The following is a 57,671-nucleotide window of genomic DNA, read 5'->3' as shown; positions in this document are numbered from 1 at the left end:
CGGCGAGACGCCCACCACGTGGTGCTCACGCAACGCAACAGGATCCAGGTGTCGCACCAGCGGGACGATCCAATCGGCCTGACCGGATGCCAGCAGTGTCGCCTCCGCCAAACCGTACGCCGGTTTGAACGCCTCGGGCTGGAAGCCGCTGGGACCAAAGGCATTGGCGAACCGGTCCAAGGTTGCGGCGCGCACCGGCTCGGCAGCACACACGGCTAACAACCACTTGGAGAGGTCGAGCGCCGCACGTTCCGGCTCGCTGCTGCGTTCGACACACAGGTCATAGGCGAAATTCGGTGCAGCGGTGATCGTGCCGCCATAACGGGAAAGCGCTTCGAGCCAACGCATTGGGCGCTCGATGAAAGCTTCGGGCGGCATCAAGAAGCAACTGCCGCCAAAGCACATCGTGCCGAGAATCATGCTGATAAGGCCCATGTCGTGATGGGGCGGCAACCAGGACACCGCGATGTACGAGTCGACCCAACCCGTGGCCCTACGGATGGTCTCCAGGTTGGACAGTAGGTTGTGGTGGGTCACCATCACGCCTTTTGGTGCGCTGGTAGAACCCGAGGTGTATTGCACGAAAGCGATTGCGCTTGGGTCGATGTCCGGTGTGATCCACTCCGCGGCGGATTGCGGGTTGACGGCGTCTACGGCACACCACTGCAGGGAACTCCCGTCGGCCAAGCCGTCCACCACATCCCTGACTTTCGCCTGCACTTCCGTGGTGGTAAGCACCAAGCGCGCCTGCACATCCGCGATAATCGACGCCACGCGCCCCATTACCTTGTCGCGAACCGGCGGATGCACCGGTACAGCGACGGCCCCGGCGTGGATACACCCGAAGAAGGCGGCGATAAAATCCAGGCCCGAGGGACAGAGGACCAGTACCCGTTCGCCCGCCGCTCCCTGTTGTTGCAAAATCGACGCGATCGCTCGCGCCTTGATGTCGAGTTCGCGATAGGTTAGCTGGCTATGTTCTTCCCCGTCGGGGGAATACCGGCAATAGTCGAATGCAACCTTGTCTGAATAGCGTTCGGCGCTACCACGCACGATATCTGACAAGGTTGGTGGCACCGGAAACCCGCTATCTATCGGCATCTACTACTCCTTGCTCCGATGTCAATCCCGGTTGGTCCGTGTTCGTGCGAGCGGGCGCCACCCCACCACGACCGGCTCCCTGACCCCACCGGGTCCGTCGTCGCGAACCCACCCCGGCGAAGCGGGCATGTCCATCAGCCAAGCCCCCTCAGACGAACCGCCTTTTCCAATGCGTCGGCGGTGGCGGCGATACTGTCGGCGGGTTTGCTCATCCGGGTGGCGATTTCGCGGGCGCGGGTGCTGCATTCTGGTGTGAGAATCGAACTCAAGTCGGCGACCAGCGATTGCGGCGTGACACTCGAGAAACGCCGGCCAGTGCCAACGTTGAGCCGCTTGACCGCGGCCGCAAACATGGGCTGGTCGGAAGTGAACCACAGGATCAACGTCGGGACCCCGGCCCGCAAACCCGCTGACGTGGTGCCCGCACCACCGTGGTGGACAACCGCGCGGCACGCGGGAAAAGTGGCCGCGTGGCTCACCGCGCGAACAACTTTGACATGGTCGCGATCCGGAGTCGCGGGGAAATCGTTCTCGCCGGTGCAAATCAACGCCCGCTCACCCAGCTGCTCGCAGGATGCACTGATCATGTCGATCAGGTCTGCCATCGATTTCACCGGCCTACTACCGAATCCGAAGTAGATCGGCGGCGCGCCGGCGGCAATCCACGATGCGACCTCGTTGTCGACATCTGTTGCCAATTCCATCGTTAGCGCGCCAACAAAGGGCCATCGCCCAGCCCATTCGGTCGCCAGCCCGGGAAATAGCAGCTCGTCGTAAGCTTGGATCTCAAGCGATCCCCGCTCGCCGTTTCGTCTCGCTGCCGAGGCTGTCGCCATTGGCAAACCCAATTCACGGCGTTGCGCCGCCTCGGCTTCCTTCGTCATCTTCCAGTACATCCACCAGGCTGCCGAAAGCGCGCCGCGGCCCAACGGAGCCGGAAGGCTCGGCAATAGTCGGCTATTGACTTGCAGTGGAACAAAATTCAGCATGGCAACGGGAATACCATAATGCTCGCCAACATTGGCGGCGATCCCGGGGTACATCCAACTTGACATTATGAGATCGGCATCGCGCGCCAGAGTTGCCAGTGTTGCGCTCATCTCGGCCCAACCCCTGGTGATGAAGTCGGCGCCCTTGTTCAGAAACGTGGTCGGAGTCCGGATCATCTTCCAGAAGTCCTTGGCGAAATCGTCCTTCTGTTGCTCTCGCGAGTCCGGCCCGTAGGGGACCGCGGTAAGCCCGACCGAGTCGACAAAGCCAAGCAAGTTGGGCGGCACTGCAATACGCACGTTGTGGCCCCGTCGCAGCAGCTCCAGCGCGACCGACGCGCACGGCTCGACATCGCCACGCGTTCCATAGGAGACCAGCGCAAACCTCATGACGGATTGCAACCTTTCATGTTGCAGCACAACACAACAACATTGTCGAGAACCAGCACATCGCCGGTGCGGCCGGAAACTGCGTGGATCGTTCGAGGGTTGCCGTTCTTCCCGTGACGGCGGTCGACATCGGCATCAGAAGCGGTAGGTGGCACAACCGACCTCGATGCCGGAGCCGACGCTGATGACCAGCCCGATGTCGCCCGGACGGACCAGCTGATGCCGCCAGGCGTGTTCCAGTTCGTAGGGCAGACATGAGGAGAACAAATCGGATTCGGTCGCCAGGTCAATGAATTGTGAATCCGGAATGTTCAGGCGCACAGCGAGTTCGGCGCGATCCGCCTGGGACAGGTGCGGAGGGAACACGGCCGCGATCTGGGAGCAGTCAAGCTCTTCGAGCTTGAGCAGTTCCTCGACGGCGGCCGGGATGCAGTCCAGGTAGCGGGCCGACAGATTCGGGTCGCGGTCGATCTGCAGCCAGCTGCGCCCATCTCCTTGCTGCAAGTACGTTTCCAATGCGGAGACGTACTCCGGATGGTGATGGAACACAAACCGACCGAAGCCTGAGTCGCCGTCGGACCTGCCCAGGATCACCGCGGAGCCCGTCTCGCCGAGACCATACAACGGGTGCCCGCTGTCACCGCCGTTGTTTTCGATCTCGGCAGCCACCACCATCGCGTGTTCGGCTTTTTCAGCGCCGATCATCTGCACACCCACCTGGCATGCGTTGAGGAATCCGACCGCTCCATTGAGCACGTCGAAGGCGAAAGTCGTTGGCGCATCGGGCGAATCGATGTCGACATTAGCGCCGATTTCACCGGCCACCAACGCCGCGATGGCCGGTTCGGCGATGAAGTCCTCCCGGTACACCCCGGCGTAGACGATCAATTCGAGCTGTGCCGGATCCATTCCGCGCCGGCTCAGGCACTGTCTGGCGGCTTGCGTCGCGAGTTCGACTGCACGCCGAGGCCGGGATTGCTCGGCGGCGGTGCCGACCCCTTCGATCCGCACCCGGGGCCCCGGCGGTGGCTCCGGGCGTCGTCGACGGGCCGAGAAGCCGTGGGTGTGTTGACCCTCGGGCGCCCTGCGCATTCGGGCCGGCAGGTCGTCGAAGGTGTAGAGCGCGGCGCCGATCGTCTGTCCGGTGCCGCTGATACTGAACAGCACTTTGTCCCCGGGGTTGATCCGATTGGCCCGGATCTGATCGCCGAGGGCCACGAAATGTGTGGTGCTGGCGGTGTTTCCCCGTTCACCGAGATTATTGACGACGCTGGCCGGTTGGGCGCTACCCGGGCCGAACATTCCATTCATCGCGACCACCGCGTCGTTGAGCGATGCCTTGGATGTCTGGTGAATGACGATGTGGTCGCAGTGTTCGGGCCGCCAGCCGTGCCGATTCATCACGGCGGCGGTGTATGGCAGTAAACGCTTGACCACCGTGGCGGTAATGTTGATCGAGTCGGTGGTCATAATCGCGCCGCCATGTGGACCATTGCTTGCCTTGGCCATGCACAGGCTGCTGTACCGGCTCAGGGTGGCCATGTCGATGTCGTGGAAGCCGACCCGGTCAGTGGTGCCGCGCTCGAGGATCACCGCGGCACCGGCGTCACCAACCGTCAAGCACGCGAGTCGCGGATCCATCGGTCCCTCGATTTCCTGCTGCGCCGTCTCGGTGATGTGGCTGATGTATTCACCACTGACGACCATGGCGCACTCGACCAGTCCGGCCCGCAGGAATGCATCGGCGACGGCGACACCGGTGAACATCCCGGCGCAGGCGTTGGAGACGTCGAAGGCAATCGCATTGGTAAGGCCGCATTGGTCCCGCAGCCGCGCCGCGGTGCTGGGCTCGAACACGACCTTGTGCCCGGGTCCGTCGCAGCGGGAAATGTTGCAGCAGATGACCAGATCAATCTCGTCGGCCGCATACTTCGACCGTTTCAGACAGTCGGCCACCGCATTTCGGGCCAGGTCGATCGAGAATTCGCCCGGTCCGACCACTCGCCTGCTGCGGATTCCGGTCAGACGTTCCAACGGAATACCGATCTCGTTGACGCAGCCTGCCAGGACGCTCTCGGTCGACAGCACCCCCGCCGGCAGATACACACCGATGCTTTCCATCACGGTGTTACGCGTCTGCCGGCTGGTAGCGGGCACCGGCGGAGCAGTGGCGGCTGCGGCGACCCGGCTGCCGCCCTCGGAAGTTTCGGATATCTCGGATGTCTCGGATGTCTCAGCCACTTCGGGGTCTGGCGCGTCCTGCGCGGCCTTGCCGTATTCGGCGGCCAGCTCGGCGACGGTACCGAAGACGAACAGCGACTCCGGCCGCAGCGGTAGGTTGGCTGCATTCGCTTTCGCCGCGACTTCCAGGCTGTGGCTCGAGGAGCCGCCGAGGGCGAAGAAATCGTCGTGCACGCCAACGGTGTCCAGATCGAGCACGTCACACCAGATTGCGGTGAGGACCTTCTCAGCAGGCGTCCGCGCAGCGACGAACTCCGGCCCCGTTATCGGCGCCTGATCGCCGGCCGCCTTCAGCGCGCGGCGGTCGACCTTTCCGCTCGACGTATGTGGCAGCGACGCAACCACCGAGAAGATCGCCGGCACCATCGCCGCGGGAAGCTGATCGAGGAGGAAGCGGCGAAGCTCGCCGACACTCGGCGCGGCGTCCTGGGTCGCCACAATATGGGCGACCAGCCGCAGGTTGCCGCGGCTGTCGGTGTCGGCCACGACCACGCTGTCGCTGACCCCGGGGTGCTTAAGCAGTGCGGCCTCCACCTCACCCGGCTCGATCCGGACGCCGCTGATCTTCACCTGGTTATCGAGGCGCCCCAAGTACTCGATGTTGCCGTCCGGCAGGTACCGCGCCCGGTCTCCGGTCCGATACAGCAGCCCGCCCGGAACCTCCGCGAACGGATCGGTGCGGAAACTGGCTGCTGTCGCATCGGGCTGATTGAGATAGCCACGTGCCACCCCAATCCCGCCGATGCACAACTCCCCCGGCACGCCGACCGGCACCGGTTGCTGATGAGCGTCCAAGAGATGAATGCGAATGTTGGCGATCGGTCGCCCAATCGGGACCGGCGAGCGCGGCTCACCGCGCTTGCAGTGGTAGTGGGTGACATCGATCGCGGCCTCGGTGGGACCGTAGAGGTTGTAAAGCTCGGCGTCCAAGGTGGCTAGGAAGCGGTCCTGAAGGTCATCCGGCAGCACTTCGCCGCTGCAGAACACCCGGCGCAACCCGACGCAGTCGGTCACCCCCGGCTGAGCCAGCAAGGAGCGCAGCATTGACGGCACGAAATGCACTGTGGTGACGTCCTGTTCGACGATGGTGCGAACCAGGGCAGCTGGGTCCTTATGCACCTCGGGTTCGGCGATGACAAGCCGTGCGCCGACGATCAATGGCCAGAAGATCTCCCAGATCGAGGGGTCGAAACTTATCGGAGTCTTGTGCAGGACCCGATCCGCCGGAGTGAGTTGGTAGGTGGCCTGCATCCACAACAGCCGATTTCGGATTCCGCCGTGGGTGTTGAGCGCTCCCTTGGGCGTGCCGGTCGAGCCGGACGTGTGGACCACGTAGGCAAGGCTCGCCGCCCGACCGCTGTCGTGGGTACCGGCGGCCACGGCGACGCCGTCCGCCGGAGTCGTCGGCAGGTCGAGGCAGAGGCGATGACCGGTGAACCCGGACAGGCTTTGCAGATGTCGGCGGTGCGTGACGCACACCGGCGCGTCCGGCACGTTGCCGATCATCGCCGCGACGCGGTTGGCCGGTTGCGCCGGGTCGAGCGGCATGAACGCGCCACCCGCCTTGAGCACCCCCAGCAAAGCCACCACCAGGTCTGCTGAGCGGTCCAACAGCACCGGAACGATGCCGTCGGGGCCTACTCCCAGGCCGCGCAGCCGATGGGCCAGGGCATTCGCTTGGTCGTCGAGCTCCCGGTACGTCATCTCCTGATCGGCGAACGACACGGCGACGGTGTGCGGGCTGCGCCGGGCGGTTTGCGCAACCATCGCGTGCAGGCAATCGGGGGCGTCATAGCAGACGTGGGTGTCGTTCCACGCAGCCTGTTGGCGGCGCTCCGGCTCGGTCAGCAGCGGCAACTCCGACACGCGGCTGGCGGGATGGGTGACGATGCCATTGAGCAGCGTCGTGAAGTGCCCGACCAGCCGCTCTATCGTCGCGTCGTCGAAAAGGTCGCGGTTGTAATGCAGGTCGCAGGTGAACTCCCCGTCCGCATCGGCCACCTGGATCATCAAGTCGAAGGCCGCACCCCCCTGGCCGACATGTAGGGTCTCGAGTTCAAGTGCTTCAGGGCCCAGATCCCCGCTGGCTGCGCGCTGGAATCGGCGGGACTGTTCCCACGCGAACGAGACCTGGACGATCGGGGTATAGCTCAAATCCCGGGACGGACGTAGCCGTTCGACAAGCAAGGGAAAGGGGTAATCCTGGTGCGCGAGCGCGCCCAGAACCATCTGCTTGACCCGTCCCAGCAACGACGAGAACGTCGGGTCACCATGCAACTCGGCGCGCAGCACGACGGTATTGGCCACATAGCCGACCAGCCCCTCCATCCCGACCCGATCGCGGCAGGCAAATGGTGAGCCGATGAGCAGGTCGTCCTGGCCGGTGTACCGGTGCAGCAACGTGGCGAATGCGGCCAGAAACGTCATATACGGCGTCGCTCCGGCGCCCCGGGCCACCTCCCGAAGATCGGACGCCAGGCGGCCGTCAACGCTGAAACGTCGTACGGCACTGCGGTACGACGGAACCGCGGGTCGCGGCCGGTCGGTGGGTAGGCTCAACTTCGGCAGGTCACCGGCCAGCTGTGTGCGCCAATAGCGCCAAAGGCGATCCCCCTCGACATTCGACAGCATCTGCATCTGCCGATCCGCGTAGCCGACATAATGCTCTGGGCAGATCGCCGGTGCGTCGGCGCCGTGTTGTGCGGCATAGAGTTTGCAGAGCTCGTCGAGAATGACGTCCACGGACCAGAAGTCGGCGGCGATGTGATGCACGGCGAGCACCAGGACGTGCTCGCGTGGTGATTGCCGGAGCAACGTCAGGCGGAAAACCGGCCCGGTTTTCAGGTCGAACGCACGGTGGGATTCCCGATGTATCCACTCGTCAACTTCATCAGCATCCACGTCGTGGCGGACAATGCGCGCCGGCCAGTGTGGGTGGACGAGTTGAACCGGCTGCCCGTCGCGCACGGCGAACGTGGTGCGCAGGACCGCATTCCGTTCGACAAGTGCCTGTGCGGCGCGCTCCAGCGCCGGCACATCCAGTTCTCCCCTGATCCGTCCGGCATAGCTGAGGGTATAGGCGGGGTTTCCGGGCGCAAGCTGGTAAAGAAACCACAGCGACCGCTGCCCGTACGACAACGGATGCGCCGACGCCGACGCCTGCGCCTTCTCCATCAGTAGCCGCGACAACAACGCGCGCTTTTCCTCGGCGGAGAGCGTGGTGATGTCGATCGACTTCTCGCTGGACCTATCCGTCATCCTCAATCTCCCTTGGCGGCAATGACCTGACGAAGCAGTTCGTCGACGTCGTCGTCTGAAACTTGCTGCACCTGGGTCAGCAGGTCGATCCACGGTGCGCCGTCGGTATCGGTGGTCTCCGGCGTCCGGTTAGGTTGCGCCGCAGTGCTATCGGCGGACACGGTCGGAGCGGGCCGCGCCGTAGCCGCGCCGGGAAGCTGGTCGGCGAGCCACTCGGCAAGGGCTGCGATGCTGCCGCCGTCCAGTAGCTGAACGGCCGGGACAGCGATACCGAAATCGCGGTCGATCTGATTGCGCAGCGCCAACGCGCTCAGCGAGTCGAGCCCCAGGCGGTCGAGGGCCGACTGGGGGTCCAGCCGAGACGGTGTCACACCGAGTTTGCTGGCAGCCAGATCACACAGGTAGCCCTCGAACAGACGTTGACGCTCCTGCCGGTCCGCGTGGCGTAGCGAGTCGCCCAGGCTCGCTTCGTGGCCGCGCGGGTCGGCCAGACCAGCCAGCAGCGAGGACTCTTTGGCGCCCGGGAAAGATCGGAACCATTGGTGGGCGTCGAATCTGAACACTCCGGTGCGGGCACGGTCGGCAACCAGAAGTTGTTGCATGGCAGCCAATCCCAGCTCCGGGGTGAGCATCGAAAAGCCCTGATCAGCCAGGAATTGTCCACGACCCACCCGCGCCCACGGCCCCCAGTTGATTCCGATCGCCGGCAGACCCTGAGAGCGTCGGTAGGCCACCAGCCCATCCACCCAAGAGTTGGCTGCCGCATAGGCCCCCTGTCCCGGTGAGCCCAACAGCGAAGCAGCCGACGAAAATGTCAACCACCAGTCCAGGTCGAGGTGAGCGGTCGCTTTGTGTAACCACCAGTGGCCGGCCACCTTTGGCGCGAACACTCGCGCCACCGCCGACGCCGACATGTTCGAAACGATCTCATCGGCCAGCACCATCGCGCTGTGCAACACACCTGCCGGCCGCAGACCGGCTTCCTCGACAGCGGCCACCAACCGCTCCGCGGTACCAGGTTGGGCGATATCGCCGGTGATGACCTGCACCCGACGTCCCGCAGCGTTCATTTCCGCGATCGCCGCCGCAACCTCGGCGCCGGGCGCCGAACGCCCGTTAAGCACCACCAGACCCGCGCCCTCGGCGACCAGCCAGTGCGCCACGACAAAGCCCAGCCCGCCCATGCCGCCCACCACGATGTAGCCGCCATCGGCCCGGACCAACGGTTGGGCGGGCGGGCAGGCAAGCGCCACAATGCTTCCCGCGGTCGGTATCGAGATCACGATCGTGCCGATGTGAGCGTCCGAAGCCATCATCTCGAACGCGTCAACGGCGCGGTCGAGGCTGAACTCGCTGACCGGGAGCGGCTGCAGCTCGCCGGCCACCACTTGTTGCAAAATGTCTTGCAACAGCTCACGGTAGCGTCGCGGTCGCAGCCGCAGATTCAATTCCAGATCGACCACTGCGAAAGACGCACTCTTGGCCAGCGAAGCCAGCTCCAGCTGCGCACCGGCGTAGCCGTCGCGCCTACTCAGCTCGACGAATCGCCCACCGGGAGCAAGGATCTCCATGCCACTACGCCGAATCTCTGCTCCGGCAGTCGAATTGAAGATGACGTCGACACCTTGTCCCCCGGTGGACGCCTCTATCTCCTCGACGAACTCCGGGTTGCCCGAGTTGCCAACATAATCAACACCCAACTGCGCCAACACCTCATGCTGGGCCGCCGAGTCCGCCGTCACATAAATGCGTGCCCCGATGACCTTGGCGATCGACACCGCCGCCAACCCGACACTACTGGCGGCCGAATGGATCAACACCCGGTCCCCGGCCGTAAGCCGCCCCGCCTCACACAACCCGTGCCACGCCGTCAGGTAGGCAATACCCAGGCCGGCCGCCTCATGATCCGACAGCGCCTGCGGCGCCGGCACGACCCAATCGGCCGACGTCGTCAGATACGAAGCAAGCGAACCAGGCCCCAACGCGATTACCCGCTGTCCCAGCTGCAGCGAATCCACCGCAGCGCCGAGGCCGGCCACATATCCCACGCATTCGCTGCCAAGCGCCGGCACGCCGTCGCCCACCGTGTCGTCCAACGCGGAATACAAACCCATCGCCTTGAGGACGTCGCTGCCATTGAGCCCCGCGGCCACCACCCGGACCTCGACCTCATCCGCTGCCAGCGGCATACGCCGCACCGCATGCACCGCCAACGCGCCCAACCGCCCCGGCTGATCGGTCTGCAAGCGCACCGCGCCGCCACCATCGAGATCGACCAACACCGGACGCCGCTCGGCAGCCACGACGTTGGGAGCCGAAACCGGGACCCGGACAAGGCGATTCACGCACCGCTGCCCATTGCGCAAAGCCACCTCATCGTGGCCGCAATTGGCGCACAACTCATCAACCAGCGCGCCAGCCGACATATCACCTTCGGCATCGACGTCCACGACGGTGGCATTCAGCTCCGGATGCTCAAACGTCAGCACCCGCGCCATACCACGAAGCGTTGTCTGCGCCAATGTCACCCGCTCACCAGCAGCTACGTGCTGAGCCCCGCGGGTCACCATCCACAGCCTCGGTCGGCCGCGAATACCGCTCTGCGACAAACTCTTGACGATGTCGGCAACGAACAACGTCCGCGACTGCGCCAATTCCAACTGCGCAGAATCAGACAAGGCCTCATCGACCGAACGCGGTGGACACACCAGTACCACCGCGTTCCAGCACACATCGCTCTGAGTCAACGCGTCCTGGAGCTCGGCCCGATCCCCCGCCATCACCACCTGACAGTGCGGCGTCCGTCGTGAAAGCCCCGCGCGCACCGCGTCCAGCAACCCGTCAGCCGCACCATGTTCAGCAACCAGCAACACCGCACCCACCGCAGCGGCCGGCTTATCCGTAGCCATCGGCTCCCAGGCCAAGGTGAATGTGTGACTGGCCACCTCGCTGCTGGCCCCTGCCGGCACCACCGCCATCTCGATCTCATCGATAACCAGCAAGACCTGTCCCTGGCTACCTGTGAGCACCACTCGGCCTACGTACCGATCCGGGTCCGCCGTTGGTCTCAGCACCGCCAGCGCGGCAACACCTTCGGTGAGATCTCCATAGACCCGCACACCGCGAAACCGCACCGGAAGCACCACCGACCCGGTGCCCTGCGCACCGGCAAGGTCGGTAGCCGGCTTGGTCGCGCCAAGTGTCTGCAACGCAACATCGACCATCACCGGATGCGCCAGTAGCCGTCGCGCTCCCTGCCGGGCACTCGATGGCAACCGCACCTCGGCCCGAGCCGCGCCGCAACCGAATACGCTGAGCCCGGTAACCCCCTGGAAAGCAGGACCATGGTGTTGGGCGGCGCCGCGCAACCGGCGATAGAGACTGTCGGCATCCAACTTCGTCACCGATGAGTCATCAACATCGATCGGTTCCACGACCCGCGGCACACCCCGCTCCAACACCGCGCTGGCATGCAGCGTCCACCCCGAATCCCGGATTCCGGAACGGATTTCCACGCACGGCCGGGACGCAGTGCCACTCAATGTCGTGACGACAACGGTAGGTTCCCTAATCGGCATCAACTCGCGCAGGCATAACTCAACAACCTGCCACGGCATATCGCGGTCGGTCCCATGCGCTTCGGCCGCCGCCGCTAGTGCCAACTCGATATACGCCGCGCCGGGCAAAACACACATGCCGTCAATACGGTGATCGCCAAGCCACAGGTAATCGGGAGTGAGCATGCGTTCCCACACCCGAATTCCATTGGTGGGATCGGTAACACCGACCCCCAATAGCGGATGGCCTACCACCGCCGCGGCGGTGGCCGACCCGGCGGAAAGCCAGTGCCGCTCGTGCTGCCAAGGACTGGCCGGCAGCACCGGATGCGGTCCGGGCGGATGCGGCAGGCGTGGCGGGTGACTGGTGCTGGCGGCGTTGAGGTTGGTGTGGAAGCTGAGTGTGTCGTCGCCGTCGCGCCTCAGCGTGCCGATGCTGTGATGGTGGATCTGCGATCCCAACGTTTCGGTGACGGCGTACGTCAGCATCGGGTGCGGGCTGATTTCGATGAAGATCGCATGGTCTTGCCCGGCGGCGGTGATGGCCCCGCTCAGCAGTACCGGTTGCCGGAGATTGGCCACCCAATAGTCGGCATCCAGCGGCGGATTGGCGGTACCGGTGACGGTGGAGAGCAACGGAATCATCGGCGTCTTGAGGGCCAAATCGGCTAGTGCGGAGCGCAACTCAGGCAGGATCGGATCCATCAAAGCGGTATGCGAGGCGACCTCCATGTTGACCCGCCGGGCAAACCGGTTTTGCCGCTGCACCTCGGTGATCACCGCGGCCACCTCGGTTGGGGGTCCGGCGATCACCGTTTGCCGCGGCGATAAGAAACCCGCCGCGCTGACCCCGGGATGGGTGTCGAGCAACGCGGCCGTGGCCTCGGCGTCGAGTTCTATCAGGGCCACCGCGCCCTGGCCGGCCAGCCGCGCCATCAATCGCGATCGAACCGCGATCACCCGCAATCCCTCGGCAGGTGTCAACGCCTCGGCCGCCACCGCCGCGGTGACCTCGCCCATCGAATGACCGATCACCGCATCCGGATGGACCCCGTAAGAACGCCACAACTGCGTCAGCGCCAGCTGCAGTCCCATGATCACCGGCTGAACCCGCGCATCACCGGTCACCGGCTGCGCCTCGGCCAGCACCTGATGCAGCGAAAACCCCACCTGCTCAACGAATGCCGGCTCGAGTTCGGCCACCGCCGCCGCGAAAACCGGTTCGTCGGCCAACAACTGTCGACCCATTCCCGCCCACTGCGAGCCCTGACCCGAGTACACGAACACCGTGCCCGTCCGGCAGGCCCCTTCATGCGGGCCGACTACCCCGGTTTCCGCCCGGCCGGCCGCCAACGCCCGTAGCCCGGCGACCGCCTGAGCCCGTTCCCGGGCACACACCGTGGCAAACCGGGAATGGTGAACTCGGTGATGCGCGAGTGTGTGAGCCACCTCCGCCAACGCCACCCCAGAACCCGCACCGGTCATCCAGTCCGCCAACACCCCCGCCGCCGCCGCAATCCGCTGCGGCGTCCTACCCGAGACCACCAACGTGCCGACGGCCGGGTCCGGCTCAGGCACCACCGCAACGTGCTCGGGGGCTTGCTCCAACACCACATGTGCATTCGTGCCGCCGAATCCAAACGACGACACTCCCGCCCGTCGGGCGCGGCCTACTGCCGGCCACTCCTGGTGTTCTGCAACGACTTTCAGCCGCAACTGGTCAAAAGAAATATGGGGGTTGGGGGCGTCGAAGTGCAGGCTCGCCGGCAGCCGGCCCCGCTGCAACGCCAGCACCGCCTTGATGAAACCCGCGATCCCCGCCGCTGCCTCGATATGACCCAGATTCGTCTTGATGGAGCCGATCAACAGCGGGGAGGTCGCCGCGCGCCCGCGACCCAACACCTTGCCCAGGGCACGCGCCTCGATGGGATCACCCAACAAGGTCCCGGTCCCGTGCGCCTCCACATAGTCCACCTCGTGTGGCGGCACGTCTGCATTGGCATAAGCGGCCCGCAGCACCGCCATCTGAGCGGCCGGATTCGGAGCCATCAGCCCGTTGGACCGGCCATCTTGATTGACTGCCGAACCGCGCACCACCGCGAGCACCCGGTCCCCGGCACGCAGCGCGTCATTGAGCCGTTTGAGCACCACCACGCCAGCGCCCTCGCCACGCACAAAGCCGTCGGCATCCGCGGAAAACGCATGACAGCGACCGGTTGGCGACAACACACCGGCTTGATCGAAGCCGTGGAAAATCGCCGGCGACAACAGCAGATTGACCCCCGCGGCAATGGCCAGGTCCGAGTCGCCCATCCGCAGGCTTTGGCATGCCAGATGGATCGCCACCAACGACGACGAACATGCGGTATCCACCGCAACGGAGGGGCCGTGCAGATCAAGGAAATACGACAACCGATTGGCGATGATGCTCAGCGCACCGCCGGTGTTATTCCACGCATCAACCCCGGGCAAATCGGTGGCTGCCAGGTGCCCATATTCGCTGACACAAGCGCCGGCGAACACTGCGGTCTGCGAGCGGCGCAATGAAGTCGCGGGAATCCCAGCGTGCTCCAAGGCTTCCCAGGCCACCTCCAGGAGCAGTCGTTGCTGAGGATCCATCTTGGCGGCTTCGCTCGGCGAGATCTCGAAGAACTCGGCATCAAACGCGTCGATGTCGCCCAGGAACGAGCCCCATCGAGTCGTCCGGGCGAGGGTTTGCGCTACCGCGGGCGAACCGTCATCGAACGGCAACCAGCGATCAGCCGGAACCTCAGCTATGGAACAGCGACCTTTCCACAGAAACTCCCACAATGCTTCGGGCCCAGATATCCCCCCCGGAAACCGGCAGCCCAGGCCGATGACCGCGATCGGTTCGTCCACCCAACGACTGGCCGGATGACCCTGGTCAACAGATTCCGGCCCCGTGGTGGTGAGAAAGGCGACCAGAGCGTTGATCGTCGGGTGCTGCCAACAGTCCACCGGCGACACCGGCCGACCGAGCAGCTTGGCCAGCTCGCCTGACATATCGATGACATCCCGAGAGCCCAGCCCTAAGTCCTTCAGCGACAGGTCTGGGTCGATCCCATCCGCGTTGCAGTCAACGTTGGTTACCAGGTAATCGATCAGCCACTTTCGAAGTTCCACATCGCCAGGAAGGCCCGCCGTCACGGCGTGACCTCGACACGCTCCAATTCATCCCGCTGGTATCGCTCGGCGCAGGCCGAACGTCGAACCTTGCCGCTGGTCGTGGTAGGAATCGAACCAAGCGTCACAAAAACGAGGTCCGCGATGCGCAGGCCATGCGAGTGCGAAATCGCCGAGGTGACCTCACCCTTCAGCGATCGGAGCTTTTCCTGTTGCTCTTCATCGCACTTGCCGGTTGTCTTGACCTCGGCAATGGCGACCAGCTGTTCTGTCCCGTCATTCGGAACAGACACCGCCGCAGCTCGCCCCCGGGTTATTTCATGAATGGTCGCCTCGATGTCGTCCGGATAGTGATTGGACCCGTCCACGATCAGCAGATCCTTGATTCGGCCGATGATGAACAACTCGTCGTCGGAAATGACCCCTAAATCGCCGGTTCGCAGCCACGGTCCGACCGGCGTGCCGGTTGACGGATTAACCAGGCGGGCGCGGAATGTTTGCTCCGTCTTGTCAGGATTGCGCCAGTACCCCATGGCGACGTTGTCGCCATGCACCCAAATTTCGCCGGTCCTTCCCGCCGGACACTCGGTCCGCGTCTCGGGGTCGACGATCCGCACCAGTGGTGATTGCGCCAACCCGTAACCGACTAGCGCCGCACCGCCATCCCGGCACCGCTCAGCCCGACCGGCGGACAGTTCCTCCGAGTCGAAACGAACGATGTCCGGCGGCTGAGCCGGTGTTCGGGTCGACACGTACACCACTGTCTCGGCGAGCCCATAGGTTGGTCGTATCACCGTGTCGGGCAGATTGAATGGCGCAAACCGCCTCGTGAAGCGCTCCAAGGTTGCCGGCTGTACCCGCTCTCCACCGCTGCAGAGAATCAGCAAGCCGCCAAGGTCCAGCCCGGCCATGTCCTCGTCGGCGGTTTTTCGTGCCGCCAATTCAAAGGCAAAGTTCGGCGCCGACGTGAACACGGTCCCACTGGTCGCTGCCAATTGCATCCAACGAGCCGGCCGTTGTACGAACGACACCGGACTCATGAGCACAGCGTGTCCTCCGGACAGCATCGGCTGGCAAATGCCCATCATCAAACCCAGGTCGTGGTAGAACGGCAGCCACGAGACCGCAGTGATCTCACCGCGGTGGCCACGAGCCAAGTCGCGCGTCCACTGCTGAAAATTGGCCACCACGTTCGGATGCGAGATCATGACCCCGGTTGGCCTCCCGGTCGATCCCGACGTGTATTGGAGATACGCGGGCTGGGAAGGTGGGCAATGCCTGGGGTCCGTCTGGCATAGAGCTTCGGTGTCCAGCGAATCGATCTCGATGACTGAAGCGGCGGAACCGTCGTTGCAACCACCCGCGTATTTCACGGCATCTGCAGCGGCGCCGCTGGTCGTGAGAATTACCGAAGGAGCGCAATCTCGCAGCGCCGAAGAAACCCGCTCCTCGTAGACGCCGAACTGCGGCAGCGGCAACGGAACCGCTATGTATCCGGCGTGGAGTGCACCCCAGAAAGCAACAATGTATTCAAGTCCTTGGGGGGCCAGGATGGCGGCCCGATCACCGCTCGAGCCGCATATCAAGAGCTCTTTGGCAAGAACCTGTGCTTGTTGATGAACTTGTCCCCAGGTAAGGGTTTCGGAAACGCCGTTCGGGTCGGTCTCGTAGTCGATAAAAGTGTATGCGTCGCGGTCGGGGTGCTGGTTGGCGATTTCCTGCAGGAGTTCGGTCAGAGAAGGTTCACCAGCCATAGGTAATCGTCGCCTCCGTCTGTCTCAGTTGGATAGACCTCGCCCAGATCAGCCTCGGACAGATTAGCTTCGAAATGCGGGGACGTACGCGGAATACCAAAAATTATCGATCACGTAAATCGAGATTGTTCCGGGATTCAGATCGGTTTGGCCATACCGGTTTTCAGGACCGGTTTGCGGAACCGGTTTTCGGGCGGTGACGCGCTGCGCGGCCTTCAGCGATGCGCTGTGATCACCGCGGGCTAACCGGATTCCCGGGCACCGAGGTCGCCACGTCCGGCCCCGCTGCTACTCCGATTCCCGGTACCACGCAATGACGTAGACCACCATGGCCGTGGCGAGCGCTATCAGCACCCAGATCACCACGGCTTGGTCGATCCACGACCCCGCCGGCGGCGAGCCGGGAAGGATATTGCGCAGCGGCACCACGGCGAACAGCATTGCCGCATACCACGTGGAGAACGGTGGCAGGAATTTTCGCCGGCCGGTGACCATCTGGATCGCCACGAATAGGGCCAGCGTCGGCAGCGTGACGAGGACCAGGCAGATTCCCAGGTCGAAGACCAGCGGACCCTTGGCCCTCTTCAGCGTGATGATCACGTTGTCCGGGCGATCCGAGGTCTGACTCGCGTCCCCGACGCGCTGGGCGCTGATGTCCCAGCCCTCCAGCGATCCGGTCACCTCGACGCGGGCCGGCTTGTACTGGCGAGTGTCGCCGGCCCCGACCAGCACATCGGCCTGGATGGTGTCGGTGGTGTAGGTGTCGAAAGGCCAGTTACCGGGATCGCCGTGCGCCTCGATGGTGGTGGCGACCTGCGCCGGCGATTTCCCCACCGGATACTGCAGGTCACCCAGGTCGTTGGTCGGATAAAGGCGCACCGAGGTGTCGGTGGTCAGCACGTCGAGCCGCTTGTCGACCATCGAATCATCCGGCATCACAAGAACTTTCACATCGAGGCGATTCGCCACGGTGTGTAGCTGCTCGAATCGCACCAACACCACCGTGTCCTCGGTGGTGCCCACATCCGGCTTGGGCAACGGCCCCGGCGTGCTGGCCAGCCAGTGATAGCCGACCAGCGAGAGGACGTAGACAACAGCGACACCGACGATGATCGACACGTCGAGCACCAGATGTTTCCGCCGCGACATGTGCGGGCGGGCCAGCGGAGACGCCGCCGATCCGCCGGGCGGAGACGCCGCCGATCCGCCGGGCGGACCCGGCTCCGGCGCCGCCGGCGCGTGGTTATCGGTCATCTGCGGTCACCGCCGAAGAGACCGCCGACATATACCTGCCCCCGAACACGGAGTCAGATGGTAGCAACCGGCGTTCCCGCCGGTGACGTTTCTAGATCAGTCCGATTGCCGGCGGTAGGCGAAGATGAACAGGCTCATCGCCACAATCAATGCGATCAGCACCCATAGCGTGACTGCCTGGTCGATCCAGGAGCCGGGCGGGGGGTTGCCGGGCAGGATATTGCGCAACGGGACCACGGCGAACAGCATGGCGGCAAACCACGACACGAACGGCGGCAAGAACTTCTTCCTGCCCAACGCCATCGGGATGGACACCCACAGCCCCAACGTCGGCAGGCTGATGAGGACCAGAATGATGCCCAGGTCGAAGATCAGCGAGCCCTTGGCCCGATGCAAGGTGATGATGACGTTGTCGGGGCGACTGGTGGTCTGGCTGGATTCCCCGACGCGCTGCACGCTGACGTCCCAGCCGTCCAATGACCCGATCACCTCGACCCGGGCGGGTTCTTTCACCCGGCTCTCGCCGGTTCCGACGATCACGTCGGCAGAGATGACTCCCGTGGTGTAGGAGTCAAACGGCCAGTTGGCGGGATCGCCTTCGGCCTCGATCGCGGTGCTGACCTGCGCCGGTGTCTTGCCCACCGGGTACTGCAGGTCGCCCAGATCGTTCTCTGGGTACAGCCGCACGGCAAGGTCTTGGGTCAACACGTCGAGGCGTTTGTCGAACTTCGAATCTTCTGGGATGACAAGCACATTCACCGTCAGGCGGTTGGCCACCGTCTCCAGCTTCTCGAGCCGCACCTGTACGACGGTGTCTTCGGTGGTGCCCAGGTCCGGTTCGGGCAGCGGGGGCGCCGACGTGGCGAGCAAATGCACACCGAATAGCGATAAGGCGTAAACGACGATGATGCCGAGAACAACGGCCAAGCCGATCACGAGGCGCGTGCCGCGCGGCTTGCCCGCGACCGGACCCGCCGGTGCCGGGGCCGGCGGAGCCTGATGGGTCATCGCGAGCGGCTCTTTGTGGTGAACACGCGGCAGATGCTAGTGAGCCGCACCGGCGATCAGGCGGCAACGCGCCGGGCCACAGACCCGCGAATTTCCTTAGCCTGATCCGCGTTCGGCCACACAACGGAAGCCGATGTGGGTGGTCGCGGTGTCTTGCGATTGCGGCGACCGGGCCGCCGGCCGGTACCGGTGGCAATACTCCGGCGCACACAAATGGGAGCCGCCCTTGAGCGCCTGGCTGATGGTGGGGTCGGCCGGCCCGACAGGCGCGCAGCACGCCGTCGGAGGCTGATCGGTGCGGTGGTGCGCGGAGAACTCGGTTGCGGTCCATTCCCAGACGTTGCCGATCATGTCGATCAGACCGAAGCCGTTGGGCGGGAAGGTGCCCACCGGCGAGGTCCCAACCCAGCCCAGTGCGCCGTCGTTGCGGTAGGGGAACGTGCCCTGCCAGGTATTGGCCATCAACTGCCCGCCGGGCTTGGCCTCGTCGCCCCAGGCATAGGTGGTCGTGGTTCCCCCACGCGCCGCGTACTCCCATTCGGCCTCGCTCGGCAGCCGCCGCCCCGCCCACCCCGCGTAGGCGGCCGCGTCGGGATAGGCCACCTGCACGACGGGGTGGTCGGGTTTGTCGGCGATATCGCTGTCCGGGCCGAAGGGATGGCGCCAGCTCGCGCCCGGCACCCAATCCCACCACTGCCGCCAGTCACGCAGGTCCACCGGACCCGCGGTCGGACGGAACACCATCGCGCCCGGACACAGGTCGTCGGGGTTTGCCCCCGGATAGAGCGTGGGGTCCAGAGGTTGTTCCGCCACGGTGGTATACCCTGTGGCAGCGATGAATTCGGCAAACTGCGCATTGGTGACCGGGTGGCGCTCGATCGCGAACGCGGGCACGATGACGGTGTGTATCGGCGCTTCCTCGGGGTAGAAGCTCGTCGACCCCATGCGGAACGATCCGCCCGGCAGCTCAACCAGTTCGGTTAACACGGCTTCAGGGTATGGCTCAGGGTATGAGGACAGCGAAGTTCTGCATCAAAGCGGATTTTGCCGAACGGAACCCGGGCACCGCCGCCGGACCCTCCAGGTGGACGGCGACCAGGTAGTTCTTGGTGTTCGTCCAGATGTGAGCGATGCGGTCGGCGAATTCGATCGGGCCGGACGATCCCTGCAGGGTGCCGGTCAACAGCTGGCTGCTGAAGCCGCAGAACGGGACGCCGGCGACCAGGAAATTCAGCCGCCGCATCGACCCTCCCAGGCTGGCGGTGTAGGCCAGGAACGCGCTGTCCGGCTGTCGGTCGGTGGGGGCGATGGTCACTGACGCCGACATGCCGTTGGGGCCGGTCAAAGTCAGCGCCGTAGCCCCGCTGCCGGGGGTCGACGTCCAACCGTCGGGCACGCTGATCGTGATCCTGGGTGCGGCCGGGTCCGAGACACTGGCAAGCGTCGCGCGGCCCTCGCCGGTCAGCGACGGCGAACAGGCGACCGTGTCGGGCGGGACGTGCTCGGGGTGCGTCGTCACGATCCCCGGCACCGGCTCCGCCGGGTCAGGATGTGCGGGCGCGCCCGGCCCACCGCCGCGCTCACCGCAGCCGGCCACGATGCCCGACAGGCATAGCAGCGCCGCTGCGCGCAGCAGCTGTGCCGAGCGGCTAGTCTCGCGAAAACGCAAGGGCGAGTTCTTTTTCCACGTCTTCATACGGTCGTCCGGATAGGTCGATCGTCACTTGGGCAATAGTTCCGCCAGTGAAGGCGAATGGCGCCATGTAGCGGCTGGACACCGCCGAACCGCCGTTGTGTCCGACGGTGATGCCGGCACCTGCCAACCCGAATGTTCCCGGGTGGGTGGTCACATCAGCAAGTCCGCCGACCTCGTGCTGGTCGAAGTACATCGTCAAGTCACCCAGCGGGGTGTGGCTGTTGGGCACGGTTCCCGTCCGCGCGTAGCGCACGCCGAGCAGGTGTCGGCCGAGCGGGATCGGGCCGACCGACGAGAGCACCTGCTGGCGCTCACCGAGGAAGTTGTAGACGTAGTGCAGGCGTCCGTCCTGGATGAACAATACGTGCCCGCCGTGCGCACCGCCCTGCTTGAACAGCACCCCTTCGGCGCCGGTGGTGTCCACCGTCACGTCGGCCACGACGGCGAACGAACGGCCGCGGATTTCGGCGGCGGCTCCGATACCGACGTCAGCGCAGTTGGGATAGTAGATGTAGGTGGATCGTTCGGTGACCAGATAGGGCCGCGACCGCATCATGGTTTCCACGATGTTGAGATCCGACAGTGGCAGACCGTTGTATTTGGCGGCCTCGGAATACCACAGCGCCTTGAGTTCTTCGAGCTTGTCGGGATGCTCGGCAGCGAGGTCATGGCATTGGCTGCGGTCTTTTTCGATGTGGAACAGTTCCCACCGATCGGTGTCGAAATGCGACCAGCCGGCTGGTGTGGCGGCGTGGATGGTGTTGGCGAACCAGCCCTCGTGCCAGATTCCGCGGGTGCCGAGCATGGCGTAGAACTGGGTGTGCTTGCCGGTGTCGACGGCTGGATCGTCCAGGGCGGCTTTGAAACTCACCCCATCCAGGGGCTTCTGGGTGATGCCCTTGACGGTATCCGGCGGGGTCATGCCCAGCAGCTCGTAAACGGTCGGGGTGATATCGGCGACGTTGACGTAATTGTCCCGGACTTCGCCGTGGGCCGTGATCCCGGCCGGCCAGGAGATGATGGCCGTATCGGCGATCCCGCCCTCGTGCGAGGCGTAGCGCTTGAACAGCTTGTAGGGGGTGTTGAAGGCCATCGCCCACCCGATCGGGTAGTGGTTGTAGGTTTGCGGGCCACCCAGGTGGTCGAAGAGCTTCATGCTCTCTTCGACGGTGTCGATATAGCCGTTGAAGAATTTTCCTTCGTTGACCGACCCGTTGGGTCCGCCCTCACCGCTGGCACCGTTGTCGGAGATCACCACGATGATGGTGTTGTCCAGTTGTCCCGATTCCTCGAGGTAGTCCAGGATCCGGCCGATCTGCGCATCGGTGTAGCTCAGGAAGCCGGCGAACACTTCGGCCATCCGGCAAAACAGCTTCTTCTCTTCATCGTTGAGCGAGCCCCACGGCCGCACGGTGTCCTGCAGCGGCCACGACTCGCCTTGGGGCCCCTTCACGTCGAGATATGGGTTGATCGGCGACAATTCGGTGTCCGGCGGGACGATCCCCATCGACTTCTGCCGCTCCAGCACAACCTCGCGATACTGCTCATAGCCCATGTCGAACTTGCCGGCATATTTGTCCGCCCACTCCTTGAAGACGTGGTGCGGCGCATGCCCGGCGCCCGGGCACAGGTAAGTGAACCACGGCTTGTCCGGCGCGATCACCTTGGCATCGCGGATGAATTGGATCGCCTTGTCCGCCAGGTCCTTCGACAGGTGATAGCCGTCCTCTGGGGTGCCGGGTGGGCTGACCGGGTGGTTGTCGTACACCAGGTCGGGATACCACTGGTCGGTCTCGCCGCCCATGAATCCGTAGAAGCGTTCGAATCCCCGAGACGTGGGCCAGTGCCGCTTCGTCGCGGCCATGTTGGCCTCTTCGAGCGGTGTCAGGTGCCACTTGCCCACGCAATAGGTGTTGTAGCCGCCTTCGGCGAGCACCTCCGAAAGAAGGGCGGTATCGGCCGGTATCCGTCCGTTGCAGTTGGGGAAACCGTCGGTGAATTCTTCGATGGTCGCCATGCCGACGGTAGTCGCGTTGCGACCGGTCAGCAGCGACGCCCTCGTTGGCGAACACAACGCGGTGGTGTGGAATTGCGTCAGGCGCACGCCGCGCTCGGCGATGCGCGTCATGGCGGGCATCTCCACCACGCCACCGAAGCAGTCCCAGGTCGCGATGCCGGTGTCGTCCCAGACCAGATACAAGATGTTGGGCGCGTTCTCGGGCGCCGTCGGCGCCGCGTAGGGACCCCAATCCGGTTCCGAGTCACGGATATCCAGCTCGATCTTGCCTTGAAACTCGGTCGACCCCGTCGTCACTGCAACACACCCACTTTCTGTACGCACATTTATCGGCGTCGCGTGGAGATTACCCCGAACAGGGGTGACCCGACCGCACAACGACGCGGCAGTGCACAATTTGGGCGCTTGCCTGATCTTGCGGCCTGCCGTCACCTTACATTGTCAACATAGTATGACAAATTTCGCGAGGCCGGTATCGGGGTCTGGCCGGGCGCTCCGCGGGCCCCGCGACTTTCGGCGGCTTCCCGGCCACCGGCGCCGGTGGTGCGGTCAGTTGAATTCCAACACCAGGTGCCGCAAGCCGTTGCGGCGGTTAGTGCCGATCCATTCCACGGGCCCCGTCAACTGGATTGCTTCGAAGCGCGGGAGCAGTTCCTCGAAAAACAGCCGCAGCTCCATCCGGGCCAGATTTGCGCCCATGCAAGCGTGCACCCCTTGGCCAAAACCGAGGTGCGGGTTGGGCTTTCGGGTGATGTCGAATTCGTTTGGACGGTCGAACACGCTGGGATCGCGGTTGGCCGAGCCCTCCCACACCAACACCTTTTGGCCAGCCTCGATCCAGTGGCCTCCCAAGGTGACGGCGCGAGTGGCCGTGCGCCGCTTCGACGGCGATGGCGATGACCAACGCACCATTTCCTCGATCGCCGACGGCAACAACTTCAAATCCCCGCGCAGTTGCCGCCATTGGTCGGGACGTTCGGCCAGAGCAAGCAGCCCAACCGCAATCGCATTGCGAGTAGTGTCTGAGCCCGCGCTGAACATCGTGTTGAAAAACAAGTGAACCTCGGCGTCCGACAGGAAAGGTTCGGTTGCGTTGGCGACGATAGACAGCAAGTCGTCGGCCGGCTCAGCGCGTTTGCGCGCAATCAGCTCCCGACAGTAGCTGTCCCGCCGTGATTCGGCACCTTCACCAAGCGCCCATGCCATGTACTCCGCTCGGGTTCCGCGAAAATCCAGACCCGCCTCAAACTCCTCCAACAACCAGTGCCGGTCGATCTCCGGAATTCCGCACAAGATGCAGATCGCCTGCATCGGCAGGTCGACAGCGATATCAACCGCGAAGTCCAACGCTACACCGGGCTCGATCCGGTTGAGCAGCCTTCGGGCCCGTTGGCGCAGGTCGTGTTCGATTCGGCGAATCATTCGTGGCCCTAGACCAGAGCTGACCAGCCGCCGGATCGCAGCATGCCGCGGATCATCCATCATGTTGAGCACATGACCGGCGATTGGCAGATCCTGCAACAAGGTGCCACCGAACGGCCGTTGGCCGCCGGCTTCCGATGAGAAGGTCGCTGAGTCACGCAGTACTGCCAGTACCTCGGCATAGGTGGCTACCGACCAGAAGCCTTCACCATCGGGAGTGTGCTCAGTGGGCGAGTGCCAGAACACCGGTGCTTCAGTGCGATGGCTCTCAAATACGTGGTGCGGGAAGCCGTTCGCAAAGGTGTCCGGATTTGTCAGGTCGATTCCGAACAGCGAAGCTACGACAGGACCAGCGGAGCCTGGCGTCATTCTGCTCTCCTCGAATCCGATTTTGGGATTCAATGCCGCCGGGCGGCGTCGCGGGTCTCGACCGGTGCGGGATCTGACCACCTTGGGATATCAGATCCCGCCCGGCCAGTCAGGTTAGATTCACTCGCAGATTTCGTCGGCCTTGCAGATAGGAGCCGAGTAGACGAGCTCGCATTCGGCGAACAGCATCTCGTGGGACATGAAATTTCCTCCTCGTATCGATTCACAGACCTGCCATGCGCGCGCAAGGCGGACATGATGCAGATGTCTTTTCCACCCGAAAATTAGCAACCCACGCCGGCAAACTCTGTCCCATTATGGGCGGATTTACCTGGATCATTGCTTGTCCTACCAGCGGTGGACAAGTGCAGTCCTACATCTGGCAGTGGCCGAGGTGTCCGGCGATTCGCCTCACCACACGCAAACTGTCATGTCCACGAAGAAGCGCCGGGTCAGGCGACGAAAATCGTCTGACCCGGCGCTCCGCAAAGCTCTTTCGGCCGTTACTTGGCCTTCTCGAGGATCTCGACCAGCCGCCAGCGTTTGGTCGCCGACAGCGGACGCGTCTCCATCAGCGAAACGCGGTCGCCGATGCCGGCGATGCTGTTCTCATCGTGCGCCTTGACCTTCTTGGTGGTGCGAATGATCTTGCCGTACAACGGGTGCCGCATGCGGTCTTCCAGCTCGACCACGATGGTCTTCTGCATCTTGTCGCTCACCACGTAGCCGATGCGTGTCTTGCGACGGCCTCGCGGCTTGGGAGCGCTCGGAGTGTGCTTGGGGCCCTTCGCTTTCGAGGGGACATCCTTGGGTGCGGCCTCTTTGGACGCTGCCTTGCGTGGGGCTTTAGCCGCCGCGGGTGCCGCCTTTGCGCCAGTCTTAGCCTCTGCCATCACGATTCCTTACCTTCGGGGCCTTCGGGGCCTTCGGGACCATCGGGACCGGAAGCCAGACCCAGTTCTCGTTCGCGCAGCACCGTATAGACGCGGGCGATTTCCCGACGCACCGTGCGGAGCCGGCGGATGTTGTTGAGCTGGCCGGTCGCCATCTGGAAGCGCAGGTTGAACAACTCTCCCTTGGATTCGCGCAGTCGCTCGGTCAGTTCCTCGTCGGTGAGCTCACGCAGTTCGCCAGGGGAAATTCCCACTGCCATCAGAACTGCTCCTCTCGAGTGATAATGCGTGCCTTGATCGGCAACTTGTGGATCGCACGGGTCAGCGCGGCCCGCGCGATCGCTTCATTGGGGTAGCTGAGTTCGAACAGCACCCGGCCCGGCTTGACGTTGGCCACCCACCACTCCGGGGAGCCCTTGCCCGAACCCATCCGGGTCTCGGCGGGCTTCTTGGTCAACGGGCGGTCCGGAAAGATGTTGATCCACACCTTGCCGCCACGCTTGATGTGCCGGTTGATGGCGATACGGGCCGACTCGATCTGCCGGTTGGTGACATAGGCGTGCTCGAGGGCCTGGATCCCGTAGTCGCCGAAATTCACCGACGTTCCACCGCTGGCGATGCCTCGCTGGCGGGGATGATGCTGCTTGCGGTGCTTGACCTTGCGGGGAATCAGCATGATTCATTCACTCCGTACTCTGCGCTTCGACCGCCGGCGCGGTCTCGTTGCCGGCCCCCGCGGTGCTCTCTTCGCCGCCCGCGGCGCGGCCCGCGTCGGTGCCCGTGGCCGTCGTGCCCGAGGCACCGCTGCGGCGCGGACGGGTGCCCGCCGGCCGTTCGCGGCGCGGCCGTTCGGGGCCCGCGGGGACCGCGGCGGCCAATTCGCGCTTGCCACCGACGATGTCGCCCTTGTAAATCCACACCTTCACGCCGATCCGGCCGAAGGTGGTCTTGGCCTCGTACAGGCCGTAGTCGATGTCCGCGCGCAAGGTATGCAGGGGAACCCGGCCTTCGCGGTAGAACTCCGAGCGGCTCATCTCGGCACCGCCAAGGCGGCCCGAGCACTGCACCCGGATGCCCTTGACGTTGGGCTGACGCATCGCCGACTGGATGGCCTTGCGCATCGCGCGGCGGAACGCCACCCGGTTGCTCAACTGTTCGGCAACCCCCTGGGCCACCAATTGAGCTTGCGACTCGGGGTTTTTCACCTCGAGAATGTTTAGCTGAACCTGCTTTTTGGTCAGCTTCTCCAGATCGGCGCGAATCCGGTCGGCCTCGGTGCCGCGGCGGCCGATGACGATGCCCGGGCGGGCGGTGTGAATGTCCACCCGGACCCGATCGCGGGTCCGCTCGATCTCCACGTCGGCGATACCGGCGCGCTCCAGGCCGCTCGACAGCAGCCGGCGGATCGCGACGTCCTCCTTGACGTACTCGGCGTACTGCTTATCGGCGTACCAGCGCGACTTCCAGTCGGTGGTGATGCCCAGCCGGAAGCCGTGCGGATTGATCTTCTGGCCCACTAGTCTGAGCCTCCCTTCCCAACGGAATTCTCAGATGCAGAAGTCTCAGAAGTCTTTGCGGGTGCTTTCTTGGCGGGCGCTTTGGTCGCCGCTTTCTTGGCCGGTGCTTTGGTCCCCGAAACAGCAGGGGCTTTCTTCGCAGGTGCCTTCGCGGCGGCCTTGCTGCCCTCGGCCCGACGCGCCCTCGACGACTTCGAAGACCGCTCGTCCTTGGCCGGGCGACTCTCCACCACCACGGTGATGTGGCTGGTGCGCCGCCGAATTCGGAACGCACGACCCTGAGCACGCGGACGGATGCGTTTGGCGGTCGGACCCTCGTCGGCATAGACCGTGGCGACCACCAACGTCGTCGGGTCCAGGCCGTTGTTGTTCTGCGCGTTGGCGGCGGCACTGGCGATCACCTTGGCCACCGGCTCACTGGCGGCCTGCGGCGCCCAGCGCAGGATGTCGAGTGCATCCGATACCGAGCGGCCCCGAACCAGATCGATGACCCGGCGCGCCTTTCTCGGCGATACCCGCACAAACCGTGCCTTGGCGACGGCCGACGGATATTCAGTGGTGGTAGTCATCGCCGCTTACTCTTCCGGTCGTCCTTGATGTGTCCCTTGAAGGTGCGCGTCGGCGCGAATTCACCGAGCTTGTGACCCACCATCGCCTCGGTGACGAACACCGGGACATGCTTGCGGCCGTCGTGTACCGCGAAGGTGTGGCCGATGAAGTCGGGGATGATGGTCGAACGCCGCGACCAGGTCTTGATGACCTGCTTGGTGTTCTTCTCGTTCTGTACGTCGACCTTCTTGAGCAGATGGTCGTCGACGAACGGGCCCTTCTTCAGGCTGCGTGGCATAGTTGGCTACTCCTGAAACTTCCTGGGTCTAATTTGCCCGCGCGCATCGTCGCCAGGCTAGCGGCCATGCTTCTTGCCGGTGCGCCGGCGGCGGACGATGAGTTTGTTGCTTTGCTTGTTCGGATGGCGGGTGCGCCCTTCCTTCTTGCCCCAGGGGCTGACCGGGTGACGGCCACCGGAGGTCTTACCCTCGCCACCACCGTGCGGGTGGTCGACGGGGTTCATCACCACGCCACGGACCGACGGGCGCTTGCCCTTCCATCGCATCCGACCGGCCTTGCCCCAGTTGATGTTCGCTTGCTCGGCATTGCCCACCTCGCCGACCGTCGCGCGGCAGCGGACGTCGACCCGGCGGATTTCGCCACTGGGCATCCGCAGCGACGCGTAACTGGCTTCCTTGCCGAGCAACTGGATACTCGACCCGGCCGAGCGCGCAAGCTTGGCCCCGCCGCCGGGCCGCAACTCCACCGCGTGGACCAAGGTGCCGGCCGGGATGTTGCGCAGCGGAAGGTTGTTACCGGGCTTGATGTCGGCATTGGGACCCGATTCCACCACGTCGCCCTGCGTAAGCCCGTTGGGCGCAATGATATAGCGCTTTTCGCCGTCGAGATAATGCAGCAGTGCGATCCTTGCGGTGCGGTTCGGGTCGTACTCGATGTGCGCGACCTTGGCGTTGACCCCGTCCTTGTCGTTACGACGGAAGTCGATGAGCCGGTAGGCGCGCTTGTGACCGCCGCCCTTGTGGCGCGTGGTGATCCGGCCGTGCGCGTTGCGGCCGCCGTGGCCGTGCAACGGACGCACCAGTGACTTCTCCGGCGTGGACCGGGTGATCTCGGCGAAATCCGACACACTGGCGCCGCGGCGGCCCGGCGTCGTCGGCTTGTATTTGCGAATTGCCATGTCTAATCAGGTCTTTCTCTCGCGCGCGGCTAGGCCGGTGCTCCGAACAGGTCAATCGGCTTGCTGCCCGGCGCCAGGGTCACGATGGCGCGCTTGGTGTTCTTGCGCCTGCCGTATCCGGTACGGGTGCGCTTGCGCTTGCCCGGCCGGTTGGCGGTGTTCACCGATGCGACCTTGACCGCGAAGATTTTCTCGATAGCGATCTTGATCTGCGTCTTGTTGGAATCGGGATGCACTACGAACGTGTAGACGTTGTCGTCGAGCAACCCGTAGGACTTCTCCGAGATCACCGGGGCCAGGATGATGTCGCGGGGGTCGGCGATGGTCGCCATCAGGCCGAAACCTCCTCGGGAGTGTTGGCGGCTGTATTAGCGGCTATGTAGGCGTTGAGCGCCGCGACGCTGAAAACCACGTCGTCGGCGCGCAGCACGTCGTAGGTGTTGAGTTGATCGGGCGACAGGACGTGCACACCGGGCAGGTTGCGGACGCTCTTGGCCGCCGTCTCGTCGTCGCGCCCGATGACCACCAGCAGCTGCCTGCGGTCGGTCAGCGTCGCCAGAAATGTCTTGGCGCTCTTGGTAGAGGGGGTTTGGCCGGCAACCAACTCGGTGACCGCGTGGATGCGCCCGTTGCGCGCGCGGTCCGACAACGCGCCCCGCAACGCGGCGGCGATCATCTTCTTGGGGGTGCGCTGGCTGTAGTCACGAGGCTTGGGACCGTGCACCACGCCCCCGCCGGTGAATTGCGGGGCCCGCGTCGACCCCTGCCGGGCTCGACCGGTGCCCTTCTGCCGGTACGGCTTCCGACCACCGCCGCTGACATCGCCGCGTGTCTTCGTCGAGTGTGTGCCCTGGCGGGCCGCCGCCCGCTGCGCGGTGACCACCTGGTGCATCAACGCGATGTTGGCCGGTACGTCGAACAACTCGGCCGGCAGCTCGATGGAGCCTTCGACTTCGCCGGCCGGCGTCTTGACGTCAATCTTGAGGGTGGTGGCAGCCATTACTTTTCACCTCGTTTGATCGCGCTGCGGACCATCACGAGTCCGCCGGTGCGGCCGGGAACCGCACCCTTGATCAACAGCACGCCATTTTCGGCATCGACCTTGTGCACCAACAGGTTCTGCACGGTTACCCGGTCATTGCCCATCCGGCCGGCCATCCGGGTGCCCTTGAACACCCGCGCCGGGGTGGCGCAACCGCCGATGGAGCCGGGACGCCGGTGCACCGCCTGGGCACCGTGAGCAGCTCCCTGACCGCGGAAGCCGTGCCGCTTCATGGTGCCGGCGAAGCCTTTGCCCTTGGAGGTCCCGGTCACATCCACGTAGCTGCCGTCGGCGAAGATCTCGGCCGTCAGCTCCTGGCCGACCTCGTATTCGGCCACCGCGTCCGGGTCATCGAGGCGCAGCTCGGCCAGGTGCCGCCGCGGATTGACGCCCGCGGCGGTGTACTGACCGCTCAGCGGCTTGGTGACCTTGCGGGGACTGATTTCGCCGTAGGCCAGCTGCACGGCGCTGTAGCCGTCGCGCTCCGGCGTGCGGATGCGCGTCACGACGTTCGGGCCCGCCTTGACCACTGTCACCGGTACGACCCTGTTGTTCTCGTCGAATACCTGCGTCATGCCCAGCTTGGTACCGAGAATGCCCTTTCGTGCCATTGCTCTGCAGACTCCTACTGGATGTTGACGTCGACGCTGGCCGGAAGATCGATGCGCATGAGTGCGTCAACCGTCTTCGGGGTCGGGTCGAGAATGTCGATCAACCGCTTGTGGGTGCGCATCTCGAAGTGCTCCCGCGAGTCCTTGTACTTATGCGGGGAGCGGATGACGCAATACACGTTCTTCTCGGTCGGCAGTGGCACCGGACCTACGACGCTGGCACCCGTGCGGACGACGGTCTCGACGATCTTGCGCGCCGAAGCGTCGATAGCCTCATGGTCGTAGGCCTTGAGCCTGATGCGGATCTTCTGTCCCGCCACGCTTCTCCTACCTCACTCCAATACTTCAGGCCCGGGTCCGGACCTGGTGCCGCCAGCCCGCCGATCGACGCCGGCCGATCCCGGGTCGAACTAGCGTGCGCCGGATACTGCGCCGCTGTTTACCTGTCGTGGTCCACCGACCCCCGCGGTCGGGCGTGTCGCCCGCACGCAGCCTTGTAGGCGCCGAAATCGGTCGCGCTCCAAGGATGGGGCCGGACGCGCCCGTGTGGGCGCCGGTCGTGTGCCTGGCCAGGCGCAAACCTGGCGCAAGGCAACCTGAACAGTATGCCCCAGATCACCGCTTCGGCCAAATCCCGGGTCATCGGCATCGGTGGGCCGCCGGCGGTGTCCGCCGGGCGGTCCACGATCATCGCCGGCAGCGACCCCACCAGGGCTTTTGGTTTGTTCCACCGGGCGGTGGCGGCCAAGCCTACGCTCTCATCCCGTGATCGGGCCGGATTTGGGGGCACCTGACGCCGCGCAACCGATGGTCGACTGGATCAACGGCGCCCCGCCGGGCGAATTAGCCGCCGAACTGATGGCGGCCTTCGACCCGAACATGCCCAGCGATGCGCCGGCCCTGGCGTTGTCGGAGTTCACCGACTGGATGTTCCGCGGCTTCCCGAGGCGCCGCGGCCTCATTGTGCCGGCCAGACCGGTGCTGGAACCGATGCTGGAAGCCATTCAGCTGTTGGAGCACTCCGAATTGATTCTGGCGCGCTGGATCATCAATAACGAGCTCAGGTGGAGCGCTACCCGCCTGGGCTTGGCCACACTGGCCGAAGGCAAAGCCGCGGTCAGGCAGCGGATCAAGGATCGGACCGGCCGGTAACGCAGCTCAAATCCGTTGAGCGGGATGAAGATCCGTCCGTTGACTCATGCCGATTCGATGTTGGTGGCCGCCACCGCTCCACCCCGCCGGCGCTGGACGAACAGAAAGCCGTCGACTGCTGCCCGCGCGCATTCCCGATAGTCGAAGTCCGGCAGGGTGCTCAACCGTCCCAGCACCAGGGGGCCGATCAACAGGGCGATCGCGCGGGACCGGTCGATCTCGCCCAATTCGGCCGCCTCCGGGCTGTCGAAAATCGCGTCGAATGGCGCCGCATACTGCTGGGCGATGCGTTCGCGCAAGGTGGCAAGCGCAGTGCTGTCACCGCTATGGGCGTGCCGCGCTTCCGGCAGTTGTTCAAGATCGCCGCCCAGCGCGACCCAGGCCATCGCGGTCAGCATGCCCGGCGCTTCGGCAATCAGCTCGGCCTGAGCCTGTAACAACGCGATGAGCCGATCCCGCAGCGAACCTTCCGAAGGCGGCATGGGCGCCGGCGGTATCAGGCTGTTGAACGTCGCGGCCAGCAGGTCGTTCCCACTGGCGAAGTGGCGGTACAGCGTGGCTCTGGCAACGTTGGCGCCACGGGTGACCGCCTCCACGGTCACCGCCTTCGGCCCGCCGGACCGCAGCAACGCAGTGGCGGCTTCCAGTAACCGAGCCCGAGACCGCTCCGGGCGGGGATCAACGCTACTGCCGGCGATCTGCACTACCTCCGTTTAAGAACGAGACTATCCGTCTATATGCAAGACCGTTAGTCTCGGCAAGTACTCGCCGCCGGAAGGAGGCGTGCAGCATGGTGAACACCCTCGTCCGGCCTCATCAGCGTACCGACGGGATGCCGTCGGGCACCTCCCATCGCGCTCGAATCTGGACCCTGACGGTGGCCTGCACGGGCGTGTCGCTCGTCGTCGCGTCGATGGTCGCGTTGAACACGGCACTGGGCGACCTTGCGGTGGCGACCTCGGCGACGCAGTCTCAGCTGACCTGGGTGGTCGACGGTTACACCGTCGCGCTGGCCTGCCTGCTGCTACCGGCCGGGGCCATCGGCGACCGTTACGGGCGACGAGGCGCGCTGTTGTTCGGTCTGACCGTCTTCTCGGTGGCCTCGGTGGCGCCGGCGATCTTCGACACCCCGCTGCAGATCATCGTGGCCCGGGCGGTCGCCGGGACCGGAGCGGCGTTCGTGATGCCCGCGACGCTCTCCCTGCTGACCGTTGCCTATCCGAAAGAAGAGCGGATGAAGGCCGTCGGGATCTGGGCCGGAGTCGCCGGCTCGGGCGGGGTGCTGGGCATGTTCGGTTCCGGCATCCTGCTCAGCTTCTGGGATTGGAAGTCGATCTTCTGGGCGCTCGGGGCCGCCGGCGCGTTGGTCTTTGCGCTGACGTGCTCCGTCGCGTCGTCACGCGAACCCGATGCGCCGCGAGTCGACTGGCTGGGTGCCGTACTGATCGGCGCCGCCGTCGCGGTGTCGGTATTCGGTATCTTGCAAGCACCCCAGCGCGGCTGGGGCGACGCCGTCGTCGTCGGCGGCCTTGTCGTCGGAGCGGTTCTTGCCGGGGCGTTCGGTGTCGTCGAATTCCGGCGCCGGCAGCCGCTTCTCGACGTGCGGCTGTTCGCCGATCCCGGATTTGCCACCGGGGTGGGAACCATCGTCATGCTGTTCGGGGCGACCTTCGGCTTCTTCTACCTCGGCATGCAATACGTCCAGCAGATCATGGGCTACTCCGCTCTGATGACGGCGGTCGCCTTCGGCCCGTTCATGGTGCCGCTGGGCATCTTGTCGGCACTGTCGTTCTGGTACGTCCCGAAACTCGGTCTGCGGCTGGTGTTGCTGGTGGGCATGCTGGTGATGTCGGTGGGCTTCCTGTGCATGCGCGGGCTGTCGGTGGACTCATCGTATTTCGACCTGGCCTGGCCCGCGTTGATACTCAGCGCGGGCATCGGGTTATGCACGGCACCGACGACTTCGGCGATCATGGCGGCCGTTCCCGACGAAAAGCAAGGCGTGGCATCGGCGGTCAACGACACCACCAGGGAGGTGGGCGGAGCGTTGGGAATCGCGGTGGCCGGCTCGATACTGGCCGGACGCCGCGCCCAAGAGCTGGCGACGAGTTTGTCGGCCTTCCCACCGGCCGTCCGCGGCGCGGCGACCGATTCGCTGGCCCAGGCCGTGGAGGTAGCCAATCGGCTTGGGCCCCAGGGAAAGCAGCTTGCCGACGTCAGCAAGGCGGCGTTCCTGACCGCCATGCACGCCTCGACGCTGGTGATGGCCGTGATTGTGGCCATCGCAGCGGTGCTGATCGGATTGTGGGCACCCGGCCGAGATGGCCGGCAACTGGGGCCGATCCGCCGGGTCGTCGCACCCGCGCCGGCAACGGCAGGACGGCACCGAGCCTGACGCTCATACGACGAATTCGGCCGCCCGATGCCCCAACATCACAATGGTGGCATGCGGACCGCGGCTGGTGATCACCGGCAGCACGGAGCCGTCGATCACCCATAGATTTTCGATACCGTACACCCGGCACCGGACGTCGACGACGCCCCCGGGGTCACCGTCAACCCCCATGGGGGCACTGCCACACAGATGTTGTGACGTGGACCACGCGACTTGCCCGACATCCGTTGCCGCACCCGCTATTTCGCGGGCTAGATCGACGCCCCGCCGCAGCGCGGCGACGTCGGCCGGCTCGCTGTCGTATCGATGCTCGATCCGCGGCGGCACGTCGGGATCCGCCGAGAGCAGCGTGATCCGACCACGGGCCCGCGGCCGCATGAGCGCCACCCCGATATGCGGCCAATCAGGCTGTCCCCCAAGGCCATTACCGGTCATAGCCACGAAACCACCGGTATAGGGCCTGATCTCGAGGTCGTCTGCGGTGTGCAGCACCACCTCCAGCACCGGCCGTTCGGGAGCAACGACCCACGTCGTGGGGAGCACCCATTCCGGGTGGTCGCTGCAACTCATTCCGACCGGCAGCGCCGCCACCACCGGAACGCCGACCGCACGAAGCATCGCCTCGTCACCGACCCCGGACAGCATCAGCAGATGTGCCGACTCAATCGCACCGGCGCACAGAACAATTCGGTTGGCCGCCAGAGTGATCGGCCCGGATGGGCCAACCGCGTCGACACCGACGGCTCTGGCGCCGGAGAAGCGCAATCGCAATGCCCGGGTCTGTTCCAGCAGTGTCAGGTTTGGTCGGCGCAGCGCGGGCAGCAGATACCCGGCGCCGGACCCGGTCCGGACACCGTCCACGATGTTCAGCGGGACCGCGCCCACCCCCGAGACACTCGACGGACCAACGTCGTTGAGGTCGTCGATCCAGGGGAACCCGGCGCGCTCGGCGGCACTGATGAAGCGCTGGGTGATGCCGGTGATCTCGTGCGTTCGCCGAACCAGGATGGGGCCGTCGCCACCGTGCGCGGACGTACTGAAGTCCAGATCTGTCTCAATGGCCCGGAAGTGTTCGAGTACGTCGGGCCATGCCCAGCCGGGTAGCGCAGCGCGATCGAAATCCTGTGGTAGTCCGCGGCAGAAGTAGCCGCCGTTGATTGCACCGCAACCACCGAGGGTCGCTCCGCGCACGATCGCCAGTCGGCGAATCGGCCGGTCGGTGAGCTGGGTCTGGTATCGCCGGACCAGCGGACTGCCCACGCCGATCGGGAGGCGAAACCCATTGGAGGTTTGCGCCAGCAACTGCGGATCGGCGAGGCCGGGGCCCGTCTCGAGGACGGTCACGACACAGCGGGGATCGGCAGAAAGGCGGGCGGCCACCACCGATCCGGCGCTGCCCGCGCCGACGATCAACACGTCGCTGTGCCCGGCGGCAGCAGTCAAGGTGGCCGTTATACCCGAATTTGCGGTTTGAGCGCGCCGACATTGCGTTCGCGCACCACGCCGTACCACAGGCCCAGGCCGTAGGCGAGGTCGTCGACGCGCTTGAGTAACACGTAGGTCAGCACGCCGATCGGTTCGGTATCGCCGGCATCGCCATCCCTGGCCTCTTTGCGGCGCAGCCAGTCGACCACGCCGTCGACGATCGCCGCGACCAGCACCACCCGCCGGCAACGCCGAAACAGCAGGGCGGCAATCAAGGTCACCGGCCAGTAGTGCCGGCACATGGCCGACGCCAACTGCAAAGCCGCGGACCACAATCCGCGGGTGGCGACTACCAGCACATCCGACAGTGAGGTGTCGGCGCTGCGCATGGTCCTGGCGATGCGACGACCGGTCACCACCGCGATGACCAGCGATGCCAGTTGACAAAGCCCGGTACCCAGCGACATCAGGATCCAGGCCGTCAGTGCCCAGCCGGAAATCACCAGCGGCGCGGTCTTGTCGGGGTGGCGCACCGACAGGGGCGCGGCCGAACCGCCGTAGAAGGCCTTGCGCGCGATCCAGTCCCGTAGCTGCGTGCGATGGTCATGCGCGACCAGCGCGATCGGCTCGTAGCGCAGCCGGGCGCCCGCTTCGATCAACCGCCAGCACAGGTCGACGTCCTCCCCCGAATGCAGGGTCTCGTCGAAACCACCCACGTCGCGCAGGGCCGCGGCGCGGCAGACGATCGCGGCGCTCGGTACGTAGGACACCGGGCTGTGCGGTAACACCGGCGCCTCCCGCAGACCGAGATCCAGCGACGAGCGCACCGCCTCGTAGCGAGCCACCAGGTTCTCGCTTTGCGCCATACCGACGATGCGGGGCGCGACCAAAGCGACAGTGGGATCACAGAAGTGGCCCAGCAACGCTTCGAGCCATCCGCGGCGTGGCGCCACGTCGGAATCCAGGAATGCCACGAAGTCGGTGGTGCACGCCGCCAGACCGGTGTTGCGTGCCGCCGCCGGACCCTTGCTGCGCGGGTGATGCAGCACCTCGATGTCGCAGCGCGCCCCGGGAAAGTCCTCCAACTCGACCGGGCACGCCGACCCGTCGTCGACCACGATGACCCGCAATCCACGCAGTGCGGCCACCAGCCGGCGTACACCAGATATGTTGTCGCGCACCGGTATCACCACGGTGACGTCACGATATGAGGGACCGCTGGCGGGGCGCGGATGCGCCACCGTGGCATCCAACAGGGTGCGGGCCAGTTGTGCGCTGAGCTCGTCTCGCACCTTGAGCCGGCCGTCGGAAAGCATGTGCTGAGCGGCGGGAGCCAGCCGCAGCAGCCGGGTCGGTGAACCACCGAGCAGGGCCGACCCGTCGCCGAGCACCCGCACGCGGCGGTCGACCTGCACCGCGAATCCATCCGGCAGTCGGGTCTGGGTCATGCCAGCATCCCGTCGGGTCCGGGCAACCACCTGGCAATCCGACGCCGGCAATCATCGACCATCTCCGCGAAGATCCGTCTTCCCGCCGCCGCCGTCGCCGTGGTCGGGTCGCCCAGCACCCCGGTCGGACTGACGGCCGCGACTCCGCCGCGCCGCATCGACGGCAGCAATTCCGGCAGCGGCGCGCCGTTGCCGGCCAGCAACCGATCGGTCAGCACATCGTCCGGCGAAAGATGCAGCAATACCGATGTTTCGGTGTGCCCGGCATGCGCGTCACCACCCACGGCGCGACATGAACACCATCCGGCGTCGCGACCTTCGGAGCGCAGCATGCCGACTGCGCGGCGCAACGCCGCGATATTGCCGCCGTGACCGTTGACGAAAACCAGCCGATCGGCCCAGCAGCCGGCCGACCTGCCGTACTCCACCAGCAGCATGGCCAGGGCGTCGACACCGATGGAGATGGTCCCGGCAAAGCTCTGATGCTCACCGCTGGCGCCGTAGGCGAGCGCGGGAGCCACCAGCCAGTCCGGCCCGGATAGATGTGCGGCCACCGCCCGGGCGACGGCGGTCGCGATCCGCGTGTCGGTATCCAGCGGCAGGTGGGGACCGTGTTGTTCGGTAGACCCCAGCGGGACCACTATCGACGGCGAGTTGCGTGGTAGCTGGCTCGACGTCGAGTTCGCCAGTTCGCCGCGTACGGGCACTCGCCGATGGTAGGCCGAATTTACCTGCCGTGCACCGATTGTTACCTCTTCTACCGAATTTTTTTCTGCGCCACCGATATTGACGCGGCCGGAATTTACTTGGACGTTACACACCCAATTCCCGAGCGAACCCGGCGGGCACGATGATGTCGTCCGGCCGCAGGTCATGGACCGAACTACGGCCGAGGCCCATCAGTGCGGAGTCGATGCCGCCGCGCAGGATGTCGAGGACGTTTTCGACGCCGGCTTGGCCGTTGGCGGCCAGTCCCCAGAGGTACGCGCGGCCGATCATCACTGCCCGAGCTCCCAACGCCACCGCTTTGACGACGTCGCTGCCCCGCCGGATACCGCCGTCCAGCAACACCTCGATCTGGTCGCCGACCGCCGCCGCCACGGCGGGCAGGGCACGGATCGAGGCAGGCGTGCCGTCCAGGTTGTTTCCGCCGTGGTTGGACACCGATATCGCGGAGACGCCGGCATCGACCGCTCTTTTGGCGTCGTCAACCCGCATCACGCCCTTGAGCATGAACGGGCCCCCCCATAGCTCCCGCAGCCAGGCGACGTCTTCCCAGGTCGGCGGCGGGGTGCCCAGCCATTCGCCGTAGGCGGCGAAGAACGTCGGCCCGGGTTCGCCGCGGCGGCCCTGATTGGGCACCCGCAGATCCGGTGGGCGCAGCGTTTTGCCGAACTTCCACAACCAGCGCGGCCGGACGATCGCCTCCGGGAACCGCTGCACCACCGACCACAAGCTCATCTCTTCGGGGATCTTGGGGCTACCCCAGTCCCGCCCATGCGAGAACGACCAGTCGGTGGTGACGATCAACCCCACCGCCCCGGCCCGCCGCGCCCGGTCGACACGCTCGGCGATGGCGTCGCGGCCGCCGAGCCAGTAGATCTGGAAGAAGATCTTGGGATTGGCGGCGACGACCTCTTCGATCGGCTTGCTGGCAAACGAGGACAAGCCCATCGCGGTGCCCCGGGCCGCCGCCGCCCGGGCGACGGCCACCTCGCCGTCGGGATCGACCGCCTGCACACCGGTCGGCGAAATGATCACCGGCAGCGAAATGTCTTGGCCCATCACGGTCGTGGTCAAGTCACGCTTTTCCGTCGCACCGATGACGTGTGGCGCGAAGCCGAGTTCAGCGAATGCCGCGACATTGTCGGCGACCGTGATGCCGTTTTCGCTTGCCGCGATCAGCGACGAGTACACGGACTTGGGCAATCGCCGTTTTGCGCGTTGCTGGGCGATGGCCACCGTTTCGAACCAGGCATCGGCCATGACTACAGCGGGCTTTCGTCGCAGAGCCGGGCCGGCGGTCTGACGTTCAGTGTCAGGGGTACGGGTCGACTCGTCTTTCGCGAATGGTCGACGCGCGGGCGCGGCGCCTCGCGCTGCCGGGCCAGGGCCGGCATTCCGTGTCCTTGGACGCATTCGGGATCCGGCCCGTCCAGCGGCAGGCCGGTGAAGAACTTGGCCGCCATGCAGCCGCCCCGGCAGCTGTCGTAGTGCCCGCAGCTGCCGCAGGCGCCCGCGGACTGCGGCGACCGCAATTCACGAAATAACGGAGCGTTCTTCCAAATGTTGTCGAAGCCAGTTCCAAAACCGGAGTCGGACAACACGTTTCCGGCGAGGAAGCGGTCATGGATGGCGAACGGGCAGGCATACACGTCGCCCACCGGGTCGATCAGGCAGACCACCCGACCGGCGCCGCACATGTTGAGCCCGGCCAGCGCCCCGGATTCGCCCAGTGGGGAAAGGTGGAAGAAGGAATCACCGGTGAGCACCCGCTCGCCGTTGAGCACCAGCCAGTCGTAGAGCTGCACCTGCTGATCGGCGGTGGGGTGCAGGTCCTCCCAGACATCGGCGCCCCGCCCCGACGGACGCAGTCGGGTGATCCGCAGGGTGGCACCGTAACCGCTTGCCAGGGCAGCGAATTCATCGAGCTGGCCAACGTTGTGACGAGTGACCACCACCGAGATCTTGGGGGCTCCGGTCTTGCCGAATCCGGCTGCGGCCAGGTTCTCCAGGGCGCGCACCGCCATCGCATACGACCCGGTGCCCCGGACCGCGTCGTTGACCTCGGCGGTCGCGCCGTCGAGAGATATCTGGACGTCCACGTAGTCGCTGGCCGCCAACCGCGCTGCCACCTCGGGGGTGATCCGCACGCCGTTGGTGGAGAACTTCACGCCGACGCGGTGCGCGGTCGCGTAGTCCACCAGCTCCCAGAAGTCGGGACGCACCGTGGGTTCACCACCGCCGATGTTCACGTAGAACACCTGCATGCGTTCCAGCTCGTCGATGATGTCCTTGCACTGGCGCGTGGACAGCTCGCGCGGATCACGTCGGCCGGACGACGAAAGGCAGTGCACACACGCCAGGTTGCAGGCGTAGGTCAGCTCCCACGTCAGACAAATCGGGGCGTCCAGCCCGTGTTCGAACTGCTCGATGAGCCGGGGCACCGTCACGGGCCCTCCCGCGGAACCAGCATCGCCGAAGCGGCCAGCACACCCAGCGCATGCAGATAGGGACCCTGCCCGGAATCCGCCACACCGGCGCCCCGGCAGGCGGAGCGCACGTCGGGATAATCGGCCAGCGACTGCACCACCGTCAGGATGGTGCGATTCTTCAGAAACGACAGCTTGCGGGTGCCGAAGTGATACAGCAGCGCGCCGAAGGGCTCGGGCCGAACCGCCACCCGCGGATGCAGCCGCCAGCCGCGATCCGGGTCGAAGTCGTCGGGCACTGCCGGCACCGGGTCAGTAGACCCCGCACATGCCGTCAATGGAAACCTCTTCAACCAGGGTCTCGGTGACGAGCTCGACGTCGGTGTCAGTCTCGTGGTCCACGTGGATGCCTTTCGTCCTGGGTCGTCCTGGGCCTCGACAATGTGAGGTGGTACTGGTCACACTGATCGCCAGAATATGGCATCGAGTGCCGAAATGAAAGGGCGGGTCTGATGCTGCACCAGTCGCGGGTGGGCCGACGCCGCTCGACGACCAAGCACCACATCACCGACGTTGCCATCGAGTTGTTCGCGGCCCGCGGCTTCGCCGAGGTCAGCGTCGACGACGTCGCACAGGCGGCCGGCATCGCCCGGCGCACCCTGTTTCGCTACTACGCATCCAAGAACGCGATTCCGTGGGGTGACTTCGACGCCCACCTCGCGCAGCTACAGCAGCTGCTCGACAACATCGATCCGCGGGTCCGACTGGGCGCGGCGTTGCGTGCGGCGCTGCTGGCGTTCAACACCTTCGACGAATCCGAGACCGTCCGGCACCGCCAGCGTATGCGCATCATTCTGGAAACCGCTGAGCTGCAAGCGTATTCGATGACGATGTATGCCGGCTGGCGAGCGGTGATCGCCGGGTTCGTGGCCCGCAGGCTCGGCGGCACGGCCACCGACCTATTGCCTCAGACCATCGCCTGGACGATGCTCGGGGTCGCTTTGAGCGCCTACGAAAACTGGCTGGCTGACGAATCCGTCTCGCTACCCGAGGCGCTCGGCAATGCCTTCGACGTCGTCGGCGCCGGATTGGACCGGCTCGGATGAGCGGCCCCGCGAGTGGTGAGCACTTGCCGCATACCCTGCGATCGCAGGGACGGTTCTGCGCCGGCTCCGGCTCACCGATGTACGGCGAGCTGTTCGAGCTGGTGGCCGCCGACGTCGAAGCGGGCGGCGTCTTCGCGACCATCCTTGCCGGTCACGAGGACGACCCAGCGCGCCACGCGGTGCCGCTGCGGCTACTCGGCGGCCTGCACCGGTTGGTGCTGGACGGCCGGGCGCCGACGTTGCGCCGCTGGTATCCGAGCACCGGCGGCAGCTGGGACGCCGCGGCCGCCTGGCCCGCCATCGTGCGCGTCGCGGTTGATCGCAGCGATGTGTTGCGGGCGGCCCTGGACCAACCACCACAAACCAACGAGGTCGGCCGATCCGCCGCGCTGATCGGCGGCCTGCTGCACGTCAACCACGAATTCGGGTTGCCGATAAGGCTTTTCGAGATCGGTGCCAGTGCCGGCCTGAATCTGCGGGCAGACCGGTACCGCTACCGCTACGACGGCGGCCAGTGGGGACCGGCCGAGACGCCGGTGACGATCGCCGATGCGTGGCACGGTCGGTTGCCGCCGCCCGCTGCGGTGCGCATCGCGGAGCGCCACGGGTACGACATCGCGCCCATCGATGTGACCGGCGCCGACGGCGAATTGACCGTGTTGAGCTACGTCTGGCCCGACCAGCACGCCCGCTTGAAGCGGCTGCGCGGCGCCATCGAGGTCGCCCGCAAGGTTCCGGCGGAACTGCAACGTCAGACCGCGGCCGAGGCGGTCGCCGCCCTGGCTCTGGCCGACGGTGCGCTGACGGTGCTATGGCATTCGATCACCTGGCAGTACCTGTCCACCGACGAGCGGTCCGCGATCCGCGCCGCGGTCGAGCACCTGGGCGCGCAAGCCGGCGCACGCACCCCCTTCGCGCACCTGACGCTCGAGCCGGCGCGCAACGGACCCGGTAGTCCGCTGAAGTTCCTGGTCCGCGCCGCCAGTTGGCCTGACGGGCGGACGCGGGTCCTGGGCGAATGTCATCCGCACGGGCCACCGGTGACCTGGCAGTAGTTCTTGTCAGTAGTTGTCGCACCCGCATCGCCGGCTGTCCGCCGATCGGCGGATCGGTGTCGCTCGTGAAAGTCGTGGCGCCCGACCTGTCGTTGTCCTCGGCCGCGTCACCGATGAGAACCCCGTGCACGAGGTCGGCTGAGCGTGCCCGAACGCGAGCTCGCCGCCGGCCCGGCCCAGCATCACCCCACGCTGTTATGAGCGCGACGCCGGTAGTGGTGTGCGGCAGCAACTACGGCGCCTTCTACATCCGGGCCCTGCTACGCGTCCGTCGACCGCCGCGGCAGAACTGGCAACGGCCACGCGGACCCCGTCAGACCCTCGCTCAATGAGGCTCAACCGGCATCCGGTGATTCCAGCACTTCGGAGATGGGCGCGCCGGCGGCGATCTTGGAGCGCACCTTCATGACCTTGCCCGGCATCGCGCCACCCACGACACCGACCAGCACACCATCGCGCTCGTAGTAGGCCAGGAACCTTCGGCCGTCGTCCTCGACGAGATGGACGATATCGGTGGCGTGCGGCTCACCCAGGCACTGAATCTTGACGTCATACTGGTCGCTCCAGAAATAGGGAACGACCACGTTGGACGGTACGTCACGGCCCAGCATCGCCGGCACCACCACCCGGGCCTGGTCGGCAACATTGCTCCAATGTTCCACGCGCACTTGGTGTCCCATCGGATCGCGCCAGGAGGCGACATCACCCAGCGCCCATACGTTGGGCGCACTGGTGCGTCCGGCTGCGTCACAGATCACGCCGTTGTCGACCTTGACGCCGGTACCGTCAAGCCAGCCGGTCGCCGGATGCGACCCGATGCCGACGACAACCAGGTCGGCCGGTAGTTCGGTACCGTCGGTCAGGACCACCGTGTCGACATGGCCCGCCCCGCGGACCTCGGCCACGCCGATGCCGGTGCGCACGTCGACGCCCTCGTCCCGATGCAGGCGGGCGACCAGCTGACCGATCTGCTCGCCAAGCACCGATGCCAGCGGCGTCGGCTGCGGCTCGACCAGCACCACCGCCACACCCAGCCCGCGCAGGCTGGCCGCCACCCCGCAGCCGATGAAACCCGCCCCGACGACGACGGCGCGGGTGGCGGCCGACGCGTGGGCGCGCAACGCCATGCACTCGTCGTACGACCGCAGCACCCGAATGCCCTCGATGTCCGGGAACGTCGGAATGCGCCGCGGCACCAGGCCGGTCGCGATGACGAGCTCGTCGTAGCGCAACATGGTTCCGTCGGCCAAAGTGAGTGTCTGCGCGACGGTGTCGAGGCCGGTGGCCGCCGACCCCAACCGAAGCGTGATGTCCTTCTCGTCGTACCACTCACGCGGTTTGAGGGCGACATCGTCGACCTCCTTGCGCAGCACCTCCTTGGACAGGGGCGGCCGGTCGTAGGGGAGGTGGACCTCGTCGCTGACGATGGTGAGGCGACCCGCGTAGCCGGCCCGGCGCAGTTGCTCGGCGGTCCGGGCCGCGGCCAGTCCCCCACCGACGATCACGATCCCGTTATCAGCACCGGAGTCAGGCCCCGATTCCGGGTGCGTGTCAACTTCGTTGACGCCTTCGCTACTGGTCACCTGCAGTTCATACACGATCGCGCGTCAATACTTCAAGGCGCCCTTGTCGACGGGTATCTGCGTTCCGGTCAGGGTGCCCGAGCCGTCGCCAGCCAACCACACGACCACGTCGGAGACCTCATCGGGGGTCATGAATCCCTTGGGCTGCAACGGCATTGGCGGGAAGCTGTGCACATAGCCGGGGTGCTCGGCGAATATCTGCATCATCGCTTCCGGCTCGATCATCGGGCTGCGGACCGAATACGGGTGGATGGAGTTGACCCGGATACCGAATTCGCCGAGCTCGAGCGCCAGCGTGTTGGTCAACGCAACCAACCCGTGCTTGCTCGCCGCGTAGTGTCCGTTACCCGGTGTGGCCTTCAGCCCCGCCGCAGAGCTGACCACCACGATCGACCCGCCGTTGCCCGCCTCGATGATGGCGGGCACCGCGGCGCGCAGCGTCTGCCAGGTGCCGGTGAGATTGACCCCGACGACGGTGTCCCACTGCTCATCGGTGAGTTCCCAGAGCCGCCCCCAGCCCAGCACCCCGGCATTGGCCACCAGGATGTCCAGCCGGCCGAAAGCATCGAGCCCGTCGGCGACCAGCTGCCGTAGTGCCGCGCCATCGCGGACATCCGCCTCGCGCGCCAGCACCTTGCGGCCCTCGGCCTCCACCGCGCGAACGGTTTCGTTGAGGTCCTCCGGTGTGGCCGCGGGGTAGGTGAGACAGTCCGACGCCGGCGCACAGATGTCCAGCGCGATGATGTCGGCGCCCTCCCGGGCCAGCCGCACCGCGTGCGACCGTCCCTGAGCGCGGGCAGCTCCGGTGACGAATGCGACCCGTCCCTGTAGTGATCCAGCCACGTGTACCCCTTCCGCCGCTGTCAGGCTAGCAGCGGAATTGGAACGTGTTCTAACACCCGGCTCCACGGTCCGCGCCGGGGCCGGCAGGGCGCCGTACGCACCTAGCGAAAGCCCCACCCCCGAGCGCGTGGACGGCCGCTCGGATCGCCGCTACCGGATCCAACGAGCCCGGCGACTAGCCCGCTCAGATCTCGGCGATGATCTGAGCCCGCCGGCTGGCATACTCCTGATCGTTCACCACTCCGCTGGCCCGCAATGACTCCAGCTCCTGCAATCGCTCGGCGATCGACGCTTGCGAGGCGGCCGGCTGGGATGCCGGCGCCTGCTGCGCGACCGCCCGCCGCACCACCGCTTGGACTTGCTGACGCAACGCCGGATTCGACCGGATGTCGACCATTCGGTTGAGTGGAATGCCATTGGCCTTCAGGATCTGCAGGATCTCCATCAACGGGCCGGCCTGACCGCTCAAGTCGTAGGTCTTGTTGTCCTCGGCCAGGGTGAACTGCGCCGGGAGCAGGCCGTTGACCAGAGAGCTGCGCTCCCAGTCGATCAGGTATTGCTGGGTAGTCGGATCGACCAGGACGACCAGCTTGCGCGCGGTCAGGTTGCCCAGCCGGGTCACGCTGGCGATCACCCGGTCTTCGCTGTCGAACGGCACGATGCCGGGTCCGGCGATATGCAGGTGCACCTTGACCACCGGTTGGTCGTTGATCCTGGTCCCGGTTTCGGTGAGACCGGTGATTTGCGCGAGCACCAACACCCCGTGCTGCTCGAGTTCGGCCGTCTTGGCCGCCGTCTTGGCGCCCCAGTTGGTCAATGCCAGCGCGATCAGCACATCCGCCACGGTGATCAGCAGACCGACATAGAACATCCACGACAGCAGGCTGCCCACGCCCAGCGTGAAATAGACGATCAGAAAGATCGGCCCGACCAGACCGCCGCACAACAGCACCAACAACTGCATCTTGATATAGCGCGCCAGCATGTGCCTGCTCCTCGCTTCACGGTTAGGTCGTGTCAGATTAGCGCGCACACTCGGCTACCGATCACATACTGTGCCGCTGGCCCGGTCGGTTGCCGAGGGCACCAAGCACCAGGCCCGGATTGCCATGATCGGCAATCCGGGCCTGGTGATGAACCGGTTAGCGCTACTTGATGATCTTGGTGACCCGGCCGGCGCCGACGGTACGGCCGCCTTCACGGATCGCGAACCGAAGACCTTCGTCCATGGCCACGGGCTGGATCAGCTTGACGGCGATGTTGGTGTTGTCACCGGGCATCACCATCTCGGTGCCCTCCGGCAGGGTCACCACACCGGTCACGTCGGTGGTGCGGAAGTAGAACTGCGGACGGTAGTTGTTGAAGAACGGCGTGTGCCGGCCGCCCTCGTCCTTGGACAGGATGTAGACCTGACCCTCGAACTCGGTGTGCGGGGTGGTGGTGCCGGGCTTGATGACGACCTGGCCGCGCTCGACGTCCTCACGCTTGACGCCACGCAGCAACAGCCCGACGTTGTCACCGGCCTGCCCCTGGTCGAGCAGCTTGCGGAACATCTCCACACCGGTGACGGTGGTCTTGGTGGTCGTCGGGCGGATGCCGACGATCTCGACTTCCTCGTTGACGTTGACCACGCCGCGCTCCACACGACCGGTGACGACGGTGCCGCGGCCGGTGATGGTGAAGACGTCCTCGACGGGCATCAGGAACGGCTTGTCGGTCTCACGGACCGGGTCGGGGATCGACTCGTCGACCGCATCCATCAGCTGCTCCACCGACTCCACCCACTTGGGGTCGCCCTCGAGAGCCTTCAGTGCCGAAACCCGCACTACCGGGGCGTCCTCGTCGAACTCCTGGGCGGCCAGCAGCTCGCGGACCTCCATCTCGACGAGCTCGAGCAGCTCCTCGTCGTCGACCGCGTCGGCCTTGTTCAGCGCGACCAGGATGTAGGGCACACCCACCTGACGCGCGAGCAGCACGTGCTCACGGGTCTGCGGCATCGGGCCGTCCGTGGCGGCGACCACCAGGATCGCGCCGTCCATCTGGGCGGCGCCGGTGATCATATTCTTGATGTAGTCGGCGTGGCCCGGCGCGTCGACGTGTGCGTAGTGCCGCTTCTCGGTCTGGTACTCCACGTGCGCAATGTTGATGGTGATACCGCGCTGACGCTCCTCGGGCGCGTTGTCGATCTGGTCGAACGCCTTCGACTCGTTCAGGTCCGGGAACTTGTCGTGCAGGACCTTGGTGATAGCCGCGGTCAGGGTGGTCTTGCCGTGGTCAACGTGACCGATGGTCCCGATGTTGACGTGGGGCTTGGTCCGCTGGAACTTCGCCTTCGCCACTGTTGTGTCCTCCTGGACTGTTGGTGCTTATAAAAGCAGTGTTGATGTTTTCAGTTATGCCGCGGTGTTGACCGGGCTAGCTTACGCGCAAATCACTCGCCGTCACCTCACGCCGCCTACTCGCCCGTCGCCTTCGCGATGATCTCCTTCGACACCTGAGCCGGCACTTCGGCGTAGGAATCGAACACCATCGAGTAGTTCGCCCGGCCTTGAGTCTTGGACCGCAGGTCGCCGACGTAGCCGAACATCTCCGACAGCGGCACATGCGCCTTCACGACGCGCGAACCGCCCCGCTCCTCCATGGCCTGAATCTGACCACGGCGGGAGTTCAAGTCGCCGATCACATCGCCCATATACGTTTCGGGCGTGGTGACCTCGACGGCCATGATCGGCTCCAGGATGACCGGCTGGGCCTGTGCCGCCGCCTTTTTCAGCGCCTGGGAACCGGCGATCTTGAATGCCATTTCCGAGGAGTCGACCTCGTGGAAGGCGCCGTCGAGCAAGGTGACCTTCAAATTCACCAGCGGGTAGCCGGCCAGCACGCCGTATTGCATGGCGTCCTGGGCCCCGGCGTCGACCGACGGGATGTACTCGCGCGGGATGCGGCCACCGGTGACCTTGTTCTCGAACTCGTAGGTCGCACCGTCTTCGCCGGTGAATGGCTCCAGTTTGATGATCACCTTGGCGAACTGGCCGGAGCCGCCCGTCTGCTTCTTGTGGGTGTACTCGACGGTGTCCACCACGCGGCGAATGGTCTCCTTGTAGGCCACCTGCGGCTTGCCGACATTGGCCTCGACCTTGAACTCCCGGCGCATCCGGTCCACCAGGATGTCCAGGTGCAGCTCGCCCATGCCACCGATCACGGTCTGGCCGGTTTCTTGATCCAGATGGACCTTGAAGGTGGGGTCCTCCTCGGCGAGCTTCTGGATCGACAGGCTCAGCTTCTCCTGGTCGCTCTTGGTCTTGGGTTCGATGGCCACCTCGATCACCGGGTCGGGGAAGGTCATCGACTCGAGCACGATCTGGTTGTTCGGGTCGGCCAGCGTGTCACCGGTCGTGGTGTCCTTCAGGCCGATGACCGCGTAGATGTGGCCGGCGCTGGCCCGCTCGACAGGGTTCTCCTTGTTGGAATGCATCTGGAACAGCTTGCCCAGCCGCTCCTTTTTGCCCTTGGTGGCGTTGATGACCTGGCTGCCGGACTCGACGGTGCCCGAGTACACCCGGATGTAGGTCAACTTGCCGAAGAACGGGTGAGTGGCGATCTTGAACGCCAGCGCGGCGAACGGCTCGTCGGTGGTCGCGTTGCGGACGACCTCTTCGTCCTCCTTGCCGGGCGGGTGGCCGATTGCCGGCGGCACATCCAGCGGCGACGGCAAGTAATCCACCACGGCGTCGAGCATCGGCTGCACGCCCTTATTCTTGAAGGCGCTGCCGCACAGCACCGGGTAGATCTCACTGGCGATCGTCAGCTTGCGGATCCCGGCCTTGATCTCCGCGACGGTGAGCTCCTCGCCGCCGAGGTACTTCTCCAGCAATTCCTCGTCGGTCTCGGCGACCGTCTCGATTAGCTTGGTGCGGTATTCCTCGGCCTTTTCCTGCAGTTCGGCCGGGATTTCGATGGTGTCGTAGGTCTCGCCCAGCTTGGTCTCGCCGCGCCATACCTTGGCGTTCATCTCGACCAGGTCGACGACGCCTTCGAAGTCCGCCTCGGAGCCGATGGGCAACTGGATCGGCACGGCGTTGGCCCCCAGCCGCTCCTCCATGGTGCGCACCGAGAAGTAGAAGTCGGCACCGATCTTGTCCATCTTATTGACGAAGCAGATGCGCGGGACGTCGTATTTGTCGGCTTGGCGCCAGACCTGCTCGGACTGCGGCTCGACGCCCTCCTTCCCGTCGAAAACGGCGACGGCCCCGTCGAGCACCCGCAGGTTGCGCTCCACCTCGACGGTGAAGTCGACGTGCCCCGGCGTGTCAATGATGTTGAGCTGGTTGTCTTTCCAGAACGTCGTCGTCGCAGCAGAGGTGATGGTGATGCCGCGCTCCTGCTCCTGCTCCATCCAGTCCATCGTCGCGGCGCCGTCGTGCACCTCGCCGATCTTGTAGTTGATGCCGGTGTAGTACAGGATGCGTTCGGTCGTCGTCGTTTTGCCGGCATCGATGTGTGCCATGATGCCGAAGTTGCGGACCCTGCTCAGGTCAGTTAGCACGTCCTTCTGTGCCACAGAAGTCTTCCCACTCTTTCGGTTGCTAAGTCAGTTCGCTGTCAGGTGCGCCCGGCTGCTGTTCGCCGGCGGCTTTCACCAGCGGTAATGCGCAAAGGCGCGGTTCGCCTCGGCCATCTTGTGGGTGTCCTCACGCCTCTTGACAGAAGCCCCAAGGCCGTTGCTGGCATCCAGAATCTCGTTTGCCAACCGTTCGATCATCGTCTTCTCCCGGCGTTGCCGCGAGTAGCCGACGAGCCAGCGCAGCGCGAGCGTGGTCGACCGGTCCGGGCGCACTTCGACAGGCACCTGGTAGGTCGCACCACCCACGCGGCGGCTGCGAACCTCCAAGGCCGGTTTCACGTTGTCCAGAGCGCGCTTGAGGGTGATCACGGGATCGGTGCCGGTTTTGTCGCGGGCGTGCTCGAGCGCACCATAAACAATGCGCTCGGCCAGCGATTTCTTCCCCTTCAGCAGAACCTTGTTCACCAGTTGGGTGACCAGCTGCGACCCGTACACCGGGTCGTTGACCAACGGACGCTTAGGCGCCGGCCCCTTGCGCGGCATCAGCTCTTCTCCTTCTTGGCGCCGTAACGGCTGCGAGCCTGCTTGCGGTTCTTCACTCCCTGGGTGTCGAGCGAACCGCGGATGATTTTGTACCGAACACCGGGCAGGTCCTTCACCCGGCCGCCTCGCACCAGCACCATCGAGTGCTCCTGCAGGTTGTGGCCCTCGCCGGGGATGTACGCCGTGACCTCAACCTGACTCGTCAGCTTCACCCGCGCGACCTTGCGAAGCGCCGAGTTCGGCTTCTTCGGAGTGGTGGTGTACACCCGGGTGCACACGCCACGGCGCTGCGGGCTGCCCTTGAGGGCCGCGGTCTTGACCTTGGCGATCTTGTCCCGACGACCCTTGCGGACCAGCTGCTGAATGGTTGGCATCTACCGGCTTTCTGTGTCGCTGTCTGAGGGTCCGGCTCCGGTCCCCGTATTGTTACAAGTCCTTGTACTGCAGTTATGCCCTGCCTCGGAACCAACGCCGTATAAACGCCGTACCCCGCTGCCGGGTGTGTCGCATGCGGTTGGGCTCCGAACTCAACCCGCCTCGTACATGACATCTCGGCGAAATCATGGACATGCGAATTGGCCCGGCATCCACGCCCTCAAGTCGGGCGCTGTAGGCCGCCAGGCACGAGCAACCACAATACCGCTCGCCGGTCAGGCAGGTCAAAGTGGTGCCCAAACCAAGCGGAGATCCGTTACCCGGGCGTCCCCGATCAGCGTCAGGCCTGCTTGGCGCCGGGCTCCGCGGTGCGCTTTTCCATCCCCGCCGCCAGGCGCAACACCATGTCGGAGAACACCGCGTCGGTATCGATCTCATCCATCACGCCAGTCATTTCCAGCAGCACAAACCCGTGTAGTGCCGACCAGAACTCCAGCGCCGCGTAGAAGGCCTCTTCGCCTTCCAGGCCGTAGGAGGACAGCACGGCGATCACCGGCGCGGCAGCACTTCTGGTCGCCGCGGCGTAGTCGGGATCGTCCCCGCCCAACGGCATCCGGGTGAATGCCGAGTACCGACCCGGATGGTGGTGGGCATAGCTGCGGTAGGCACCGGCCATCACCAATACCGCGTCATCGCGGGAGCGCCCCTCGCCGACCCGGTTCAGCATCATGATGATGTCGTCGATCACCCGAACCCGCACCGCGCGGCGCAGGTCCTCGAGGCTGTCCACGTGGTTGTACAGCGACGGCCCCTTGGTCCCCAGTTGGGTCGCCAACGCGTTGATGGTCAGCGAATCCCAGCCCTCCCGGTCCAGAAAGTTCAGGGCACCCTCGACGATGGAATCGCGGCTCAACTTGGCCGGCCGCGCCGCGGCTTTCACAGCGCGCTGGCGACCAGCCGTTGAGGGCGGTTCCGGCGAAGCTGCCATGAGGATCGTCCTTATAATTGTTCGACGTGCGAATGACAGTGAGTCATCGCCGCTGCGGTTGTGGGAGGTCAACGGTGGGTCAACTAATGACTCTAGTTGACTCGACCGTCGATCGACCGCGTCAGATGCGGGCGCGGCGGGGTGTCAACCAAATGCCGTCAACGCTGTCGTCGGGCAGGGCACTACACCTAGGCTAGGTGCACACCTCGATCGAGCACCGATCACGCGCCAACGGAGGGGGGCCCGCAGTGAGATGGACAACCGCCGCCGCGTCACTGGCCAGCTGCGTCGTCACCATCGTCACCACCGCAGTCACGTCACTCGCGCTACCGCCGGCCGCGCACGCAAAAAACGGCGACACCCATATCACCGGCGAGGGCCTCGAGCAGGTTTTGGATTGCAACGATTCCACCCTGTTGGTCAACGGCACCGCCAATATCATCACCGCGAAGGGAACGTGCTGGGCGGTGACGGTAATGGGCTCGTCCAACACCGTCGTTGCCGACACGGTGATCAACGACATCACCGTCTACGGTTGGGATCAGACGGTGTTCTTCAAGAACGGCGATCCGTTCATCTGGGATCGCGGCCGCGAACTGGGTATGGTCAATCGGCTCCAGCGAGTGGGCCCTTAAGGAATCGAGGAGCCTATGCGCGTTCATGTCCCCCCCCCGCGGCTGTCTGCGATCGCTCTGACACTGGCCTTTGGTGCACCGGCCGCCGGACTGGTCGGCTGCAGTTCGACCGCCAATCCCCCGCCGGCCACCAGCAGCTCCGCAAAGCCCACAACCGCGCCGAGTAGCGGAACGGCGGCGCCGTCCACGTCAGCCGGGCCCCCCACGACCGCGTCGATCGAGATCGGCAACATGCTGAACTACGGATCGATCGGGACGACCGCCACCCTGGACTGCGCCGACGGCAAGTCACTGAATGTCGCCGGCTCGGAAAACACCCTTACCGTCAACGGCACCTGCTCGACGGTGACCATTGGCGGCACCAACAACAAGATCACCTTCGACAAGATCGACCAGCACCTGAGCGTGCTGGGACTCAACAACTCCATCACCTACAAGAATGGTGACCCGCAAGTCGACAACATCGGATCGGGCAACACCATCAACAAGGGCGGCTGACCGGCCGACAGGTCACGCCGGCGCGCCGTGGCGGCCGGCACCTCCCGCGAAGCGTGCGGCCCCCGTCGAGGCCTCTGCCGCCACCCGGGAGATGCTGGCGAATTCCAGGTCGAGCGCCGCCGACTCCGGCAGTCCCCATTGGTGCAGCGCCGACAACCGATCCGACCGCAGACACTGCTGAGGCAGGGCGGCCAATTCGGCCGCCAACGCCTCGGCCGCCTGCCTTGCCTGCCCTTTGGGCACCACCCGATTGGTCAGTCCCATCGCCAGCGCCTCATCGGCCGCCACCGCCCGGCCGGTAAGGATCATGTCCATCGCCCGGCTGTGCCCGATCAGCCGCGGCAACCGTACCGTGCCGCCGTCGATCAGCGGTACGCCCCAGCGGCGGCAGAACACCCCGAACACGGCGTCCTCCTCGGCCACCCGCAGGTCGCACCACAACGCCAATTCCAGACCACCGGCTACGGCGTAGCCACTGACAGCGGCGATCACCGGTTTGGACAGCACCATTCGCGACGGGCCCATCGGGCCCGGGCCGGTGCGGTGTACGGCATTGGCCTCCGCTGTGCCGAAGGCCTTCAAATCGGCTCCGGCGCAAAAGGTTCCGCCGTTGCCGCACAACACCGCCACCGCAGCCGCGTCGTCACGGTCGAACTGCTCGAACGCCGAGTAGAGCGCGGCGGCCGTCGGCCCGTTGACTGCGTTGCGTGCCGCCGGCCGGTTGATGATCACCGTGGTCACCGGACCGGTGTGCTCCACTTGCACCAGATCGCTCATGTCGCCTCCAGGAGTTGGGATGGGTCAAGGCGTTTCGCCAGCTCGATGGCGAAGTCGTGGTATGCCGCGCGCAGCGGAGCACCCGGCCAGTGAGCTGGCAGCAGTTCGGCGGGCAGCATCGGGTCGGTGAGCAGATGACGGACCATGGCGGCGGCCACCACGAAGCGACCGGGAATGTCTGTGGCTTGGGAGATCTCCTCAAGCAATTGCTGCCCGGCGTCGGCCCACTCGGCTAGGTCCCATAGTCGCGCGGCCAGCTCGGCGGGCGCGTCGTCGTGGGTTCTGAACACCCGTACCCGGGCCTGAATATCGGGGGGCAGTTCCAGGCCGAGATTGTCGGGACGTAGCCACACCCCTTCACGCAGTTCACTGAACCGCTTGTCCTGCAGCGTGTTTCGCAATGCGGCGCGGGTGCGTGCGTCATCGCCGACACTGGTGACGACGATCATGTGCCAGTAGCCGTGCCAGGCCCGCACCGGCGGACGCATGGCCTCGTCCTGGCGCCGCTGCCGGGCCAGCAACCGATCCGAAAGCCGATAACCGTCGGCGGACCGGACCAGATCACCGGCGCTGACCATGCGGGTCAGGGCCACCCGCAACGCCGTTTCCTTGATACCGAAATCGGCTGTAAGCCTGACTAATTCGCTGGCGCTGGCCCACGCGGGATGCGCGCCGAGCAGCACGCTGAGCACCACGGACCGGGCGGTCATGCGCGCCAGCGATTTCGGCATGAAGCTACACTCCGGACGCTTTCCGGCCATAGTCGCCGAACGGCTCGTCGCGGTGCTTGACCGCATCCCGAAAGCCGTGCTCGACCGCGTCGGCGACGAAGGCGTGTCCCTCGGGCGTGTGCCGGGCAATGCCGTCGAACACCGTGCTGACCATCCTGCTGGTGGCCACACCCTGTTGCAGCAGAGCCGAATTGAGCGCCAGCTTGATCATGACCAGCTGATTGACCGGCAGCGCGGCGATGCGCTGCACCAGCCGCTCGGTCCGCTCGTCGAGGTCTTTGGGATCCGGCGCCTCAACCACAAGACCCCATTCGGCCGCTTGGGCGCCGGTGATGCAATCGCCGGTGAACAGCAGGCGTTTGGCACGCTGGTCGCCGAGGCGGTGTGCCCATAAGCCAGCCGCGGGTACACCCCAGACCCGGGTGGGCGGGTAGCCGATCTTGGCGTCTGCGGCGGCGATCACCTGATCGGCGTGCAGCGCGATGTCGGTGCCACCGGCCACGCAGTAGCCGTGGATCTTGACCACCGTCGGCTTGTCGGCATGCATCAGGCTGGAGAACCCGCGCACGAACCGGCTCATCATCTGGTAGTCGATCATCGGGTCCCACGGCTGGTTGGGCAGGTGGTTGACGGCCTGGGTCTTACCGTCCAGCACCGTGCCCTGGTATGCGCCGGTGCCGCCCGCGGAGCCGGTGCCATCCGCGTAAGCGGACAGGTCGAAGCCGGCGCAGAAGCCCTGGCCGCGGCCGGACACCAGAATGACGTGCACGTTGGGATCGAGGTCGGCGCGCTCCACCAGCGCCGAGAGTTCCAGCGGGGTATCCGCGACGATCGCGTTGCCCTTCTCGGGCCGATTGAACGTGATCCGTGCTACCCGATCGGTGACCTCATAGGTCATCGTTTTCAGATTGTCGAAATCGACCGGCCGGATCGCGTGTGTCATCCCTTGACTAAAGCACGTTCGAGGATGGGCGCCAGATCCAGTCCGGTCGGCAGGGTGCCGAACGCCCCGCCCCACTGGCCGCCGAGCCGGGTGGCCAAGAACGCCTCGGCGACGGCCGGATGCCCGTGGCGCACCAGCAGCGATCCCTGCAGCGCCAGGCAGATGTCCTCGGCGATCTTGCGGGCCCGGTACTGGATGGTGTCCAGATCCCCCAGCTGCTCCCGCAGCCGCTCGACATGGCGGTCCAACCGGGCATCCTGGCCCGCGCTGGTAGCCAGGTCGTCGAACAGCACCTCGACGCATTCCGGCCGAGTGGCCATGGCGCGCAACGTGTCCAGCGCGCTGACATTGCCCGAGCCCTCCCAGATGCCCATCAGCGGCGCCTCCCGGTATAGCCGCGGCATGCCGGAGTCCTCGACGTAGCCGTTGCCGCCCAGGCATTCCAGCGCTTCGGCGGCGTGCGGGGTGGAGCGTTTGCATACCCAGTACTTGCTGGCCGCGAGGCCGATGCGGCGCAGCAGCGCCTCTTTGTGGTCGCCGCGTGCCGCGTTGTCGGTGGCCCCGGCCATCCGCATCGCGACGATGGTGGCGGCCTCGGCTTCGACCGCCAGGTCGGCCAGCACGTTGCGCATCAGCGGCTGGTCAATGAGGTAGGCGCCAAACGCCTTTCGGTGCTGCGCATGATGGATGGCACGGGTCAGACCGGTGCGCATGCTGGTGGCGCTGCCCAAGGTGCAGTCCAGCCGGGTGAGGTTGACCATTTCGATGATGGTGGGGACGCCGCGGCCCTCCTCGCCGACCAGCCACGCGATGGCGCCGTCGTATTCGACCTCGCTCGAGGCGTTGGCGTGGTCGCCGAGCTTGTCCTTGAGGCGCTGCAGCAGCATCCGGTTGCGGGTGCCGTCGGGCAGGATCCGCGGCAGCATGAAGCAGGACAATCCCTTTGGGGCCTGCGCGAGCACCAGGAAGATGTCGCACATCGGCGCGGAGGTGAACCACTTGTGGCCGGTCAGGCTGTAGGTGCCATCGGCGTTGGGGCTCGCCTCGGTGGTGCCGGCGCGCACGTCCGAGCCGCCCTGCTTCTCGGTCATCGACATGCCTGCGGTGATACCGCGTTTCGTGGTGGCGAGCTTGAGCTCCGGATCGTACTCGCGGCTGGTCAGCAGCGGTTCGTAAACGCTGGCCAGCTCGGGGTTGTGGCGCAGCGCCGGCACGACGGCGTAGGTCATCGAGATCGGGCAGGTGTGTCCGGGCTCGACGTTCCAGATCGACATCTTTGCGGCGCGCACGACGTGGGCACCCGGCCGGTCGTCGGCCCAGGGGGCGGCGTGCAGCCCGTGCGCGATCGCGGTGCGCATCAGTTCGTGGTAAGCCGGGTCGTATTCGACCTCGTCGATGCGGTGGCCGACCCGGTCGTGGGTGTGCAGGACGGGCCGGTTGCGATCGGCCAGCTCACCCCAACGCTGGGCTTCGTGGCCGCCGGAGATCGCCCCGAGCTCGTTCACCTCGTCCAGTCCCCACTGCCCGCCCTCGCGGATCAGCGCTTCGACAAGCATCGGAGAGGTAGCGGGATTGTGGTTCTCCAGCGGCGGGACTTGATTGGTGACGACATGGGTGTCTGGCATGCCACCCATATTACATTTTCCCGACAACCGTACAAGAGGTGTAATGCCTTGCTCAGCGGGGATGGGCGGCGAAGAACTTCCACAGCATTTCGGTGGCTACCGATGGCCACTCATGGCCGCCGTCGTCAACGGTAACCAGCACCACGCTGCGGTTGTTCGCGCACGCGGCGTTCGACGTGGTAATCCGGCCACTGGTCGTGGTGGCAGGGGGCGCACAGTGATCCACATTGCGCCAGAACGCATTCAGCTGTTCGACCGGTGGCCCGTCGATGTGGGCGAAGCCGGCCCCCGGCCCGCCGAAGTAGCGGACAAGCGGATCCCCGGTGCCGTGGATATGCATGACCGACACCGGATGCGGGGAGGGGCACGGGTCCAGTTGTGTTCCCGAGACCGGGCCGATCGCGGCGAAGATGCCGGTGTTGCAGGCCAGGGTATAGGCCATGATGGCACCGTTGCTCATGCCGGTGGCGTAGATCCTGGCCGGGTCGACGGGCACGTTCGCGGCGACGTCGGCAACCGCCGCGCTGACAAAGGCGACGTCGTCGACGCCTTCGCGTGCGGACCGGCCGCAGCAGCCGCCGCCGTTGGCGTTCCACGCTCTGTTCAGACCGTCGGGGTAGGCGACGACGAACTTCTCCGAATCGGCCAATTCGTCCCAGTCGTAAGATCTTTCAGCCTGCCGGGCGCTGCCGAAACCACCGTGCAGCATAACGACCAGCGGTGCCGACGAGGGCAGTCCCGCGGGCTTATAGAGCCGGTAGGAGCGCTGGACTCCGCCGACGTCGATGGTGTGGAAGCTGGTGCCGCTTCCGAAGCCGGCGGGCGGCGGCGGCGGAGCGTGGGCGCAGCCAACGAGCATCCCCACGACGCCCAGCAGGGTGACCAACCGGCGAACCATAGGTTAACGGTAGGCCCGCGACACTTGCTTAACGAGTATTAAATGAGCCGTGAAATCAGCCGTTGACTTTTTCCCGCAGAAACGCGATGTCGTCCTTGCGGCCCTCGTCGGCGGTTTCGCAGATCACCGGGGCATCGGCGGCCTTCACCACCGCGACGAGGTGGTCGGGATCGATGCGACCGTTGCCGATGTTGGCGTGCCGGTCGGCGCCTGAGCCCGCGGCGTCGCGCGAGTCGTTGCAGTGCACCAGGTCGATGCGGCCGGTCAAGGCCTTGATCCGGACGACCGCGTCGATCAGCTGCTCACCCGCGGCCCAGGCGTGGCAGGTGTCCAGGCAGAAGCCAATTCCCTTGTCGCCGATACGATCCCACAGCCTGCCGATGGTGTCGAAGTAGCGGGCCATCGCGTGGTCGCCGCCCGCGGTGTTTTCCAGGTACACCGGCACGTCTGTTTCGAGGTAATCCAGCGCTTTGACCCACCGCTCGAAGCCGGCCTCCATGTCGTTGTCGTCGGCGTGGCCGCCATGCACGATCACCGCCGTCGCGTTGATTGCCGCGGCCGCGTCGCAGGTGTCCTGCAGGATCTTGCGCGACGGGATGCGGATGCGGTTGTTGGCCGATGCGACGTTGATCAGATACGGCGCGTGGACGTACAGCGGAATGGTCGACGCCTTCAGCGTCTCGGCGTCGTCCCGCGGCTTGGGCTTCTTCCAGCTCTGCGGGTTGCCGAGGAAGAATTGCACCACATCGGCGCCGTCGGCCTGGGCGGCGGCCAGGGGATCGTCCGAGTGGACATGGGAACCTATCAGCACCCGGCCCAGTGTAATGCGGCGAGCAGACAGAGAATCGCCCTGCGCGAGCCCACAACGTGCGATTCTGCGACTGCTCGGCATAGAAACTCGGCATAGAAGAAAGCCCCGGGCAAG

General features: G+C 65.4%; 51 protein-coding genes (1 of these 51 only partly in view). 7 read left to right on the top strand and 44 right to left on the bottom strand.

Going from position 1 to position 57,671, the window contains the following annotated elements; all coding sequences use genetic code 11:
- From B4U45_RS19105 to rpsJ, 22 genes are all read right to left on the bottom strand, one after another.
- Positions 1-1,101, bottom strand: the start of a protein-coding gene (locus B4U45_RS19105; RefSeq protein WP_075547049.1) for an AMP-binding protein. 1,167 nt of this gene lie to the left of the window's left edge; 1,101 of the gene's 2,268 nt are visible here — the first part of the coding sequence; its start codon is at positions 1,099-1,101; its stop codon lies off the left edge, out of view.
- A gap of 134 nt (positions 1,102-1,235) precedes the next feature.
- The gene (locus tag B4U45_RS19100; protein ID WP_075547161.1) at positions 1,236-2,480 is read right to left on the bottom strand and encodes a glycosyltransferase; all 1,245 of its coding nucleotides are present in this window, start codon (positions 2,478-2,480) and stop codon (positions 1,236-1,238) included.
- Between the two features lie 135 nt (positions 2,481-2,615).
- Complete coding sequence (locus tag B4U45_RS19095; protein ID WP_219859480.1) at positions 2,616-7,979, bottom strand: non-ribosomal peptide synthetase; 5,364 nt, start codon at positions 7,977-7,979, stop codon at positions 2,616-2,618.
- Positions 7,980-7,981: 2 nt separating this feature from the next.
- Entirely contained in the window at positions 7,982-14,704 is a 6,723-nt protein-coding gene (locus B4U45_RS19090; RefSeq protein WP_083153123.1) for a type I polyketide synthase, read from the bottom strand.
- Positions 14,701-16,434, bottom strand: a complete 1,734-nt coding sequence (locus tag B4U45_RS19085; RefSeq protein WP_075547046.1) for an AMP-binding protein — start codon at positions 16,432-16,434, stop codon at positions 14,701-14,703. The genes B4U45_RS19090 and B4U45_RS19085 overlap by 4 nt, the downstream gene beginning before the upstream one ends.
- Before the next feature lie 288 nt (positions 16,435-16,722).
- Positions 16,723-17,688 carry a DUF4436 domain-containing protein gene (locus tag B4U45_RS19080; protein WP_075547045.1) on the bottom strand — a complete coding sequence of 322 codons (966 nt, stop codon included), beginning with the start codon at positions 17,686-17,688 and terminating at the stop codon, positions 16,723-16,725.
- Positions 17,689-17,784: 96 nt separating this feature from the next.
- Positions 17,785-18,696, bottom strand: coding sequence for a DUF4436 domain-containing protein (locus B4U45_RS19075; RefSeq protein ID WP_075547044.1), 912 nt, complete (start codon positions 18,694-18,696; stop codon positions 17,785-17,787).
- A gap of 96 nt (positions 18,697-18,792) precedes the next feature.
- Entirely contained in the window at positions 18,793-19,683 is an 891-nt protein-coding gene (locus tag B4U45_RS19070; protein WP_075547043.1) for a formylglycine-generating enzyme family protein, read from the bottom strand.
- A 16-nt stretch (positions 19,684-19,699) separates the two neighbouring features.
- A complete protein-coding gene (locus B4U45_RS29445; RefSeq protein ID WP_240316574.1) occupies positions 19,700-20,365 on the bottom strand; it encodes a hypothetical protein in 666 nt (221 codons plus the stop codon).
- Positions 20,346-22,706 (bottom strand): arylsulfatase, encoded by a 2,361-nt coding sequence (locus B4U45_RS19060; protein WP_075547042.1) that lies wholly within the window; start codon positions 22,704-22,706, stop codon positions 20,346-20,348. The genes B4U45_RS29445 and B4U45_RS19060 overlap by 20 nt, the downstream gene beginning before the upstream one ends.
- Positions 22,707-22,958: 252 nt before the next feature.
- Positions 22,959-24,200 carry a cytochrome P450 gene (locus B4U45_RS19055; protein ID WP_075547041.1) on the bottom strand — a complete coding sequence of 414 codons (1,242 nt, stop codon included), beginning with the start codon at positions 24,198-24,200 and terminating at the stop codon, positions 22,959-22,961.
- A 503-nt stretch (positions 24,201-24,703) separates the two neighbouring features.
- Positions 24,704-25,096: a 30S ribosomal protein S17 gene (gene rpsQ / locus B4U45_RS19050; RefSeq protein WP_089024958.1), complete on the bottom strand. Its 393-nt coding sequence runs from the start codon at positions 25,094-25,096 to the stop codon at positions 24,704-24,706.
- Positions 25,093-25,353 (bottom strand): 50S ribosomal protein L29, encoded by a 261-nt coding sequence (gene rpmC, locus B4U45_RS19045; RefSeq protein ID WP_075547039.1) that lies wholly within the window; start codon positions 25,351-25,353, stop codon positions 25,093-25,095. The genes rpsQ and rpmC overlap by 4 nt, the downstream gene beginning before the upstream one ends.
- On the bottom strand, positions 25,353-25,769 hold the full coding sequence (gene rplP, locus B4U45_RS19040) for a 50S ribosomal protein L16 (protein WP_011739064.1): 417 nt from the start codon (positions 25,767-25,769) through the stop codon (positions 25,353-25,355). The genes rpmC and rplP overlap by 1 nt, the downstream gene beginning before the upstream one ends.
- Positions 25,770-25,776: 7 nt before the next feature.
- A complete protein-coding gene (gene rpsC / locus B4U45_RS19035) occupies positions 25,777-26,610 on the bottom strand; it encodes a 30S ribosomal protein S3 (RefSeq protein ID WP_075547038.1) in 834 nt (277 codons plus the stop codon).
- Positions 26,610-27,179: a 50S ribosomal protein L22 gene (rplV, locus tag B4U45_RS19030; RefSeq protein ID WP_075547037.1), complete on the bottom strand. Its 570-nt coding sequence runs from the start codon at positions 27,177-27,179 to the stop codon at positions 26,610-26,612. The genes rpsC and rplV overlap by 1 nt, the downstream gene beginning before the upstream one ends.
- On the bottom strand, positions 27,176-27,457 hold the full coding sequence (gene rpsS / locus B4U45_RS19025) for a 30S ribosomal protein S19 (protein WP_003892827.1): 282 nt from the start codon (positions 27,455-27,457) through the stop codon (positions 27,176-27,178). Before rpsS ends, rplV begins: the two co-directional genes overlap by 4 nt.
- A gap of 57 nt (positions 27,458-27,514) precedes the next feature.
- Positions 27,515-28,357, bottom strand: a complete 843-nt coding sequence (rplB, locus tag B4U45_RS19020) for a 50S ribosomal protein L2 (protein ID WP_075547036.1) — start codon at positions 28,355-28,357, stop codon at positions 27,515-27,517.
- A gap of 29 nt (positions 28,358-28,386) precedes the next feature.
- A complete protein-coding gene (gene rplW, locus B4U45_RS19015) occupies positions 28,387-28,689 on the bottom strand; it encodes a 50S ribosomal protein L23 (protein WP_023370924.1) in 303 nt (100 codons plus the stop codon).
- Positions 28,689-29,357: a 50S ribosomal protein L4 gene (rplD, locus tag B4U45_RS19010; RefSeq protein ID WP_075547035.1), complete on the bottom strand. Its 669-nt coding sequence runs from the start codon at positions 29,355-29,357 to the stop codon at positions 28,689-28,691. The genes rplW and rplD overlap by 1 nt, the downstream gene beginning before the upstream one ends.
- On the bottom strand, positions 29,357-30,010 hold the full coding sequence (rplC, locus tag B4U45_RS19005; RefSeq protein WP_075547034.1) for a 50S ribosomal protein L3: 654 nt from the start codon (positions 30,008-30,010) through the stop codon (positions 29,357-29,359). Before rplC ends, rplD begins: the two co-directional genes overlap by 1 nt.
- Positions 30,011-30,024: 14 nt before the next feature.
- Entirely contained in the window at positions 30,025-30,330 is a 306-nt protein-coding gene (gene rpsJ / locus B4U45_RS19000) for a 30S ribosomal protein S10 (RefSeq protein ID WP_003873519.1), read from the bottom strand.
- A gap of 285 nt (positions 30,331-30,615) precedes the next feature.
- Between rpsJ and B4U45_RS18995 the strand changes: the two genes are divergently transcribed.
- Positions 30,616-30,804 carry a hypothetical protein gene (locus tag B4U45_RS18995; protein WP_075547033.1) on the top strand — a complete coding sequence of 63 codons (189 nt, stop codon included), beginning with the start codon at positions 30,616-30,618 and terminating at the stop codon, positions 30,802-30,804.
- Entirely contained in the window at positions 30,776-31,162 is a 387-nt protein-coding gene (locus tag B4U45_RS18990) for a hypothetical protein (RefSeq protein ID WP_131808291.1), read from the top strand. Before B4U45_RS18995 ends, B4U45_RS18990 begins: the two co-directional genes overlap by 29 nt.
- A 44-nt stretch (positions 31,163-31,206) precedes the next feature.
- Here B4U45_RS18990 and B4U45_RS18985 read toward each other — a convergent pair whose 3' ends face one another.
- Positions 31,207-31,809: a TetR/AcrR family transcriptional regulator gene (locus B4U45_RS18985; protein ID WP_075547159.1), complete on the bottom strand. Its 603-nt coding sequence runs from the start codon at positions 31,807-31,809 to the stop codon at positions 31,207-31,209.
- Positions 31,810-31,952: 143 nt separating this feature from the next.
- Between B4U45_RS18985 and B4U45_RS18980 the strand changes: the two genes are divergently transcribed.
- Complete coding sequence (locus B4U45_RS18980; protein WP_075547031.1) at positions 31,953-33,557, top strand: MFS transporter; 1,605 nt, start codon at positions 31,953-31,955, stop codon at positions 33,555-33,557.
- A 3-nt stretch (positions 33,558-33,560) separates the two neighbouring features.
- Here B4U45_RS18980 and mftG read toward each other — a convergent pair whose 3' ends face one another.
- The 7 genes from mftG to mftA form a co-directional block, all read right to left on the bottom strand.
- The gene (gene mftG / locus B4U45_RS18975; RefSeq protein ID WP_075547030.1) at positions 33,561-35,000 is read right to left on the bottom strand and encodes a mycofactocin dehydrogenase MftG; all 1,440 of its coding nucleotides are present in this window, start codon (positions 34,998-35,000) and stop codon (positions 33,561-33,563) included.
- A gap of 8 nt (positions 35,001-35,008) precedes the next feature.
- Complete coding sequence (gene mftF, locus B4U45_RS18970; protein WP_075547029.1) at positions 35,009-36,430, bottom strand: mycofactocin biosynthesis glycosyltransferase MftF; 1,422 nt, start codon at positions 36,428-36,430, stop codon at positions 35,009-35,011.
- On the bottom strand, positions 36,427-37,176 hold the full coding sequence (mftE, locus tag B4U45_RS18965) for a mycofactocin biosynthesis peptidyl-dipeptidase MftE (protein WP_075547158.1): 750 nt from the start codon (positions 37,174-37,176) through the stop codon (positions 36,427-36,429). The genes mftF and mftE overlap by 4 nt, the downstream gene beginning before the upstream one ends.
- Positions 37,177-37,243: 67 nt before the next feature.
- The gene (gene mftD / locus B4U45_RS18960; protein WP_122526374.1) at positions 37,244-38,416 is read right to left on the bottom strand and encodes a pre-mycofactocin synthase MftD; all 1,173 of its coding nucleotides are present in this window, start codon (positions 38,414-38,416) and stop codon (positions 37,244-37,246) included.
- Positions 38,417-38,418: 2 nt separating this feature from the next.
- Positions 38,419-39,603 carry a mycofactocin radical SAM maturase gene (mftC, locus tag B4U45_RS18955; protein ID WP_083153132.1) on the bottom strand — a complete coding sequence of 395 codons (1,185 nt, stop codon included), beginning with the start codon at positions 39,601-39,603 and terminating at the stop codon, positions 38,419-38,421.
- Complete coding sequence (gene mftB / locus B4U45_RS18950) at positions 39,600-39,890, bottom strand: mycofactocin biosynthesis chaperone MftB (protein ID WP_082275391.1); 291 nt, start codon at positions 39,888-39,890, stop codon at positions 39,600-39,602. Before mftB ends, mftC begins: the two co-directional genes overlap by 4 nt.
- 4 nt (positions 39,891-39,894) lie before the next feature.
- On the bottom strand, positions 39,895-39,984 hold the full coding sequence (mftA, locus tag B4U45_RS18945; RefSeq protein ID WP_036395329.1) for a mycofactocin precursor MftA: 90 nt from the start codon (positions 39,982-39,984) through the stop codon (positions 39,895-39,897).
- Positions 39,985-40,094: 110 nt separating this feature from the next.
- On the opposite strand from mftA, the gene mftR reads away from it, so the two are divergent.
- Together mftR and B4U45_RS18935 are read left to right on the top strand one after the other, a co-directional pair.
- Positions 40,095-40,688 carry a mycofactocin system transcriptional regulator gene (gene mftR / locus B4U45_RS18940; RefSeq protein ID WP_075547025.1) on the top strand — a complete coding sequence of 198 codons (594 nt, stop codon included), beginning with the start codon at positions 40,095-40,097 and terminating at the stop codon, positions 40,686-40,688.
- Positions 40,685-41,743, top strand: a complete 1,059-nt coding sequence (locus tag B4U45_RS18935; protein WP_075547024.1) for a DUF2332 domain-containing protein — start codon at positions 40,685-40,687, stop codon at positions 41,741-41,743. Before mftR ends, B4U45_RS18935 begins: the two co-directional genes overlap by 4 nt.
- A 335-nt stretch (positions 41,744-42,078) precedes the next feature.
- Here B4U45_RS18935 and B4U45_RS18930 read toward each other — a convergent pair whose 3' ends face one another.
- The 8 genes from B4U45_RS18930 to B4U45_RS18895 all read right to left on the bottom strand — a co-directional run bounded on the left by B4U45_RS18930 (position 42,079) and on the right by B4U45_RS18895 (position 50,639).
- On the bottom strand, positions 42,079-43,332 hold the full coding sequence (locus B4U45_RS18930; RefSeq protein ID WP_423734698.1) for an NAD(P)/FAD-dependent oxidoreductase: 1,254 nt from the start codon (positions 43,330-43,332) through the stop codon (positions 42,079-42,081).
- 18 nt (positions 43,333-43,350) lie between these two features.
- Positions 43,351-44,169, bottom strand: a complete 819-nt coding sequence (locus B4U45_RS18925) for a mycofactocin-coupled SDR family oxidoreductase (RefSeq protein ID WP_075547023.1) — start codon at positions 44,167-44,169, stop codon at positions 43,351-43,353.
- Positions 44,170-44,353: 184 nt separating this feature from the next.
- Entirely contained in the window at positions 44,354-45,154 is an 801-nt protein-coding gene (locus tag B4U45_RS18920) for an SHOCT domain-containing protein (protein ID WP_075547022.1), read from the bottom strand.
- Between the two features lie 163 nt (positions 45,155-45,317).
- A complete protein-coding gene (gene tuf / locus B4U45_RS18915) occupies positions 45,318-46,508 on the bottom strand; it encodes an elongation factor Tu (RefSeq protein WP_023370882.1) in 1,191 nt (396 codons plus the stop codon).
- Positions 46,509-46,624: 116 nt separating this feature from the next.
- Positions 46,625-48,730: an elongation factor G gene (gene fusA / locus B4U45_RS18910; RefSeq protein WP_075547021.1), complete on the bottom strand. Its 2,106-nt coding sequence runs from the start codon at positions 48,728-48,730 to the stop codon at positions 46,625-46,627.
- A gap of 75 nt (positions 48,731-48,805) precedes the next feature.
- On the bottom strand, positions 48,806-49,276 hold the full coding sequence (rpsG, locus tag B4U45_RS18905) for a 30S ribosomal protein S7 (protein WP_023370878.1): 471 nt from the start codon (positions 49,274-49,276) through the stop codon (positions 48,806-48,808).
- Positions 49,276-49,650, bottom strand: coding sequence for a 30S ribosomal protein S12 (rpsL, locus tag B4U45_RS18900; protein WP_007167812.1), 375 nt, complete (start codon positions 49,648-49,650; stop codon positions 49,276-49,278). The genes rpsG and rpsL overlap by 1 nt, the downstream gene beginning before the upstream one ends.
- A 341-nt stretch (positions 49,651-49,991) precedes the next feature.
- Positions 49,992-50,639, bottom strand: a complete 648-nt coding sequence (locus B4U45_RS18895) for a TetR/AcrR family transcriptional regulator (protein WP_075547020.1) — start codon at positions 50,637-50,639, stop codon at positions 49,992-49,994.
- Positions 50,640-50,887: 248 nt separating this feature from the next.
- On the opposite strand from B4U45_RS18895, the gene B4U45_RS18890 reads away from it, so the two are divergent.
- Together B4U45_RS18890 and B4U45_RS18885 are read left to right on the top strand one after the other, a co-directional pair.
- Positions 50,888-51,274 carry a DUF3060 domain-containing protein gene (locus B4U45_RS18890; protein WP_075547019.1) on the top strand — a complete coding sequence of 129 codons (387 nt, stop codon included), beginning with the start codon at positions 50,888-50,890 and terminating at the stop codon, positions 51,272-51,274.
- A gap of 15 nt (positions 51,275-51,289) precedes the next feature.
- A complete protein-coding gene (locus B4U45_RS18885; protein ID WP_219859478.1) occupies positions 51,290-51,772 on the top strand; it encodes a DUF3060 domain-containing protein in 483 nt (160 codons plus the stop codon).
- Between the two features lie 12 nt (positions 51,773-51,784).
- On the opposite strand, the gene B4U45_RS18880 is transcribed toward B4U45_RS18885, so the two are convergent.
- Genes B4U45_RS18880 through B4U45_RS18855 form a run of 6 tightly spaced genes read right to left on the bottom strand, consistent with a single transcriptional unit; the run spans position 51,785 to position 57,557 of the window.
- A complete protein-coding gene (locus B4U45_RS18880; RefSeq protein ID WP_075547017.1) occupies positions 51,785-52,549 on the bottom strand; it encodes a crotonase/enoyl-CoA hydratase family protein in 765 nt (254 codons plus the stop codon).
- Positions 52,546-53,268 carry a PaaX family transcriptional regulator C-terminal domain-containing protein gene (locus tag B4U45_RS18875; protein ID WP_089024963.1) on the bottom strand — a complete coding sequence of 241 codons (723 nt, stop codon included), beginning with the start codon at positions 53,266-53,268 and terminating at the stop codon, positions 52,546-52,548. The genes B4U45_RS18880 and B4U45_RS18875 overlap by 4 nt, the downstream gene beginning before the upstream one ends.
- Before the next feature lie 16 nt (positions 53,269-53,284).
- Entirely contained in the window at positions 53,285-54,223 is a 939-nt protein-coding gene (locus B4U45_RS18870; protein ID WP_122526373.1) for a crotonase/enoyl-CoA hydratase family protein, read from the bottom strand.
- Positions 54,220-55,848, bottom strand: a complete 1,629-nt coding sequence (locus B4U45_RS18865; RefSeq protein WP_219859477.1) for an acyl-CoA dehydrogenase family protein — start codon at positions 55,846-55,848, stop codon at positions 54,220-54,222. Before B4U45_RS18865 ends, B4U45_RS18870 begins: the two co-directional genes overlap by 4 nt.
- Before the next feature lie 52 nt (positions 55,849-55,900).
- On the bottom strand, positions 55,901-56,746 hold the full coding sequence (locus B4U45_RS18860; RefSeq protein WP_075547013.1) for an extracellular catalytic domain type 1 short-chain-length polyhydroxyalkanoate depolymerase: 846 nt from the start codon (positions 56,744-56,746) through the stop codon (positions 55,901-55,903).
- A 55-nt stretch (positions 56,747-56,801) separates the two neighbouring features.
- On the bottom strand, positions 56,802-57,557 hold the full coding sequence (locus B4U45_RS18855; RefSeq protein ID WP_075547012.1) for a deoxyribonuclease IV: 756 nt from the start codon (positions 57,555-57,557) through the stop codon (positions 56,802-56,804).
- Positions 57,558-57,671: the final 114 nt, after the last annotated feature.

Source organism: Mycobacterium persicum, from assembly GCF_002086915.1.
In the GTDB taxonomy this organism is placed as follows: domain Bacteria; phylum Actinomycetota; class Actinomycetes; order Mycobacteriales; family Mycobacteriaceae; genus Mycobacterium; species Mycobacterium persicum.
This window is presented reverse-complemented; position numbering and strand designations above follow the sequence as displayed.

Bases quoted from the DNA above. Each gene is read 5' to 3' on its own strand.
- B4U45_RS19100 (WP_075547161.1), bottom strand. From the start codon at position 2,480: ATGAGGTTTGCGCTGGTCTCCTATGGAACGCGTGGCGATGTCGAGCCG.
- B4U45_RS19095 (WP_219859480.1), bottom strand. From the start codon at position 7,979: ATGACGGATAGGTCCAGCGAGAAGTCGATCGACATCACCACGCTCTCC.
- B4U45_RS19085 (WP_075547046.1), bottom strand. From the start codon at position 16,434: ATGGCTGGTGAACCTTCTCTGACCGAACTCCTGCAGGAAATCGCCAAC.
- B4U45_RS19080 (WP_075547045.1), bottom strand. From the start codon at position 17,688: ATGACCGATAACCACGCGCCGGCGGCGCCGGAGCCGGGTCCGCCCGGC.
- B4U45_RS19075 (WP_075547044.1), bottom strand. From the start codon at position 18,696: ATGACCCATCAGGCTCCGCCGGCCCCGGCACCGGCGGGTCCGGTCGCG.
- B4U45_RS19055 (WP_075547041.1), bottom strand. From the start codon at position 24,200: ATGACGCCAGGCTCCGCTGGTCCTGTCGTAGCTTCGCTGTTCGGAATC.
- rpmC (WP_075547039.1), bottom strand. From the start codon at position 25,353: ATGGCAGTGGGAATTTCCCCTGGCGAACTGCGTGAGCTCACCGACGAG.
- rplP (WP_011739064.1), bottom strand. From the start codon at position 25,769: ATGCTGATTCCCCGCAAGGTCAAGCACCGCAAGCAGCATCATCCCCGC.
- rplV (WP_075547037.1), bottom strand. From the start codon at position 27,179: ATGACTACCACCACTGAATATCCGTCGGCCGTCGCCAAGGCACGGTTT.
- rpsS (WP_003892827.1), bottom strand. From the start codon at position 27,457: ATGCCACGCAGCCTGAAGAAGGGCCCGTTCGTCGACGACCATCTGCTC.
- rplB (WP_075547036.1), bottom strand. From the start codon at position 28,357: ATGGCAATTCGCAAATACAAGCCGACGACGCCGGGCCGCCGCGGCGCC.
- rplW (WP_023370924.1), bottom strand. From the start codon at position 28,689: ATGGCGACCATCGCCGACCCCCGCGACATCATCCTGGCCCCGGTGATC.
- rplD (WP_075547035.1), bottom strand. From the start codon at position 29,357: ATGGCTGCCACCACCCTCAAGATTGACGTCAAGACGCCGGCCGGCGAA.
- rplC (WP_075547034.1), bottom strand. From the start codon at position 30,010: ATGGCACGAAAGGGCATTCTCGGTACCAAGCTGGGCATGACGCAGGTA.
- B4U45_RS18995 (WP_075547033.1), top strand. From the start codon at position 30,616: ATGCCCCAGATCACCGCTTCGGCCAAATCCCGGGTCATCGGCATCGGT.
- B4U45_RS18980 (WP_075547031.1), top strand. From the start codon at position 31,953: ATGGTGAACACCCTCGTCCGGCCTCATCAGCGTACCGACGGGATGCCG.
- mftF (WP_075547029.1), bottom strand. From the start codon at position 36,430: ATGACCCAGACCCGACTGCCGGATGGATTCGCGGTGCAGGTCGACCGC.
- mftD (WP_122526374.1), bottom strand. From the start codon at position 38,416: ATGGCCGATGCCTGGTTCGAAACGGTGGCCATCGCCCAGCAACGCGCA.
- mftR (WP_075547025.1), top strand. From the start codon at position 40,095: ATGCTGCACCAGTCGCGGGTGGGCCGACGCCGCTCGACGACCAAGCAC.
- B4U45_RS18935 (WP_075547024.1), top strand. From the start codon at position 40,685: ATGAGCGGCCCCGCGAGTGGTGAGCACTTGCCGCATACCCTGCGATCG.
- B4U45_RS18920 (WP_075547022.1), bottom strand. From the start codon at position 45,154: ATGCTGGCGCGCTATATCAAGATGCAGTTGTTGGTGCTGTTGTGCGGC.
- rpsG (WP_023370878.1), bottom strand. From the start codon at position 49,276: ATGCCGCGCAAGGGGCCGGCGCCTAAGCGTCCGTTGGTCAACGACCCG.
- rpsL (WP_007167812.1), bottom strand. From the start codon at position 49,650: ATGCCAACCATTCAGCAGCTGGTCCGCAAGGGTCGTCGGGACAAGATC.
- B4U45_RS18895 (WP_075547020.1), bottom strand. From the start codon at position 50,639: ATGGCAGCTTCGCCGGAACCGCCCTCAACGGCTGGTCGCCAGCGCGCT.
- B4U45_RS18885 (WP_219859478.1), top strand. From the start codon at position 51,290: ATGCGCGTTCATGTCCCCCCCCCGCGGCTGTCTGCGATCGCTCTGACA.
- B4U45_RS18880 (WP_075547017.1), bottom strand. From the start codon at position 52,549: ATGAGCGATCTGGTGCAAGTGGAGCACACCGGTCCGGTGACCACGGTG.
- B4U45_RS18870 (WP_122526373.1), bottom strand. From the start codon at position 54,223: ATGACACACGCGATCCGGCCGGTCGATTTCGACAATCTGAAAACGATG.
- B4U45_RS18865 (WP_219859477.1), bottom strand. From the start codon at position 55,848: ATGCCAGACACCCATGTCGTCACCAATCAAGTCCCGCCGCTGGAGAAC.
- B4U45_RS18860 (WP_075547013.1), bottom strand. From the start codon at position 56,746: ATGGTTCGCCGGTTGGTCACCCTGCTGGGCGTCGTGGGGATGCTCGTT.